The 42,468-nt window shown below is 58.9% G+C and carries 41 protein-coding genes and 1 pseudogene; 25 read left to right on the top strand and 17 right to left on the bottom strand.

Features of this window, described 5'->3' with window-relative positions; translation table 11 throughout:
* Positions 1–94: 94 nt before the first annotated feature.
* From GIW48_RS26245 to GIW48_RS26230, 4 genes are all read right to left on the bottom strand, one after another.
* Positions 95–577 (bottom strand): GNAT family N-acetyltransferase, encoded by a 483-nt coding sequence (locus GIW48_RS26245; protein ID WP_099548749.1) that lies wholly within the window; start codon positions 575–577, stop codon positions 95–97.
* Positions 578–651: 74 nt separating this feature from the next.
* Entirely contained in the window at positions 652–1,011 is a 360-nt protein-coding gene (locus GIW48_RS26240; RefSeq protein ID WP_099548748.1) for a hypothetical protein, read from the bottom strand.
* Entirely contained in the window at positions 1,012–1,986 is a 975-nt protein-coding gene (locus GIW48_RS26235) for a hypothetical protein (RefSeq protein WP_099548747.1), read from the bottom strand.
* Positions 1,987–2,179: 193 nt separating this feature from the next.
* On the bottom strand, positions 2,180–2,644 hold the full coding sequence (locus tag GIW48_RS26230; RefSeq protein WP_236462163.1) for a MarR family winged helix-turn-helix transcriptional regulator: 465 nt from the start codon (positions 2,642–2,644) through the stop codon (positions 2,180–2,182).
* Positions 2,645–2,741: 97 nt separating this feature from the next.
* On the opposite strand from GIW48_RS26230, the gene GIW48_RS26225 reads away from it, so the two are divergent.
* Positions 2,742–3,110 carry an antibiotic biosynthesis monooxygenase family protein gene (locus tag GIW48_RS26225; RefSeq protein ID WP_169988757.1) on the top strand — a complete coding sequence of 123 codons (369 nt, stop codon included), beginning with the start codon at positions 2,742–2,744 and terminating at the stop codon, positions 3,108–3,110.
* Between the two features lie 32 nt (positions 3,111–3,142).
* Positions 3,143–3,601, top strand: coding sequence for a hypothetical protein (locus GIW48_RS26220; RefSeq protein ID WP_099548745.1), 459 nt, complete (start codon positions 3,143–3,145; stop codon positions 3,599–3,601).
* A gap of 119 nt (positions 3,602–3,720) precedes the next feature.
* On the opposite strand, the gene GIW48_RS26215 is transcribed toward GIW48_RS26220, so the two are convergent.
* Entirely contained in the window at positions 3,721–4,260 is a 540-nt protein-coding gene (locus GIW48_RS26215) for an AAA family ATPase (RefSeq protein WP_099548744.1), read from the bottom strand.
* Positions 4,261–5,089: 829 nt separating this feature from the next.
* Between GIW48_RS26215 and GIW48_RS26205 the strand changes: the two genes are divergently transcribed.
* The 4 genes from GIW48_RS26205 (at position 5,090) to GIW48_RS26190 (ending at position 10,227) form a co-directional block, all read left to right on the top strand.
* Positions 5,090–5,830: an AraC family transcriptional regulator gene (locus GIW48_RS26205; protein ID WP_099548742.1), complete on the top strand. Its 741-nt coding sequence runs from the start codon at positions 5,090–5,092 to the stop codon at positions 5,828–5,830.
* Positions 5,831–6,039: 209 nt separating this feature from the next.
* Positions 6,040–7,536 carry a TolC family protein gene (locus GIW48_RS26200; RefSeq protein ID WP_099548741.1) on the top strand — a complete coding sequence of 499 codons (1,497 nt, stop codon included), beginning with the start codon at positions 6,040–6,042 and terminating at the stop codon, positions 7,534–7,536.
* Positions 7,533–8,687, top strand: coding sequence for an HlyD family secretion protein (locus tag GIW48_RS26195; protein WP_099548740.1), 1,155 nt, complete (start codon positions 7,533–7,535; stop codon positions 8,685–8,687). The genes GIW48_RS26200 and GIW48_RS26195 overlap by 4 nt, the downstream gene beginning before the upstream one ends.
* On the top strand, positions 8,680–10,227 hold the full coding sequence (locus GIW48_RS26190) for an MDR family MFS transporter (RefSeq protein WP_236462167.1): 1,548 nt from the start codon (positions 8,680–8,682) through the stop codon (positions 10,225–10,227). Before GIW48_RS26195 ends, GIW48_RS26190 begins: the two co-directional genes overlap by 8 nt.
* Positions 10,228–10,445: 218 nt before the next feature.
* Here the strand turns inward: GIW48_RS26190 and GIW48_RS26185 are convergent, their stop codons facing one another.
* Together GIW48_RS26185 and GIW48_RS26180 are read right to left on the bottom strand one after the other, a co-directional pair.
* Positions 10,446–10,820 (bottom strand): tautomerase family protein, encoded by a 375-nt coding sequence (locus tag GIW48_RS26185; RefSeq protein WP_099548738.1) that lies wholly within the window; start codon positions 10,818–10,820, stop codon positions 10,446–10,448.
* A gap of 6 nt (positions 10,821–10,826) precedes the next feature.
* Positions 10,827–11,162 carry a carboxymuconolactone decarboxylase family protein gene (locus tag GIW48_RS26180; RefSeq protein ID WP_236462169.1) on the bottom strand — a complete coding sequence of 112 codons (336 nt, stop codon included), beginning with the start codon at positions 11,160–11,162 and terminating at the stop codon, positions 10,827–10,829.
* Positions 11,163–11,272: 110 nt separating this feature from the next.
* On the opposite strand from GIW48_RS26180, the gene GIW48_RS26175 reads away from it, so the two are divergent.
* The 4 genes from GIW48_RS26175 (at position 11,273) to GIW48_RS26160 (ending at position 14,848) form a co-directional block, all read left to right on the top strand.
* Complete coding sequence (locus GIW48_RS26175; protein WP_236462175.1) at positions 11,273–12,160, top strand: LysR substrate-binding domain-containing protein; 888 nt, start codon at positions 11,273–11,275, stop codon at positions 12,158–12,160.
* Between the two features lie 138 nt (positions 12,161–12,298).
* Positions 12,299–13,093, top strand: coding sequence for an aminoglycoside phosphotransferase family protein (locus GIW48_RS26170; protein WP_170038516.1), 795 nt, complete (start codon positions 12,299–12,301; stop codon positions 13,091–13,093).
* Between the two features lie 86 nt (positions 13,094–13,179).
* Complete coding sequence (locus GIW48_RS26165; protein WP_236462178.1) at positions 13,180–14,145, top strand: tetratricopeptide repeat protein; 966 nt, start codon at positions 13,180–13,182, stop codon at positions 14,143–14,145.
* A gap of 217 nt (positions 14,146–14,362) precedes the next feature.
* A complete protein-coding gene (locus tag GIW48_RS26160; RefSeq protein WP_236472957.1) occupies positions 14,363–14,848 on the top strand; it encodes a MarR family winged helix-turn-helix transcriptional regulator in 486 nt (161 codons plus the stop codon).
* On the opposite strand, the gene GIW48_RS26155 is transcribed toward GIW48_RS26160, so the two are convergent.
* Positions 14,840–15,250 (bottom strand): ester cyclase, encoded by a 411-nt coding sequence (locus GIW48_RS26155; RefSeq protein WP_177023831.1) that lies wholly within the window; start codon positions 15,248–15,250, stop codon positions 14,840–14,842. The genes GIW48_RS26160 and GIW48_RS26155 overlap by 9 nt on opposite strands.
* Before the next feature lie 112 nt (positions 15,251–15,362).
* On the opposite strand from GIW48_RS26155, the pseudogene GIW48_RS26150 reads away from it, so the two are divergent.
* Positions 15,363–15,467, top strand: a pseudogene (locus tag GIW48_RS26150) (Mg chelatase-like protein); the annotation flags it as partial.
* A 15-nt stretch (positions 15,468–15,482) separates the two neighbouring features.
* On the opposite strand, the gene GIW48_RS26145 reads toward GIW48_RS26150, so the two are convergent.
* Positions 15,483–16,697, bottom strand: coding sequence for an aldose 1-epimerase family protein (locus GIW48_RS26145; protein ID WP_186618315.1), 1,215 nt, complete (start codon positions 16,695–16,697; stop codon positions 15,483–15,485).
* A gap of 227 nt (positions 16,698–16,924) precedes the next feature.
* Positions 16,925–17,719 carry an AraC family transcriptional regulator gene (locus tag GIW48_RS26140; protein ID WP_099548731.1) on the bottom strand — a complete coding sequence of 265 codons (795 nt, stop codon included), beginning with the start codon at positions 17,717–17,719 and terminating at the stop codon, positions 16,925–16,927.
* 88 nt (positions 17,720–17,807) lie between these two features.
* Here GIW48_RS26140 and GIW48_RS26135 point away from each other — a divergent pair, with 88 nt between their 5' ends.
* On the top strand, positions 17,808–19,055 hold the full coding sequence (locus GIW48_RS26135; RefSeq protein ID WP_169987268.1) for an MFS transporter: 1,248 nt from the start codon (positions 17,808–17,810) through the stop codon (positions 19,053–19,055).
* Here the strand turns inward: GIW48_RS26135 and GIW48_RS26130 are convergent.
* On the bottom strand, positions 18,968–19,879 hold the full coding sequence (locus tag GIW48_RS26130) for a LysR family transcriptional regulator (protein WP_099548730.1): 912 nt from the start codon (positions 19,877–19,879) through the stop codon (positions 18,968–18,970). The genes GIW48_RS26135 and GIW48_RS26130 overlap by 88 nt on opposite strands.
* A gap of 145 nt (positions 19,880–20,024) precedes the next feature.
* Here GIW48_RS26130 and GIW48_RS26125 point away from each other — a divergent pair, with 145 nt between their 5' ends.
* The 8 genes from GIW48_RS26125 to GIW48_RS26090 all read left to right on the top strand — a co-directional run bounded on the left by GIW48_RS26125 (position 20,025) and on the right by GIW48_RS26090 (position 26,898).
* Positions 20,025–21,422 carry an amidohydrolase family protein gene (locus tag GIW48_RS26125; protein ID WP_099548729.1) on the top strand — a complete coding sequence of 466 codons (1,398 nt, stop codon included), beginning with the start codon at positions 20,025–20,027 and terminating at the stop codon, positions 21,420–21,422.
* Positions 21,423–21,433: 11 nt separating this feature from the next.
* Complete coding sequence (locus GIW48_RS26120) at positions 21,434–21,907, top strand: DMT family transporter (protein WP_099548728.1); 474 nt, start codon at positions 21,434–21,436, stop codon at positions 21,905–21,907.
* A gap of 39 nt (positions 21,908–21,946) precedes the next feature.
* Positions 21,947–22,807 (top strand): SMP-30/gluconolactonase/LRE family protein, encoded by an 861-nt coding sequence (locus tag GIW48_RS26115; protein WP_099548727.1) that lies wholly within the window; start codon positions 21,947–21,949, stop codon positions 22,805–22,807.
* A 567-nt stretch (positions 22,808–23,374) separates the two neighbouring features.
* On the top strand, positions 23,375–23,668 hold the full coding sequence (locus GIW48_RS26110; protein ID WP_056859523.1) for a hypothetical protein: 294 nt from the start codon (positions 23,375–23,377) through the stop codon (positions 23,666–23,668).
* Positions 23,669–24,115: 447 nt separating this feature from the next.
* Entirely contained in the window at positions 24,116–24,607 is a 492-nt protein-coding gene (locus tag GIW48_RS26105) for a GNAT family N-acetyltransferase (RefSeq protein ID WP_017139679.1), read from the top strand.
* Between the two features lie 175 nt (positions 24,608–24,782).
* Entirely contained in the window at positions 24,783–25,328 is a 546-nt protein-coding gene (locus GIW48_RS26100) for a hypothetical protein (protein WP_236462415.1), read from the top strand.
* A 193-nt stretch (positions 25,329–25,521) separates the two neighbouring features.
* Positions 25,522–25,941 carry a GNAT family N-acetyltransferase gene (locus GIW48_RS26095; RefSeq protein ID WP_236462412.1) on the top strand — a complete coding sequence of 140 codons (420 nt, stop codon included), beginning with the start codon at positions 25,522–25,524 and terminating at the stop codon, positions 25,939–25,941.
* Positions 25,942–26,004: 63 nt separating this feature from the next.
* A complete protein-coding gene (locus tag GIW48_RS26090; RefSeq protein ID WP_236462410.1) occupies positions 26,005–26,898 on the top strand; it encodes an AraC family transcriptional regulator in 894 nt (297 codons plus the stop codon).
* Here the strand turns inward: GIW48_RS26090 and GIW48_RS26085 are convergent.
* Both GIW48_RS26085 and GIW48_RS26080 read right to left on the bottom strand, forming a co-directional pair.
* Positions 26,840–27,427 carry a LysE family translocator gene (locus tag GIW48_RS26085; RefSeq protein WP_170038538.1) on the bottom strand — a complete coding sequence of 196 codons (588 nt, stop codon included), beginning with the start codon at positions 27,425–27,427 and terminating at the stop codon, positions 26,840–26,842. The two genes, GIW48_RS26090 and GIW48_RS26085, sit on opposite strands and share 59 nt — an antisense overlap.
* Positions 27,428–27,748: 321 nt before the next feature.
* On the bottom strand, positions 27,749–28,183 hold the full coding sequence (locus GIW48_RS26080; RefSeq protein ID WP_236462407.1) for a winged helix-turn-helix transcriptional regulator: 435 nt from the start codon (positions 28,181–28,183) through the stop codon (positions 27,749–27,751).
* A gap of 107 nt (positions 28,184–28,290) precedes the next feature.
* Between GIW48_RS26080 and GIW48_RS26075 the strand changes: the two genes are divergently transcribed.
* Positions 28,291–28,989 carry an SDR family oxidoreductase gene (locus GIW48_RS26075; RefSeq protein ID WP_099548724.1) on the top strand — a complete coding sequence of 233 codons (699 nt, stop codon included), beginning with the start codon at positions 28,291–28,293 and terminating at the stop codon, positions 28,987–28,989.
* Between the two features lie 119 nt (positions 28,990–29,108).
* On the opposite strand, the gene GIW48_RS26070 is transcribed toward GIW48_RS26075, so the two are convergent.
* The 3 genes from GIW48_RS26070 to GIW48_RS26060 form a co-directional block, all read right to left on the bottom strand.
* Complete coding sequence (locus GIW48_RS26070) at positions 29,109–30,554, bottom strand: mechanosensitive ion channel domain-containing protein (RefSeq protein ID WP_236462404.1); 1,446 nt, start codon at positions 30,552–30,554, stop codon at positions 29,109–29,111.
* A 229-nt stretch (positions 30,555–30,783) separates the two neighbouring features.
* Entirely contained in the window at positions 30,784–31,410 is a 627-nt protein-coding gene (ycaC, locus tag GIW48_RS26065) for an isochorismate family cysteine hydrolase YcaC (protein WP_138453962.1), read from the bottom strand.
* Positions 31,411–31,495: 85 nt separating this feature from the next.
* A complete protein-coding gene (locus GIW48_RS26060) occupies positions 31,496–32,362 on the bottom strand; it encodes a pirin family protein (protein WP_017139688.1) in 867 nt (288 codons plus the stop codon).
* 109 nt (positions 32,363–32,471) lie between these two features.
* Between GIW48_RS26060 and GIW48_RS26055 the strand changes: the two genes are divergently transcribed.
* On the top strand, positions 32,472–33,377 hold the full coding sequence (locus GIW48_RS26055; protein ID WP_236462401.1) for a LysR family transcriptional regulator: 906 nt from the start codon (positions 32,472–32,474) through the stop codon (positions 33,375–33,377).
* Positions 33,378–33,494: 117 nt separating this feature from the next.
* Here GIW48_RS26055 and GIW48_RS26050 read toward each other — a convergent pair whose 3' ends face one another.
* Positions 33,495–34,697: a multidrug effflux MFS transporter gene (locus tag GIW48_RS26050; protein ID WP_236462398.1), complete on the bottom strand. Its 1,203-nt coding sequence runs from the start codon at positions 34,695–34,697 to the stop codon at positions 33,495–33,497.
* 101 nt (positions 34,698–34,798) lie between these two features.
* On the opposite strand from GIW48_RS26050, the gene GIW48_RS26045 reads away from it, so the two are divergent.
* The 3 genes from GIW48_RS26045 to GIW48_RS26035 form a co-directional block, all read left to right on the top strand.
* Positions 34,799–35,905, top strand: coding sequence for an efflux RND transporter periplasmic adaptor subunit (locus GIW48_RS26045; RefSeq protein ID WP_236462393.1), 1,107 nt, complete (start codon positions 34,799–34,801; stop codon positions 35,903–35,905).
* Positions 35,906–35,907: 2 nt separating this feature from the next.
* The gene (locus GIW48_RS26040) at positions 35,908–38,991 is read left to right on the top strand and encodes an efflux RND transporter permease subunit (RefSeq protein ID WP_236462389.1); all 3,084 of its coding nucleotides are present in this window, start codon (positions 35,908–35,910) and stop codon (positions 38,989–38,991) included.
* Positions 38,992–39,149: 158 nt separating this feature from the next.
* Positions 39,150–42,468, top strand: a 3,319-nt coding sequence (locus GIW48_RS26035) for a DUF6531 domain-containing protein (protein ID WP_236486606.1), incomplete at its 3' end; no start/stop codon positions are given.

The following is a 42,468-nucleotide window of genomic DNA, read 5'->3' as shown; positions in this document are numbered from 1 at the left end:
GCGCGGGGATGGCCGGGTTGGGGTTGTTGATGGTGGTGGGGTTTGCTTGGCGGTCGAGGGCAAGGGGGGTGTTAGCCGTCAATTAGGCATCCAGCTAGCCAGCTGGGCCAATCGCCGGAACACTCCGGCGAACATAATAATGGTCGAATTCACTGCTTTCGATGAATTGGAAACCATGGCGGATGTAAAAGCGATTCGACGCACTGTCCTTGAGAGCACCCACTTTAATGGGGAGTGCAGCTGCATCCGCCTCTTTGAAAATTTGAGTGAGCACCGCAGACCCTACACCTGATCCTTGCGCGCCCGGCCTCACATACAAATGGTCGAGCAAGAGTTCATTGTGGTGATGCTTGACCACTACGAAACCGACCCTCTCGCCAGATGCCTCGATGTGGCGTGTGGTGCGAGCTTCAAAACCGCTAACAAACCGCTCGCGCGCACGCACTGGATCAAATCGCCCAACACGCTCCAGGCTTTCGCGCATGGCCTCAATTCGAATGGCTACCAGATCATCCAAGTCACTTTCTTGAGCCTGGACCAACATGATTGGGGAATTTTGATCGGGTGTGACCGGCATAGTCTGCGCTCGAACTAGGATCCTGGGACGGCCAGTATAGAGAGCCTGGCATGAGCCGCCACATCCGAGGGGAATTAGCGTGATATCAATAGCCAACTGATACACATGACGGTAACGGATGTGAAAGCAATCAGTGTCGGAATGACCATCCAGTACTTGAGATGTCGTGGGATTTTTTCAACGTCCTCAACCCGTACTAAACGCCTCCATTCAAATATTCTTGGAATAAGAATGATGATAGCCATGGCAACCAGCCGCTGGGGCCTTCCATCAAAGGGTGCATGACGAAAAATATCCCTGTGCACAGTGATGTAAGCACTGCCCTCCACGTAGCGCTCTGCAGCGTCGAGCTTTTTGAACATGGCACAAAAAACCAGCGGGAGGCTTAATATCATGACGACCCCAGCGCACATGCCGATATATTCAAAGACCATTTAATCCCCCACCGTCCTATAGAGAAATTTCCCTGTGCCTTCTCCCAAGACGCTTCCGGCTTTACCTGCGGCAAATCCACCTGCGGCACCGCCGACAATGGCACATGCCAACGCTCCGGCACCCGCTGTGGGTATGCCAAAAACAATCATGCAGGCGCCGACACCGATAGGCGCCCCAAACGCCGCGCCCACAGATGCACCACCCACCCCCAACACCAATTTTCCCCCTTCAACATACTTCGCCTGCGTACACTCTTGCTCACGCCCTGTGGAACACGCCTCCGTTATCTCCAGCGCCGTCGCCCCAACATCCAACGCTATGCCAATGTAAGTCCCCTTCTTCAATATTTGCGAGGCCTTGGCTAAACGTTTAACCCTTTCCTCATACCCACGAATGTCTCCATGGTGCCAATAGCTTTTACTGGAAATCCCTAACATCTTTTTAATCGAACCTTCGTTTCTCAACCCCGTACCAAAGCGCGCCATGCCCGAGATTTGGCTATCCAACTTGGCAAACAGCGCCCTTCGCTTAACCAAAAACTCCTCCCTTGCCCCAGTGGTGCCTTTGCTCAAGTACTGCTTATGCAAACTCTCGATTTCGATAAGGGTCTTCTCGACTTGCGCCAAATGCTTGCTCCATGCACTGCTGGCACTGCCGATGCCAAGGGACGAATAGGTCAAGATGGCCTGCAACTGATCATAGTTTTTGATCAGAAATTGGTCAGTTGCGGAGTGCGCCAACAGGGCGAGCTTTATATTTTGCGCCGAGCGCATCAGCTGTGCCTCTTCAGCGGTGCAAGCGGCGGTTCGGCTATCCCCGATGATCACCAATTGCCCCGGCAACACCACCGTGTTGCGGATGTGCTGGTTGAGGGTGTCGAACTTGGTGTGTGAATACGGATCAAGCGCCAAGCTTAGTTTAAGCAATGGATAAGGCTGGGGATATTCATTGATAAATGCGTAGGGTCCCTGCATGCGTGCACCTCCAAGTGGCTGAGGCGCACGACTATAAGAAGGCGCCACAGCGGAGGTAAGACGTGTATCGGGGTGTTTTTAACGTTTCAGAAACGGACTACTTCACTCTAAGTACATGCCTACGCACTGGGCATAAAACGGGGTCAGACCCTCAGGGATTCTGACACGCTGGATTATGCTGAGGCTGGCCGCGTCAGTCGGCCTGGTCATCCTCAAGCCTATTGCGCAGGTGGTTTAGAACCTGATGGGTAGTCTGGATAGCATCGATGTCCGCCCCCTCCGCCAGCTCATTAATCCAGGGCGTCTGAAGATTCATCGCCAGATCGAATGCTTCTCTTCCAGCTTCAGTCAGGACAACCAACTGCGCTCTGCGGTGGTGTGGGTTTGGCTGAAACTCCAGCAGTCCATCATTCACCAGATCGTTAACGATCCGCTGAACGTTTTGCCGATTTGCCCCCATGTCGCGAGCAATCCATGAAACCGGTTGTGCTCGTTCGGCGTACACAATAGTACCCAGTAGTTGCCAGCGGGCGCTTGTCAGACCTAGCTCTGCGACGAGTCGATCGCCTGCATTAAGCAGACGCGCACTTGCTCGAAAGATCTCAAGAACCAGATCGCTCATGGCGCGTCCTGCGGGGGTGTAGTTTGTCTTTTTCATGGCGCGAATCCTTCCACGTTGACACCATGATGTCAATCACAGTAGGTTTGGAGCGTGAAACCCAAATTGTCATCATGATTACAATGTAGAGGTCGCCATGCTTTCTATTCGCCCCCTTGATCCGATCGTCCCCATCACTCAACAGCTGCATTGCAGCGAAGCTCCAGTGGTATTGATCAACCTCTTCACTGTCGACGCAGACGATATACCTGACCTCCTTTGCGCATGGGAGCTGGATGCCAACTGGATGAAACAACGTGCCGGTTTCATCTCCACGCAGCTTCATCAGGCCATCGGTGGCAGCAACATGTTCTTGAATTACGCCGTATGGGAATCGGTAGAGCGGTTTCGCGATGCTTTCAATCATCCGGAATTCACCAATGCCTTGGCGCGGTATCCCTCAAGTGCCTTGGCCATGCCGCATCTGTTCACCAAGGTAGCTGTGCCGAATATCTGCACGGCCTGAGTATTAACCAACTGTCTGACGGTATTAGATAAATGCTTAGACGATTACATTTGATCTCCAGCACGCTGGCACTGATGTGCATCGCCACCTTCTTTCTGTCGACTATTTTTGTCGAACTCATCGGATCCGGACGCTCGATAGCCTCACTCAAGCACCTGATCGTGAGTCCCGGGCTTTGGATACTGGTACCGACAATGATTGCGACCGGTGCAAGTGGAGTGCTAATGAGTCGGAAACGACAAGGACGACTGGTCGCCTTGAAGAACAAACGCATGCCATTCATTGCCGCCAATGGCCTGTTGGTTCTGATGCCGTGCGCCATTGTGCTTAACCAATGGGCGTCGGCGGGAATCTTCGATACGCGTTTTTACTTCGTACAGTTAATCGAACTGATCGCAGGGGCCACCAATCTTGCATTAATGGGGCTGAATATGCGTGACGGCCTGCGCCTCAGCGGCCGACTGCTGCGGGTTGAACGTCACAGACAGTAAGCTGAATACTTGCTCCCGTTTGTCTTAAAAAGCTGGGCCGGAATCCGCCGTTTGTGACCGACAGCTATCGGCCAGAAGCAGCCGCTCGCAATCGGTAGCTTCCATACCGCAGCCGTCGATCAATCTCGTGGAATCTGACCGCTCAAATAGGCAATGCTCGAAAGAAACACGCTGGTATCTCGATTAGAGCGCAGGCGAACGACGCGGCATGTTGATGGCGCTGTCGCCACCAGCTGCTGCATATTCACCCGCGCTGTTTTTTTCGTCCGCCACATAAATCTCAAAAACTCTGGCAGATTCGCCAGCAGTTCGGGGCAGTTGTCCGGCAAATCGGGCCGAGAGCTGCCGCGCTGGAGCAGCGTTCTTCGCAGCACACGCCAAAATCGAAGCGTCGCCGAACGATCAATCCAGATCAAAAGATCTGCGCGCGCTACCCGATTCTTCCAAGTAACGGAATGGCCGCCTTCGAATATCCAGCGATCACGAGCCTCGACCTCGGAACACAGGCGCGTTTTCTCGTCCCGGCTTCGTTCAACCCACCCTGGCTGCCAGTGGATAGTGTCGATATGAACGACAGGTAAGCCCGTGCGCAGACCAAGCTCACGCGCCAAAGTGCTTTTGCCCGACCCAGGTTGACCAATAATCATCACCCGCCGCATCTAAGCTCCTTCTCGCCATACGCGCTATTTTTTGGGGGCGGCGATTTTACGTCAACCTCCTACTCCGTCAACAGGCAGCAAGCCAAGACTTGATTGTCTCGACGGTCCGCTTTGGGTCGATAGTTGCAACTCAGTGAAGGTGGAAAAGCCTCAAGATCAAGCGTGAGGCTTTATCACCGTCGGCCTCATATAGACCGTGTAATCCGGCCTGATCGGTGAGTTTGTGTAGATTGAAGTGGTTGTAAAACGCTTGGCCCAGTCGCTGATGCTCGAAGCTTCCTTGACTCCAAAGCCGGACGAACTCCTCATAAGCGGCGCATTCGATCTGCAACGAGGAATCATGTCCCATGTCAGGTTCCTATCATTAGAGGGACTCAAGCGTACTAGCTGCCTATCAGCCCTTCCAGCTCGGCCTTTCCAATCAGAAAGTCAGTTATCGGCCAGTTTCTACCGTTCGGATTTTATGTCGCCACTAGACGCGAAATGGTCTTCTCGTTCACTCGGTTCGGCCCGCTGGCCAGTACCAGCGCCGATATATTGTTGCTGGTGCGATTGCAGTTAATTATATATGAGCCAGTTAAATAACCAGTAAAATCATATTTGTTAGTTTTTTATGCTGAAAATAATGATTTTTTTGAGATACTTTGCAATTGGTTTTTGTCTGTTTCGTTTAGTGTTTGATCTAGCGAGCGAGCGTTAACGGCAGCTTCTGCGGCCCACTGTCGTAACTGTCGAAAAAAGGAGAAACCGTCATGATGCTCAAGGATCCGTCCAGCACATATCGCCATTTTAATACCGTGGACTTGCCTGCCCGAGGTACCTTCCTGCGATGATCGCGCACACCGCATTGGCGGCGCTCGCTGGTGACTATGGTCATGGCGACATAGTGGCCTCGCATCGGCATGAAGAAGGTCAACTGGTTTATGCCATTAACGGTGTGATGCTGGTATCGGTCGTCGGGACCACTTGGGTGGTGCCTTCCGGGCATGCGCTCTGGGTCCCTGCGGGGGCGGAGCACCAGATCCGCATGACCGGCGAGGTGCGCATGCGCACCCTGTTGATCTCGCCGGGCGCACACCGGGCGTTGACGGAGGAATGCCACGTTCTCAAGGTTTCGCCGTTGCTGCGGGAGTTGATCATCGCCGCGGCCGATGAACATGACACTGAACCCGCTCTGTTGCGCCATGTGCAGATTGTCGAGCTGATTTTCTCGGAGCTCGACATTGCGCAGAGGGTGCTGGCGCATGTGCCGATCCCTGATGAGCCAAGGCTCAAGTCGCTGTGTGCCGAGTTTATCGACAACCCTTCACAGGAGTCGAAACTGGAGAGTTGGGCGGTGCAGCTCAATATGAGTTCGCGCACCCTGGCGCGGCTGTTCCAGAAAGAGTTGGGCATGAGTTACGGGGAGTGGCGCAAGCGCACCCGGCTGCTACTCAGCATGCAACGGCTGGCCTGCGGCGTATCGATCCTGGAGGTGGCATTGGAGCACGGTTACCAGAGCCCGAGCGCGTTTACTGCAATGTTCAAACGCACAATGGGCTACACCCCGAGCACCTGCCGCCTGGTCTGACACCCCGGCGAGCGCGCAACCCCAAGCGTCCATGGCCCCGCCTACAGGCAGGGCCATGTCTTTGCGCGTGCCCGGCCCGTGAGCGCCTGCGATAAGGCGGTCTACAGGCACATTGTCCAAATCGAAACGATGGTTGTCTGGAACTCGGGAGATGCGCGGCCCAGTGCTCTCTTAACCTGTGCGTCTACTTGGCATTCTGGGTTATTTCGATGGGTCCGCCTTTTTTCTGTGCATGGCATGGTCGTCTCTCACTCCTGGGTGTGGCGGTCGTATTGTTGGCGGGTTGTTCCTCTTGGGTCGCCCATATACCCGTGCAGCCGCAGCCGGAGCGCTTTAATGCCCTGAGCCGCCTGCCGCAGGGTGTTTCGGCCCAAGCGTTACCCGACCATTGGTGGCAGTTGTATAACGATCCGAAACTTGACGCGCTGGTGCAGCAGGCATTGATGCATAACCGCGACCTGGCTGCAGCTCAGTCACATGTGCAGGCGATGTTGGCCGGGATCATGCGGGCCGATGCCGGGCGCTGGCCGTCGACCCAGGCCTCACTGGGCGCCGAGTACGGCAAGACAGCCGATGATCAGACCCTGGCCAAAGCCACGGACAGCCATGCTCCGTCACAGTGGGCGTTCAACCCAGGCTTCGAGCTGGCTTATCAGGTGGATATCTGGGGCCAGGTTCAGCGCAGTATCGAGCGGGCTCGGGTCCAGACGGCTGCAGCGCAGGACGCCGAAGACTTGTTGCGCATCACGGTGGTGGCGCAAACCACTCGCGCTTATGTCAATGCCTGCGCCATGGGCGCACGCGCCAGGATTCAGCGCCATTCGATGGATGTGGTCGGGCACAGCTTGGCGTTGATCGACCGGCAGCGTCAGGCCGGTGTGGTGACAGATCTCGAATACACCCGGATGCAGGCCCTACAGGCTGAAACCCTGGCGCTGCTGCCGATGTTGGAAGCACGCCGGCAAGCTGCCCTGTACGAGCTGGCAATGCTGACCGGCGTGGCGGACCTGGAACAAGGCATTGGCGCGGTGACCTGTGAGGTCGTGCCGCAACTCAATGCCGAGCTGCCGGTGGGTGATGGCTGGCAATTACTGGCGCGCCGCCCCGATATCCGTCAGGCCGAGCGCGCGCTGCAAGCGGCCACGCTGCAAGTGGATATCGTCCAGTCCGACCTGTATCCGAAGGTGACCTTTGGCGCTTCAGTGTCCTCATCCGCCAACAAACCCCATGAGTTGGGAGACAGTAGCGCGCTGGTGTTCGGCGTTGGGCCGCTGATTACCTGGCAATTCCCCAACTGGCGTGTCAATCGCGCACGGGTCAACCAGGCCAGGGCGTTGGAGCGCATGCAAGTGGCGCAATTCGAGGCCAGTGTTCTCAACGCCCTCAAGGAGGTACGCCAGGCGCTTGCGCTATACGACGGCGAGCGCCGGCGCCACGCCGCGTTGAACCAGGCCCTTGTCAGCAGTCGCCAAGCCTACAAATTGGCCCAGTTCAATTACGACGCCGGGTCTATCGACTTTCTCGACGTGCTGGACAGCGAGCGTGAGCTGATCCGCCTGCAGGCCACGCTTGCCGATGCCGACGGCCAGCTGTTGCAGCGCCAGATCGGCCTGTTTCGCGCGCTTGGCGGCGGTTGGCAGTCTTCTGCCTCTGCGACCGCTGCCCTCAGCCACACTTCCGTCAATTTTTCCGGTACCCAGCCATGAATATTGCTGTCGATGAAAAAACCGTTGTCCAGGACGAGCAGCTCATGCATGCGCGCAAGCAACGCCGCAAACGTAACCTTATCCTGCTGGGATGCGTTGTGCTGTCGATCGCGGCGGTAGGGTTCGGGGTGTACTGGATGACGGTTGGCCGTTACCTGGAACAGACCGATGATGCCTATGTGCGTACCGACTGGGTCCCCATCAGCCCGAAGGTCTCCGGGTATGTGGCCCAGGTGCTGGTGGAGGATGATCAGCCCGTCAAGGCCGGGGATGTGTTGGTGCGCATCGAGGACCGCGATTACCAGGCGCGGTTGGCGCAGGCGCGTGCGCAATTGGCGCAAACCCAGGCCTCGGTCGCGGCCCAACAGGCCAACCTGCAAGTGACCGACAGCCTGATCGCCCAGCAAAAGGCCGGGGTAAACCAGGCTGAGGCCCACACCCGCAGCGTGGCGGCCGAGTTGCGCCGCGCGAGCCTTGACCAGCGCCGCTACCAGGGCCTGGTGCGCGAACACGCGGCCAGTGCCCAGCGTCTGGAAACGGCGGCTGCCAGCTACACCCAGGCTAACGCCGCGGTGGAAATCGCCAAGGCCATGCAGCGTCAACAGCAAACCAGGTTGACCGTCGCCATTAGCCGGCGCCAGCTGGCCCAAGCCTCGCTCCAACAACAGATTGCCCGGCGCAGCCAGGCCGAGGCGCAGTTGAGCCTTGCGTCTCATGCGCTGGAAGACACCTTGATCCGCTCGCCCATCGACGGGGTTGTGGGGCAGCGCAAAGTGCGTATTCGCCAATACGTCGCGCCGGGCTTGCCGTTGCTGGCGGTGGTGCCCCTGCAGCAGGCCTATGTGGTGGCCAACTACAAGGAAACCCAGTTGCGCGATATGCGCGCCGGTCAACCGGTGGATATCAGCGTCGACAGCTATTCGGGACGCCAGCTCAAGGGCCATGTGGTGAGCTTTTCGCCAGGTTCCGGGGCCGTGTTCGCACTGCTGCCGTCGGATAATGCCACCGGCAACTTCACCAAGATCGTGCAGCGCTTCCCGGTGAAAATCGCCATCGATGAACATGACGAGGGCGGGCCTATTCTGCCGGGCATGTCGGTGATCACCACCGTTGACACCCGGCCTGGCACAAAGGGCGCGACGCATGACTGAGTCCGTTGAAAAAACTGTCTCCTTTCGCGCCTGGGTGGCGGTGATCGGCGGGCTTTTCGGCTGTTTCATGGCCGGTATGAACGTGCATGTGACCAGCGCCGCGCTGCCTGAAATCGAGGGCTCCCTGGGGGCTACCTTCGAGGAGGGCTCGTGGATTTCCACGGCTTACCTGGTCGCGGAAATCGTGATGATTCCTCTGACGGCCTGGCTGGTCCAGGTGTTCTCGCTGCGGCGGGTGATGTTGGCGGGCTCGTTTGTGTTCCTGGTGGCATCCATTGCTTGCTCCTGGGCGCCCAACCTGGAAGTGATGATCATCATTCGGGTGATCCAGGGTGCTGCCGGCGCGGTGCTGATCCCTCTGTCATTCCAGCTGATCATCACCGAGCTCCCGCCCAGCAAAATCGCAATGGGCATGGCCTTGTTCGCCTTGTCCAACAGCGTTGCCCAGGCTGCCGGGCCATCCATTGGTGGCTGGTTGACCGATGCTTACTCGTGGCGCTGGATTTTTTACCTGCAACTGGCACCGGGCATTCTCTTGTTGCTGGCGGTGGCATGGTCCATCGATGCCAAGCCCATGCAGTTGAGCTTGCTCAAAAGCGGTGATTGGGGCGGCATCCTGGCCATGATCGTCGGCCTGGGGGGCTTGCAGATCGTGCTGGAGGAAGGTGGTCGCAAGGACTGGTTCGGCTCCGATTTCATTGTGTGGGTGTCGTTGATCGCCGGCGTCGCCCTGGTGTACTTCGTGCTGTCGCAGTTGTACGGCAGGCGTTCATTCATCAACCTGCGCCTGCTCAAGAGCTACAACTTCGGAGTGGCCAGTGCGGCGATGTTCATTTTCGGCGGGGCTACCTTCGGCCTGGTGTTCCTGGTGCCCAATTACCTTTCCCAACTGCAGGGGTACAACGCCCGGGAAATCGGCATCAGCCTGATCGCCTACGGCATGGTGCAATTGGTGCTGGCACCGTTCATGCCGCACTTGATGAAGTGCCTCAGCCCGAAACTGATGGTCGCCAGCGGCTTTTTCATCATGGCGCTGGGCTGCTACCTCGGCGCGCACCTGGACGTCGATAGTGCCGCCAACGTGATCATTCCTTCCACCGTGGTACGGGGTATCGGACAGCCGCTGATCATGGTGGCGCTTTCTGTTCTGGCGGTTTCCGGGCTGGCCAAAACTGAAGCCGGTTCCGCATCCGCGTTGTTTTCCATGCTGCGAAACCTTGGCGGGGCCGTGGGTACTGCAGGGCTGACGCAAATCGTCGCCATGCGCGAGCGCTTTCACTCAGAGCGGGTGGGAGAGTCAATCACGCTGTTTTCCTTTCCCTTGCAGGAGCGCCTGCGCGCCAGCATGGCAGACAGCGAAGACTTCCTATTCAACCAACTGTTACCCGCCCAACAGCAGGTCCTTGAAAGCCTGGTCCATACCGTGCGTCGTGAGGCGTACCTGATGGCCTACAGCGATGCGTTCTATGTGTCCTGTATCGCACTGATCTTGTGTGGTGTAGCGGCCTTGGCATTACGCCAACAATCTGGACGAGCCTAGGTTCAGGCGCACGCTATGTGATCAAGGGAGGATTGGCGACGTCCCGGGCTCGTTGAGCCGTTATTACATCGGCATATTCAATGTCGACACGGGCGTGCGCGTGCCCACGGCCAAAGAGCCGAAAATAGAACGCATTTGTGCGTTGGATCGGCTGCCGGCGCTGTAGCGTAAAAACGGGATCATATTTAACTGGGGTATGACCCCGTTTTACTTAAAGCCTAGTTGCCCCGCCCTCCTCCAAACGACCACTCATCACTGGCCGTCGTGGTGATCACCACCATGACGTCTTCCGCGTTCAACCCCGTCGCCCGCCCCAATTTCTCGACCAGATCACGGTAAAAATGCTGTTTAGTCGTAACACTTCGAGCACGCCCAGCGGTAATCGCGATCAGCACAAAGTCATGGCTACGCGGCCCACCCAGGTAGTGGGGATCGAATATCAGCTCGCCGACCTCATGCTGGTGAATGACCTGGAAGCGATCTGTCTTCGGCACTTCGAAGCTCTCGACCAGGGCGTCGTGCAACCCCTGAGACAACGCCTGTAAATACTCGGCCGACTTGCCTCGGTGCAGTGAAATTCGTGCAAACGGCATCAACGGTTACTCCTGTCGCTCTGAAAGGCCAACCTGCAATTCGCTCAGCACATTCAGCGCCGAAGCAGCCGTCGGCCAACCTGAATAAAACGCCAGATGGGTGATGACTTCGGCCAGTTCGTCGGCACACGCGCCGTTATCCAGCGCACGTTGCAAATGAAACGGCAGTTGCTCCAGACGGTACATCGCCACGAGCGCAGCCACCGTCACCAAACTGCGTTCACGGGCCTTGAGCTGCGTACGCGTCCACATGTCGCCGAACAATACGTTTTCGGTCAACTCGGCAAACTTCTGCGGATAGTTGTCCTGGGGCTCTCGCCCAGCGGCCATAGCTGTATTCATGATGTTTTCCCCTCCGTTGTCCCGATCTGAAGGATGAAAATTATCAAGTCGCAACCCTTCCGAATATCAGATTTAATAGCGTCGACCATCCGGAATTAGTGGACTATTGAATGCGCCGCCCCACCTTCGACCTTGATGTATTGCGCACCTTCGTCACGGGTGTGGAGTTCAACAGCTTTGCCAAAGCTGCGGATCGTCTCGGTCGGTCGACGTCTGCCGTGAGTGCTCAGTTAAAGAAACTTGAGGAGCAGATAGGCACGCCGGTACTGGCTAAGTCCGGGCGCGGGCTGGTCTTGACCCCCACAGGCGAATCACTGCTGAGCCATGCCCGCCGGTTACTGGAGTTGAACGACAGCATTTTCCACAGCGTGCATCAAAGCCAGACCGCCGGAACCCTGCGCCTGGGGCTTCAAGAGGACTTTGGCGAACATTTCCTGAGCGATATCCTGCGACGCTTTGTACAGACTTACCCGAGGGTGAGCCTCGAAGTCAGGATCGCCCGTAATGCCGAGCTGCTGACGCTGGTCGAAAGTGCAGCCCTGGACCTGGCCCTGACCTGGGACACCGGGCACCTGTCGCCTTATGCCACGCGACTGGGCGAAACACCGATGCACTGGATCGGGCCGCGCGATACGCCATTGCTGACCGCCGCTGACGACTCACCGCTGCCCTTGATAATGTTCGACGCGCCTTGCGTACTCCGCAGCGCCGCCACCCAGGCGCTGGACGCCGCGCAAATACCCTGGCGCATCGCCCTCACCAGCCCCAGCGTGGCGGGTATCTGGGCAGCCGTAGCCGCCGGGTTGGGCGTGACGCTGCGTACCCGCATTGGGCTGCCGAGCCATCTCAGTGTGGTTTCTGGCTTACCCGTCGTGCCAAGCCTCGGTTATGTGCTGCACAGCGGTGGCAGCGAGCCCACTGCGGCGGCCCGACAATTGGCTGCTTTGATTAAGGCGGGGCTGCAAGAACAGGCGTTTCGGTTCACGGTTACGCAATAATCGAAAGTACGTAAGGGCTCAGTTCGAGTGATGTGGATGGGGAGCGTAATTGGGCAGAATCGGCCAAAAGAAGACATTTAGCCTTATGCCCCCGTCATTCATAATGATTGTTCCAGTAAGAGCGAGAATTAAGCGCTGATGTTTGATCAATACTTGAAACGATGGGCGTTGACGATCGACGGTGATGCTTTCGGCTCATTGAATGGCAACCTACTGCCTGTTCGTCACCATGGCATGCCAGCCATGCTCAAAATCTCGCAAGAGCCGGAGGAGCAAGCAGGCAATCTACTCATGGCTTGGTGGGACGGTGAAGGGGCGGCACCCGTGCTGGCACATGATGGCGAGGCCTTATTGATGGAGCGCGCGACCAGCCCGGTCTCACTTACGCAGATGGTGAACTGCGGCGAGGACGACGAGGCTACTCGCATACTCTGTGCTGTGGCTGGCCGCCTTCACACACCCCTTGCAAAACCGGCTCCTGCTTTAGTCCCACTGGAGCTACGGTTCGAAGCCTTATGGAGCGCGGCGGCAACGCACCGAGGGGTCTTTGAACAATGCGCCAAAACGGCTCGCGAACTTCTGGATGCCCCGCGTGACATCAGGGTATTGCATGGGGATATCCACCACGGCAATGTGTTGGACTTCGGAGCTAAGGGGTGGCTCGCTATCGACCCTAAGGGACTCTACGGTGAGCGCGGCTTCGATTACGCGAATATTTTCTGCAATCCCGATAGCAAAAGTGCTTTGGCGCCAAGTTGTTTCGCGCGCCGGATCGGTATCGTGACACAAGCCTCCAACATTGATCGACACCGGTTATTGCAATGGGTGCTTGCCTGGGCCGGATTGTCAGCAGCCTGGATGCTCGAGGACAACATGGAGCTGGATACCCCCATTGGCGTGGCAAAGCTTGCAGCGTTGGCCCTGGACTTGTGACTTTTACGGCCGGGCACGGCCAGCATCATTTTTTGTCAGTGATGGGTTGGTTGTGCCCGTTCTCCGCTTCAAACAAAAGGACTTCCATGCACATTCGTGGGCTCAAAGCGCTATTAGCGTTACCACTGCTCTTCATCATGTTTTGTGCTGAAGCTGCCTCAGTAGTGGCGAGCGACAAAGTAGTAAGCCTTTTCGAGGCGGAACAATACCAGGCGACCATTGAGGAAGCGGACCGCGTGCTTGAAACCGACCCCGACAACTCCGAGGTATTGAATATCAAGGCGCTGGCAGTCTACGTGCTGGGCGATGACCGCACCGCGATCCACCTGGTCACCCAGGCAATAGAGGCGGCCAAACAAAACGGGCAGGCATCCATCGCGCAACAGGCGACCTACTGGAACAACCTCGGCTATTTTCACGAACGACAACGCAATCTCGAAATTGCTCTTGGCTACTATGAAAAAGCCTTGAAAATGCGCCTCGCGGTACTCGCCGCAGATGACCTGCAGATTGCCGACAGCTACAACAACATCGGTACCGCGCAGAGCAAATTGGGCAGGTATGAAGAGGGTTTCGAAAACCTGCGCAAAAATATCGCGTTAAGAAAGCGGCTGGGAGAACACGACGCTTCGGTAGCCACCGCCCTGAACAATCTGGGAAACGCCTATAACGTCCAGGGCAACCACAAGGCCGCGTTGCCGCTTTTTCAACAAGCACTGGATATCGACATGGCCCTGCGTGGCCCCAACCATCCAACGGTCGCCATCCGCTGGAACAACCTCGGCGACGCCTATCGCGGCCTGGGCCAGTACGACAAAGCTGAAGCCTTTTTGACTAAGGCCCTGAACAGTGACCGCGCAACGTTCGGAGAGAACCACCCCAAGGTGATTTTGCGCTACTTCAACCTTGCAAGAGTTTATGAGGCTCAAGGCGACACCGCCAAGGCGCGCGATGCGTATACAAAAGCGCTTCAGCTACTCAGGCAGGTCGACCCCGATGATGCTGCGCAAATTCGCTACTTCGAGGAAAAACTGCGAACGCTGGAAGGCTAGTGCAGGAGCGACTGCGGGAGGTCTTCGGCAACGTCAATTCACTCGGCAATGTCGGCAGCCTCCAACAATCGGTGATTACGCCTCGGTCGGTTACGGCCCATTGTGACTGGCTGAAACCGGCCCAAAAGCAGTCGTTGACGATGGACAGCTCCTGATCAGAAGCGGTCATTCTGAACTCATGTATGCTCGTCTGCTCAACCACACCTGAGAAAGCCCATTGTCCTCCCCTTCAGAATCTCCCAATCATCACTCTGCTTCTTTTGAAGAGGCCGTTGAACAGTTAGCCGAAGATCTGCGAAGAGTAGTCGGCAATCTTGTCCGGGAAGTGCGCAGTGGGTCGGACACACCGTCCTCGGCACAATCTGAAACGCTAGGTTTGCTTGACCGTCATGGCCCCGCGAGCATAAGCGCGCTTGCTGCACATCGTCACGTCAAGCATCAAAGCATGCGGCTGGTTATCGCCCAGTTGGAGCAGCAGCTGCGGGTTACACGAGGTCCTGATCCGAGCGATGCACGAAAGCAGCTTTTTGAGCTGACGCACGCTGGTCGAGCTGCGCTTGAACACAGTCGTCTTCAGCGCAGTGACTGGCTGGCACGCCAGCTTAAGGAAAAAACCACCGCGTCACAGCTGCAAACACTCGAAGCTGCGGTCAGAATCCTGGAGCAATTGATTGCCGCCGCCCCAAACGATCAATCAACCTGAGCGCAAAGCCGCCAGCACACTCGGCAACGAATTGACGCCCCAGTGCTCGACATATTGGCCGTTGCGGATGCGAACGATGTCGATGATATCAATAGACACTGCACGTCCCGTTGCCTGTATCCCGGCAATCACCCCGGAGTGGCGGCCGGTAATGCGCTTTCGGGTCGTCACCTTGTCGTCTTCAGCAACCTGATCCAGCACCTCGACCTCAAGGTCGGACAAGCCCGGATGCAGAACATTGTGAAAGGTATGCCATAGACCTTCCCGACCGCCGTCTTGCCCCGCCGCCGCTGAATGGTTTATGAAATCTTGCGCCACGAGCACTTCAAATTCGTGGCGGTCGCAGTTCTCAATAACCTTCTGATTGAAACGACGGACGATAGCCTTGTTCACTGCTGACATAACGCCACCTGATGCTTGAATGCGTAGAATCTCAAATATATACAGTCAGACTGTATATATCCAGAGCATCAGTGAGCGCTGTCCGGTGACATCCGCAGGGCATTGATCTATTGCTGCCAGTCGCAGGCCCAAGGTCACGCGCTCGCGGGCGGACCTTGAACAAGCCAACGGAATCAGACGCGAACACTTGGCCGAAGGGCCGCAATATCGGCCCACAATGTTCCAGCCGGTGTCACTCCTTGGTCAGATCAACCAACGGCGTCTGCCGCACTTCAGTCTCCCGCCCATCCTGAATCTCGCTCACCTGCTTCAAGGCCTTATCCACCGCTGCCTTGTCCGCTAACAAGCTGTAGCTGATGCGGAACTGCTTGTGTTCCTTGGGCCCAATTGTCGGTACCAGGTTCAGTGGCCGCTGGTAACGGCGGTTGTAGGAAAAACTTGTCCCCGGCTCCAACCCCGTGACATAGCCCTGGCCTTGGGTATCGGTGTTTTTCCACAGGGAAAACACCGGCAGTGTCTGGGTATTGAAGCCGACCGAAACGCCCAGGCTGCCGGCCTTGTTATGCAACACGGTCAACGTATCGCCCTTGGCATCGGCATACGGCACCACGTTGTACACCGTTTCGTCGTAGTCCTTGGTCGGTGCGCGGTAGGTTTGCCAGTCGGGCAGATCGCCCTTGGCCTTGTCGTTGAACGGCGACACCTGTTTCACCGGCGCGACGAAACGAGCGCCCTGCTCCAGGAACGGGGTGCTGAAGTTGCTGTGATACAGCGCCTGGTATTCCTTCGGATAGTCGCCGTTGTTGGTCAGGGTGTCATTGAGGGCGAACACGACGCTGCCGGGTTCGGTGACCAGTTCGGTCGCGACCGAGAAGTCGACCTTCTTGAACGCCTGCTCTTTCAATTCGCCGCGCAGGGTGATGGCGTACGGTGGTTTTTCATCGATATGCAGGGTGACTTTGTTCGCAGGAATGTTGGCGGCCCGACCGTGCAGGGTCAGCAGTTCGCCGTTGTCGACGCCGGGGTGGCCGACCCATTCGTAGCCGCAGCGGGCGACCAGTTCATTAAAACCTTCCAACCAGCCCAGACCACCACGGCCATTGAGTTCGATGAAGGACGGATTGACCACTTCCTTGACCGGAGAATCCCAGCCCATGCGCACACTGCCGACCGAGGCCTGCAAGACGTTCATGCCGCGAGTCGGCACTACCGAGAGTTTCATCGTGCCGTTATCGATGTCGACGATGCTGACGCCCTCCTGGCGACCGCCGTGCAAGGTGCGCAGGGCAACGCTGAAGGGCTTGTCGGTTTTTATCCCGAGTTGCTGGCTGGTGATCTGCCAGCTCTGGGCGGCTTTGTCGGTGTCGAGCAGAACGTAATCCCAGGCCATGGCGTGGGAGGCAGCGGACAGTGCGCTGAGGGCAACGAAGAGTTTGAGCGGGGTCATGGCGGCAGCCTTTCTTGGAGTTGTGCCATTTTTATAAACTTGATGAAACGTTTCAGCAAGCTAAAAATAGGGTTAACGCCGACGAGGTAGGCTGCGTGCAGTGGGCGTAAGGCAAAAAGCGGTAATGTCGCTGATAGCCGCTTGCAGCCCTTCTTTACAGTCAGCAATCGGCCAATAGCAGACAGATCGTTCTACAGCCTCGGCGCTTTGTATCAGCCAGCAGAGCACTAGCGCAGAGAGGAAAAATACTGAGTAGGCGGTTTACCCAGTGCTTTCTTGAACATAGTGATGAATGCATTAACAGAGTCATATCCCAGGATGCCCGCCACACGTTGCACGGATACCCCCTCCGCCAAATGACTCAGTGCGATCATCAAATGCAATTGTTGACGCCAGCGTCCGAAGCTCAGCCCGGTCGTGCTTTCTACAAGCCTGGCCAGCGTTCGCTCACTGGTTGCAAGCCGAGTGGCCCACTCGCGCAACGTGGTTCGGTCGCCTGGATCGGAGAAGAGCATATCCGCGATTTGTTTGATCTTGGGGTGGTCTGATATCGGCAAATGCAGCTCTTTCAGCGGAGCATCGGAAAGCTGCTCAAGCAGCACTGCAACCAGCCGCGCTGTCTTGCCCTCGGAATCGTAAGCAGGTTCCTGTTCAGCGAGATGCAGGATCATCTCCCGAACAAGGGGCGTAATGGCAACCGTGCAGCATTCTTCAGGCATGGCTGCCGCACCGGGCTCAACGAACAGAAAGCAGGTCCGGGCGTTTTCGGTCACTCGGCAACTGTGCGGCGTGCCGCCCGGGATCCATACGGCGTGCTGGGGAGGGACAAGCCAGAGTGCATTTTGCACCTCACAGCTCACTGCGCCATGCAAAGACAGGATCAGCTGGCCTTTGCGATGATCATGCGGACGGGCACCCGAACCATTGAGGTCAGGCGCAACCTTGAGCGCAATCGCTGCCTGGGCGAAAAGGTCTGAATCGAAATCTTCCGGCGAGGAAACGACATTTTTTGAGCTTGGCATAATTTAGATATCAGGTGTCTTGATATCTATATTAGACGATTCTGAAGTTCTCTACATTTGTCTTCTTTTAAGAGGACAGATAAAGAATATGTCAGATACAAAAAACAAGTGGCATGCCATCGCGCTCGTCGCAGGCATTCTGCTTATCGCCGTGAACCTGCGCGTTCCCTTTACCAGCATCGCGCCCGTTTTGCCGCTGATCCAGAATGATTTTGGCTTGAGCGCCTCAGCTCTAGGCCTGCTTACTTCACTGCCATTACTTGCCTTTGCAGCCTTCTCCCCGCTCAGCGCATCGGTCGCCCGCAGGTTCGGCATCGAGCGCACGCTTTTCGGTGCACTGTTGGTCATTTCAGCGGGCATCCTGCTCCGCTCCGCAGGCAGTGCCTGGGCGTTGTACGCCGGTGCGGTATTGATAGGCACCGGGATCGCCCTGGGCAACGTGCTGCTGCCCGGCCTGATCAAACGCGACTTTTCAACAAAAATGGCGTCCATGACCGGCGCTTACTCCATCACAATGGGCGCAGCAGGCGCTGTCGGTTCAGCTGTGATAATTCCGCTGACCCAATCATGGGAATGGCCGATTGCCCTGAGTTTGTTGGTCGCAGCCCCTCTGTTGGCGATGGTGGTGTGGCTTCCGCAGTTGAAAAAACACGAACACGTAAATCTGTCCGGTCCGAAACAAGCGCCAACCGTGGCCGTCTGGCGTTCGCCGCTGGCATGGCAGGTCACGCTGTTCATGGGGCTGAACGCGATGCCTTTTTATGTCGCCGTCGGCTGGCTGCCGACCATTCTGATGGACCATGGCATATCCCCGGAGCAAGCAGGCACGGTACACGGCACGCTTCAACTGACCACGGCCATTCCCGGCTTGATTCTGGCGGCCACGCTTCGTCGTCTCAAAGACCAGAAACTGGCAGCCGCTACCGTCAGCCTGTTAACCGCCTCATCCCTGATCGGGCTCATTTACGCGCCAGACTACGCCATGTTGTGGGCCGCGGTCCTGGGCTTCGGCTCTGGTGCCAGCATGATGCTCGGCCTGACCTTCATCGGCTTGCGCACAAAAAATGCCGGTGACACGGCGGCACTTTCAGGAATGGCGCAGTGCGTCGGCTACCTGATGGCAGCCGCAGGCCCCTTGCTGCTGGGCCAACTGCACGACTGGACCGGTGGCTGGACAGCACCGCTGCTGATCACAGCCGCAATCTCCGTAGCCGGCGCATTCACCGGCATGCTGGCCGGGCGCAACGTTCAACTTGAATCTGCTGAATCATCGTCGCGAACAAGCCCAGCAATCCAGTCAGCGAATGCGCTCACAGTTGGCGATAAAAAGCGCTGATGCGGGTATAGCAGGTGCACAGGAACCGATGCGGGCTGCCAGTCAGCAAGCACTTCGACCAGTCGCCCTTCTCGCAGATGCTCGCTGACCACATTCTCAGCGAGCTGCACCAGCCCGAAGCCTTCAAGGCACATTTTGATGTAAAGCCCAGTCTCGTTGACGGCCGCTGTGCCGTTCACCGGGACTGAGATTTTTTCGGTACCACGGGCAAAACGCATTTCACCTGCTTGCCTTGCGCGGCCCGAGAAGTAATGGATGGCCCGGTGGTGAGACAAATCTTGCGGATTTTGCGGAGTGCCGTTCTCTTCGAGATAGGCGGCAGACGCACAGGTTACCCAGCGAAACCGACCGAGTGGGCGCGCAACGAGCGTTGAGTCATCGAGCTCGCCTGTACGAATAACGCAATCGACACCCTCTTGAACCAGATCAACCTGCCGATCGTTGACGCCTATCATCAGGTAGATATCTGGGTAGCGCCTGTAGAAGTCTTGCAGGTTTGGCATGACGATGAAGTGTGCAATGCCACCCGGCATATCGACACGCAAACGCCCCTGTGGCCGTTTTACGGAATCCGTCAGGCTGGTCTCTGTGTGTTCGATCAGCTCCAATATTTCCCGGCATTGCGCCAAATATTGTGCGCCCTCAGAGGTCAGGCTGACACGCCGCGTTGTTCTGTTCAGCAGGCGTACCTGCAAGTACTTCTCAAGACTTTTAACGCTGCTGGTAACTGTCGAGGCCGGCAGTGAGAGCGTCTGCGCCGCCTGGATAAAGCTTCCTGCTTCAGCCACACGTACGAAAACCTGCATCGCTTGAATACGGTCCATGACTGTTAGCAACCTCAAAGCAGTGATCGGGGGAAGTCGTTATTATTCGTAAATATTGAATAATAAAAACAGTTTAACCATCTTTTTCCCGCGGTACCGCATTGCGTACATTGCTTCCAACGAAATTTGAAGAGGTGTACAGAAAATGGCTAAATATAACCGCAGCATTGTGCAGGCCCCGGCCGCTCCGGCCGCCCGCACCCTTATCCGCGGCGCCACTGTGCTGAGCATGGATGGCGATATTGGCAATCTGGCGCGCGGCGATATCCTTATCGAAGGCAGCACCATCACGGCCATAGGTGAAAACATCGAGGCTGGCGACGCCGTTGTTATCGAGGCATCCGGTATGATTGCCATGCCTGGCATGGTCGATACGCATCGTCACTCATGGGAGGGCCAACTGCGTCGAATCAATCCGAATGCCGAAACCCTGGAAGACTACTGCAACGCCACGCACTTCTCGTTCGCCAAATACTATCGCCCGGCTGACATGTATATCGGCAACCTGCTGACTGCATTGGGCTGCATCGATGCGGGCATCACGACCGTGGTCGATAACTCGCACAACAGCCGTACCGGCGCGCACTCCGATGCTGCGGTAGAGGCGCTGCTTGATGCTGGTATCCGATCTGTACACGCCTCCGGTGCGCCAGTTTCCGGTGAGTGGGACAAAGCCCACTGGCCCGGCAACCTGGAGCGTCTCCAGGAAAAATACGTCAATAACGGTGACAACCCGCTGCTCTCGCTGGCGGTGATGGCACAGCTTGAACCTGAGCTGTGGGCTGAGGCCAGGCGTCTGGGGCTGCCGATCATCACCGAATTTTTTGGCGGGGACATGGCAGCTGAGTTGGAGGGTTTGCATCGCGAGGGCCTGCTGCGTCCCGATAACATCTTCAACCACTGCACCTCGCTGCCGGACGCCGGCTGGAAAATCCTTAGCGAGGCTGGCGTGCGGGTCAACGTATGCCCGCGTTCAGATGCCCACTACGGCATTGAAGATGGAATGTTCGCCATGCAGTCGGCCCAGCGCCACGGCATCAGCCCGGGGCTGAGTGTCGATAACGAAACCTCCTACAGCGGTGACATGTTCATGGAGATGAGGGTGGCTTTCTACCTGCAGCGCGTCATGGGCATGCATCAGCAGCGCTGCTGCGGCGCAGAACATCATCCGGTGACCCTGCCTGCTCATGGCCTGCTCAAAGCCGCCACTCTCGACGGCGCTGCCTGCGCCGGATTGCAGGAGAAAGTCGGCAGCCTGGCCCCCGGCAAACAGGCCGACTTGATCCTTATAAACACGCAGGACATCAACCTTTACCCGTCAGGCAACGCATTCGGCACCGTGGTACACGCGGCCGAACGCAGCAATGTCGACACAGTCATGATTGGCGGGTGCATCGTCAAACGCGGCGGCAAGGTGCTGGGCGTGGACAGCGCAAGGCTGCGTGCAGCAATCGACGAGTCCCGTGAGCATCTGTTTGCTGCCGCAGGCTACCAGCCCGATATTTTTGCCGAGACATTCATGCCGCTTGAGTCAGCCAAGTAAGGGGGCGCGAGATGAACGCAGCTTACTACCTGCTGGCCATCGCCGCGGGGCTTGGCATTACCCTGCAGACCACGCTGAATGGTCAACTCGCTAAAGGTGTGGGTGGAGATTCCGTAGCGGCGGCGCTGTTCTCATTTACTGCAGGTGCGGTATGCCTGGGCTTCTTTTCATTGATGCGCGGCGGGATAGTGGCCTCACTGGCGGCTATACCTGCCCAGCCCTGGTGGAGCCTGTTGGGCGGTCTGCTGGGTGCCGGTGCCTTGCTTAGTTATGTGGTGCTTGCGCCAAAAATCGGTCTGTCAGCCCTGCTGGGCCTCGCTATCGCAGGTCAGATTATCTCTTCACTGGTTATCGATCATTTCGGATTGATGGGGGCATCGGAAAGGCCGGTGTCTCTCGTCAAGTTGGCCGGGGCGATGGTGATGCTCGCAGGCCTGGCAATCGCCTTGTTCGGTGATAGGTGGTCAGCGCTTTTCTCCAACTGACTGCCTTGTTTGCCCCATCCTGTTTCGTAGGACGCAACCATGTTTAAAACCCTAACCGGCACCACAAGTCTTCTTGGCGAGTGCCCTATCTGGTGTGAAAGAACCGAACGCCTGTTCTGGACCGACATCTCCGGTTGCGAGTTGCGTGCTCTGGACCCCGAAAACGGCGAAGTGCAGCGTTGGTCCCTGCCAGAGCCGCTAGGGTCATTTGCCCTCACGGCAGACGAAGACATATTGCTGATGGGACTGGCATCCTGCCTGGGCTACTACAACCTGAGCACTGGTCGTTTCAGCAAAATCACAGCCACCCCTGGCGTGGCAGGAACCCGGATCAATGATGGCCGCTGCGACCGTATGGGCAACTTTGTGTTTAGCACTATGGATGCCGGTGAGCCGGTGCAAACTATAGGGCGATTTCACCGGTTCAATGCCGCGACGCTCAAGACTGAAACGCTGGACCTTCCCGAAGTGGCGATCCCGAACAGCATCTGTTTTAGCCCGGACGGTTCCACCATGTACTACGCAGACTCCCTGCAAGAATGCATTTTCTGCTGCGATTACCCGTCGCTAGAAAACCAGCGTGTATTCACTACAGTCAACGGTCAGGGTGCTCCAGACGGTTCTTGTATTGATGCGCAGGGCTTTCTCTGGAATGCGGAATGGGGCGGTAGCAGAGTCGTGCGTTACGCGACTGACGGCAAAGTTGACAGCGTGATCGACTCCCCGTGTATTCAGACAACTTGCCCGGTGTTAGCGGGACCTGGTTATAAAACGCTTTACTGCACCAGCGCACGGATAGGGCTGGATAAGCCGGCAGATTTCGATAGCACGCTGATAAAAGCCGAAGCCGTTTTAGCTGCCGGATCCCCTGAAGAGCGATTTACAGGACGACTGCACTGAATAGTAGGTTCTAGCCTGTCGCGCCGTTCTGAATGCCAACTTGGTAGACGCGTATGAATGACCGGTTCTGGCCGTTTGCCGCCGTTCACCTTCGATGGATCTAAGCTATTTGCACCAGGTAACGCTAGTAGCCAATCAGGAGATTTCTGCCAGCTATGCACGCAGACCTACTGAGGCTCCCGCTGCAAACGACTGTGCAGGCCGAACGCACTTGACTGCGCTGGCCTGTGAAACTAGCCAGATCTTCCTGACCTAGGGATGGAAAAGTTAATGACTGAGGTTGATACATCCTCTCAGTTGCACCCTGGCTACCCACACCTTATAGTTCGCCCCGTCGCCAGCCTTGGCCAGCGACAGGGTTTCGCAGCCCTAAAAACTATTACCTGTACCGTCAAACTCGACGCAGCCGATTCACAGCTGTCTCTCGTTTTATGGCGGTTGTGCGTGGGAGACCTTCGGGTCTGCCGGGTCTGGTAATAGTCCTCCGGTCTGCGAACCCGCGCACAGCTGCCACCCGTTTGTTTCGCAGCAAAAGGTGGCAATTTTTCTTTTTTAAGGACTATTACCATGACTACTCAACACCCGCCCCGCCGCTTCACCCCCATGTCCCAAACCGCAACCGAATACCCTGTCCTGCTCATCGACAGCGACGCCCCGCTCAGCGAGCTCCATGCCTGCGCCAGCGAGCGTCTCAATGCTGCCCTCGCCTACCTGCACCTGATGGCCTGTTCCAATGTGTCCGACTACGCCGAGCATGACGTTAATACCGTGGCCAATACCGCGCGGATCATGATCCAGGACGTGTCGGATGTGTTTACGGTGATGGAGCGGCGCGGTTTTGATGTGCCTGCTGTGAGTTGACGTGATGTGAGCTGTGAGGAAACCCGCTTTGGCGGGTTTTCTGGTTTTTGGGGCGGCTACTGCCTGGCGGTCTTGATGGTCACAACGTTTTTTCTAGGCGGCTCGCCAAACTGGCGCTTGTATTCTCGACTAAGGTACGCGGTGATAGGCGTGATGCTTGATTCACACGCCCCTCTTTTATTGGCGGAAATGGCTGTTGGAAACCCCGGCTTCTGTGGCGAGGGAGCTTGCTCCCGCTGGGGCGCGCAGCGGCCCCCACCATGGGGCTGCTACGCAGTCCAGCGGGAGCAAGCTCCCTCGCCACAATTACCGGCTATGCCTTAACTGACTGGCATTAGCGCAAGCCCGCTCGCCACAGTGGGCTTGTTTGCCATCATCACAATCTGTGTCAGGCACTGGATGTTTCTTTATGATGTGGCCTTTCGCTTAATGCCCCAGGAACCTCCCATGCCCGCCCTCACCTTCCGCAACGCCCTGCCCGCCGACGCCGCGCGTTGCTTTGAAATCGAAACCAGCGCCTACGAAGGCGACGAAGCCGCGACGCTGGAGAAAATCGCCACGCGTATTGCGCAGTACCCCGAGGGCTTTTTGATTCTGGAGGCGGATGGCGCGGTGGTGGGGTTTATCAATTGTGGCTGCGCCCATCAGGTGGTGATGTCGGATGAGGCGTTCAAGGAGTTGGTGGGGCATGCGGCCGAGGCGCCGAATGTGGTGATCATGTCGGTGGTGGTCGACCCGGCGCAGCAGGGTAAGGGCTATTCCAAACTGCTGATGACTGAGTTTGTGCAGCGCATGCGCGCGATGGGCAAGCAAACGATTCATTTGATGTGCAAGGAGCAGCATGTGCCGTTGTATACGCGCATGGGTTACGGCTATGTGCAGCCGTCGCCGTCGGAGCATGGCGGGATGGCGTGGCATGAGATGGTGATGGGCCTTTAGGCCGTTAACTTTCTGGTCGTGTTTATGTAACGGGATTTACGCCCGCCAGCCATCATTGAACGGGCAGCTGTGTTGCAACAGGTAAGAAGCTCGCCTCTATTGCCTTTTCTGACAGCCAAGTTGAAACGTCATACGCGGTTTTGAGCCACGGCCTATAGACCGCACCCATCGTTACATGAGCGCAGTCACCAGCAGTTTTGAGCAGTTACATCTGCAAAAAATCACCTTATTGAATGCCTTGGCAGGGCTCTGTAGTTTTCGAAAGGAATCGCCGGATCAGGTTCTGGCGATACGTTTTCTTAAAGGTCGCCGAGGTACGTCCATGTTTCCAATCACCCGTACGCCCTACACTCCCCCTTCGCACATCCAACACATGCATGAGGCAGCTCACCGTGCTCCCTTGGATCGCGAGCCCCAGGCCTTGCATACAATCATGTCCCCAAGGGGCAAGACGGAAAACCAGGCAGATTTCCCGCTGGTCAATTCGAATACCAAACTCTGGGCCAGCCTCGAACACCGAATTGATAGCGACACGCCCTTGCGCAACAAGATGGATGACACTGCCGGTGACGATGCCGAAGTGTTCGATCCAGAGACGCAAACATGGCAGCCTACCCAAGCACTCGGCGGGGGGCTGCACGCCAATCTTGGCGACGCTTACCGCGAAGCCATCGATTTCGAAATCAAGGCCGACAACATGGGCGGCTGGCAGCGAGTGTGAGTCGCTGACGGTGTTAGGCTCCGTGGAGGGTGTTCTAAGCGCTAGACGAACCCGGCCCACACCTTCGGCCGCTCGCAGGAGCTGTCTCTGCTGATGGAAGGCGCACAGGTTGTGGCGCAAAACAAAGGGTTTGATCAGGTGGGTGAACGGCTGCTGCATATGGTGCGCCAGCGGCTTTGAGGAGCGAGAACGCATGAGCATGATTGAAATCAGCGACCAACCCAACCCCGACGCCGAGCGCCTGCTGGGCGATGGCCTTGCCGCGTTCAATGAGGCCGTCACCGGCGGCAATGATCGTCGGCCGTTGATGGTGTTGCTCAAAGACCCGGACACTCAGCAGCTGCTCGGTGGCATCACGGGCAAAACCACCTTGGGCATGGCCTTCCTCGACCTGTTCCACTTGCCCGACGCCCTGCGCGGTTCGGGCCTGGGCAGCCAATTGCTGCAGGCCTTCGAAGACGAGGCGCGGCGCCGGGGCTGCCAGCATGCGGTGCTGTACACCCTGAGTTTTCAGGCACCGGGGTTTTACGAGAAACAGGGGTGGGTGCGGTTGGGTGAAATACCCTGCCAGCCCGAAGGCAGCAGCCGGGTGTTTTTGTCCAAGCAGCTTTGAAGCTGACGCCTCCGGCGGTCTGTGCAATGATCGCAACTCGCCTCAAGGGATGGAGCCACCGCCATGTCGCTGAACACCCCGCCTCACCTCGCGCACGCGCCACGCTTCTGGCGTGACGAGCGCTTGCCGTTCATCGAGGCGCGCACCATCGCCGACGGGCGCAAGGTCACTTACACCCGTCACGCCCACGAGCATTTTTCCATCGGCGCCATCACCCGCGGGCGCAGTTATTACCACTATGGCGCGCAGACCTTCGAGATCAGCGCCGGCACGGTGGTGTTGATGAACCCCGGTGATGTGCACGCGTGCAACCCGATCCACGACCAGCATTGGTCGTATCACATGATTTACCTCGACACACCGTGGCTGACGGACCTGCAATACCAGCTGGGTTTCAGTACCGAGCAGGGTTATCGGCCGTTCAATACGCCGCATACCCCCGACACGGTGTTGTATAACGGCCTGATCGAGCTGTACGGCATTCTGCTGGATGAGCAGGCCGAGCTGCTGCAAAAAGAGAGTGCGCTGGTGAGTTATTTCACCGAAGTGCAGCAGCGCCTGAACCCGTCGCTGACGCCGCTGCGTGAGGTCAACCACAAGCTGGAGCGCGCCGCGGAGTACATCCGCGCGCACTGCACCGAGGCGTTGAAGCTGGAGGATATTTGCCTGGCGGCCGAGCTGTCGCCTTCGTATTTGATTCGTGCGTTCAAGCAGTATTACGGGCTCACGCCCCATGCGTTTCTGGTCAACCGGCGCATTCAGTTTGCCCGCACGCAATTGCGCAATGGCGAGCTAATCGCCGATGTGGCGCTGGCTGCCGGGTTTGCCGACCAAGCGCATTTTCAGCGCACCTTCAAACTGCATTTCGCCGCTACGCCGGGCCAGTACCGCGACTTGCTCAAGCCATCAGCAAATAACCCACACTGGCCACCAGCAACGCGGCCATTGAGCGGTTGAACAGCTGCACGCCTTGCGGGTTGCTCAGGTAGCGCCGCAAAAACGTGCCGGCGTAGGCCCAGCACGCCACCGACAGGTAGCAGATCACCAGGTACAGCGCCGCAAACAGCCACACTTGGCGCGCATCGCCATCGGCCACGAACAAGCCCATGCCCGCCACACAGGCCAGCCAGGCTTTGGGGTTGAGCCATTGCATGATCGCGCCGTAGAGCATCGATGGCGCGGTGGCAGTGCCTTCGGCGTCGAGTCGGCCATCGTCGACCGCGAGTTTCCAGGCCATGTACAGCAAAAACGCCACCCCGCCCCACTGGATCAACTGGGTGAGGATCGGCCAGCGCACCAGTACTTCATGCAGGCCCAGGCCGATCAGCACCAGCAGCAAGGTAAAACCGACGGCGGCGCCGACTACGTGTTTCTGGCTGGCGGCAAAGCCAAAGCGCGCGCCGGAGCTGAGCGCCACCACATTGACCGGGCCGGGGGTGATGGACGTGGCCAAAGCGAAGGCGGCCATGGAGATGATCAAACTCATTGCAGTTCCTTTTGGTGATGCCGAGTGACGATGGCTTCACGGTAAAGGGCTGAACGGCGGTGGTATTGAAGAAAATGCCCCTGAGGTCTTGGAGGCTTTGCCTGAGAGCGTTTCAGGTCGCCATGTTCCCTTTGTGGCGAGCAGGCTTGCCCTGCGTTGGGTGGCGAAGCCGCCCCAATCCAGGCGGCGCGGTGAGTCAGGCAGAAAGAGCTGGGGCTGCTTCGCAGCCCAACGCAGGGCAAGCCTGCTCGCCACAACAAGCCTGTTTTCCATAACAAGCCTGTTTGCCACAACAGCCTGCTCGCCACAATGGCCCAGTCGTTATGCCGCTGGCATCTGGGTGATGATGTCTTCCAGGCCCAGCACCCGGCCATCCTCGGACACGATCTCAACCTTGCGCAGCGGCTTGAGCAAGCGCGCATCCAGCAAGTGGGTGGCGCCATCGGCCGGCTGAGTGAAGGTTTCGCCCCATTGCGCCAGGGTTACCAGTACCGGCATCAGCGCGCGGCCTTTGTCGGTGAGTTGATATTCGCTGCGCGCGCCCACTTCACTGGTTTGCAACAGGCCTTGTTCGACCATGTCCTTGAGGCGCGTGGCGAGGATGTTTTTCGCTACGCCCAGGCGTTTTTGAAAGTCGCCAAAGCGCGTCACCCCGGCGTAGGCGTCGCGGATGATCAACAGCGTCCACCAATCCCCCACCACGTCGAGCGCGCGGGCGACCGGGCAACAGTCGCCTTCCAGGCATTTGCGTTTCATCGTCGGGCCTCCAGGCATGCATAAATATTAGGTTGCATTATAGGACCAACAGGCTCAAGATAAAAACGGTTTCATTATTAAACCTAATTCGTCGCCTGGAGTTCATCATGGATATTCGTGGAAAAGTGGTGTTGGTTACCGGTGCCAATCGTGGCCTGGGCAAAGCGTTTGTCACCGCGCTGCTGGCAGCGGGTGCGGCCAAGGTGTATGCCGGTGCACGTGACCCGGCCAGTGTGGATATCCCCGGCAGCACGCCGATTGCCCTGGACATTACCGACCCGGCCAGCGTGCAGCGCGCCGCCGAGCAGTGCGGCGATGTGAGTGTGTTGATCAACAACGCGGGCTGGCTCAAGTACGGCTCGTTGCTGGCCGAAGACAGCATCGAAAACCTGCAGCAGCACTTTGAGGTGAACACCTTCGGCACCTTGCGCCTGAGCCGCGCTTTTGCGCCGATCCTGGCCCGGCACGGTGGCGGCGCGTTGATCAATATCCTTTCGGTACTGAGCTGGCTGAGCCCTCCCGGCTCCGGCGGCTACAGCACCTCCAAGTCGGCGCAATGGGGTCTTACCAATGGCCTGCGTGGTGAATTGCGCGAGCAGAACACCTTGGTGATCGGCGTACACCCGGCCTATATCGACACTGACATGGTGGCGGATGTGCAGGCGCCAAAAAGCACCCCGCAGGAAGTGGTGGCCATTACCCTCAAGGCATTAAGTGAGGACCGCGAAGAAGCGCTGATCACCGACATGACCCACGCGGTAAAAGCTTCGCTGTCCACCGACAGCCCGGTGTATTTGAGTCATTGAGCAAGCGCACACTGCCCAACGGTCTGAATGTGGGAGCTGGCTTGCCTGCTCCCACACTAGTCAGCTTCCAGGCAAGCCAGCTCCCACAGGTTTTGCTTTTGATTTGAGGCGTAATGGCCTCACAACCCGCGGTTACGCAGCCATTGCAAAAAGCCTTTCTTGACCGGCACCACCGGCGCGTCCTGGGTCAGGACCTGCGCGGCGTGCAGGCGGAAATCCAGCAGCGCCTTCATCGCTTCGCTGATGTCGTGGCGCGCGTCCAGGCAGGGTTTGAGGTACTCATTCTCGATGCGGTACAGCGTGCAGAAGGTCTTGGCGGTGAAGTCCGCCAGCGCCGCTTGATCGGACAAAATCCCCGACTCGCCAATCACCTCGCCCGGCCCCATACGCCCGGCTTCGAACGTGTGGCCATCCTTGATCAACATCACCGAGACCACGCCGGACTCGACGATAAACAAATGGTCGCTGACCTCCCCCGCCGGCAGGATCATCTCGCCGGCACGATAGGTGTGCAGGGTCATGTTCTGGCTGAAGGTGTCTTTTTCCTCTTGGCGCAACGTGGAGAAAATCGACGAACGCTCCAGCAATGCCCGTGCGTGGGACATCACCGGCGGCGCGCTGCTTTCGGTGGCCGACAGCAGGCCCACGCCCGCTGCTTGCAGGTGACGGAACGCCAGGTCGTAAAGCTGGTTACGCACTTCCCGCTTTTGGCCCATGGCCGGCACGAACCCGCTGATCTCGTATTCCACGCCGCCACTGGCCGAAGTCTTGAACGCCACGCTGGGCGCGGGTTTGGCCAGCAATGGTCGGCAACCTTGCATCGCACGCTCCAGCGCTTCGATCACGGTTTGCGGGCGCGCATGCGGGCTGACTTGCAGGCTGACCGCCAGGCCGAACATGTCCGCCGGGCGTGAGAAGTTGATGATCTTGGCCTTGGCCGCCAGGGAGTTGGGGATCACCGCCATGCTGCCCTGGGAGGTTTGCAGGCGCGTGGCGCGCCAGTCGATGTCGGTGACGCGCCCCTCGGTGCCGTCGATGGAGATCCAGTCATCCACCTGATACGGCTTGGTGGTGTTGAGCACGATCCCGGAAAACACGTCGCTCAAGGTGCTTTGCAACGCCAGGCCGACGATGATCGCCACCGCGCCGGAGGTGGCGAGCACGCCCTTGACCGGCAAGTCGAGCACATAGGCCATGGCGGCGATGATCGCGATCAGGAAGATCACTGCGCCCAGCAGGTCTTGCAGCAAGCGCCCGCCGTGCCCGACGCGATTCATCATGACCGTGCCGAGCAATACCGTGAGGGTGCGCGCTGCGAACAGCCACCAGCCGATCTGCAACGCCGTGGCCGCCAGGTGCAAGGCGGTGTTGTCGCCATAGGGCGCAAGCTGCATGGGGTTCATGCCGTCGTTGAACAGCACGGCGCTGAACACCGCAAAGATCGCCAGGCGCGCCGCCAGTTTCCAGTTGGCGAGGTTGGCGGAAATAAGCCGCCACACGGCGATGTCGATAAAGATCAGCGCCACGGCGCACAGCATCGGGTGATCAGCGATAAATGAGGGCATCCAGGCGACTCCAGGGTGTGTGGCGAGAAGATCGCATGAATCGGCAATACTGAATAACAAAATGTGGGAACAGGCTTAATGTGGAAGCAGGCTTTGTGTGGGAGCTGGCTTGCCTGCGATGCGGACACCTCGGTATGACTGATGAATCGAGGTGATGCCATCGCAGGCAAGCCAGCTCCCACACAGGCTCGCTCCCAAAGGGGTTATGTGCCAATCACGAGGTCTGGGTTTATTTAGCGCCAGTCAACGCGTTATAGCTGGTAAACAGGTTGCGATAGTCCGGGATATGGTTGGCAAACAAGGTGCCCAGGCCTTCGATATCGTTGCGCCAGTCGCGGTGCAGCTCACAGGCCAGGCCGAACCAGGTCATCAGTTGCGCGCCGTTGGCCGACATGCGGTCCCAGGCCGAATCACGGGTGATTTCGTTGAAGGTGCCGGACGCGTCCGTCACCACGAACACCTCAAACCCTTCAGCCAGAGCCGACAACGCAGGGAACGCCACGCAAACCTCGGTCACCACGCCGGCGATGATCAGTTGTTTCTTGCCGGTGGCCTTGATCGCCTTGACGAAATCTTCGTTGTCCCAGGCATTGATCTGGCCAGGGCGCGCAATGTAGGGCGCGTCCGGGAACAATGCCTTGAGTTCCGGCACCAGCGGGCCATTGGGGCCGGTTTCGAAGCTGGTGGTGAGGATGGTCGGCAACTTGAAGTACTTGGCCAGGTCGGCCAGGGCCAGCACGTTGTTCTTGAACTTGTCTGGTTCGATATCTCGCACCAGAGACAGCAGGCCAGCCTGATGATCAACCAGCAGAACGGCGGCGTTGTCCTTGTCCAGACGCTTGTAGGGAGTAGTCATGAGTGCTTCCTCTTTTCCATGGGCGACAGCCATCCTTGGCCGGTAAACCGGCCTGGCCATCTGGGTTGGGTGTTGCGGGGGTGAATCAGTGATGCATCTGGCCGAACTGGCCGGACTGGAAGTCGGCAAAAGCCTGGTGGATCTCTTGCTCGGTGTTCATCACGAACGGGCCGTGGCCGACGATAGGCTCATCGATGGGTTCGCCGCTGAGCAGCAGGAACATCGCATCGTTGTTCGACTCCAGGGCGAGTTGGTCGCCGTCGCGTTCGAACAACGCCAGTTGCCCTTCGCGCACCAGTTCCTGGCCATTGACCTGCACCGTGCCTTTGAGCACTACCAGTGCGGTGTTGCGCCCGGCGTGCAGGTCGAGGGTCACAGACTTACCGGCATTGAGGCGCACATCCCACACGTCGATCGGTGTGAAGGTGCGGGCCGGGCCTTGTTTACCGGCAAACTCACCGGCAATCAGGCGCAGGCTGCCGGCGTTGTCGGCCAGCGGTAACGACGGGATATCGCCGTCGAGGATGGTCTGGTAGCCGGCATCGGTCATTTTGTCCTTGGCCGGCAGGTTGACCCACAACTGCACCATTTCCAGCGCGCCGCCCTTTTGGGCAAACGCTGCGGAGTGGAACTCCTCATGCAGGATGCCTTTGGCCGCCGTCATCCATTGCACATCGCCTGGGCCGATGGTGCCGCCAGCGCCGGTGGAATCGCGGTGCTCGACTTCGCCCTTATAGACGATGGTCACGGTTTCAAAGCCGCGATGCGGGTGCTGGCCTACGCCACGACGTGCTTGGGTCGGGGTGAAATCGGCCGGCCCGGCGTGGTCCAGCAACAGGAACGGGCTGATGTGTTTGCCCATGGTGTCGTAGGAAAACAGCGTACGAACCGGAAAGCCGTCGCCTACCCAATGGCTGCGTGGGCTGGTGTAGATACCGATGATATTTTTCATGGCGTTTCTCCAAAGGCGTGAAAGCAGTGCATGTACACAGCTTAAATCCGCTACCTTTACCGCGCTAGACGGCAAAAATAACCCTTAGCGTTCTATTTGGAGAACGATAGTGGAAGACCTCAACACCCTCTATTACTTCACCCAAGTGGTCGAGCACCGTGGTTTTGCCGCCGCGGGCCGCGCGCTGGACATGCCCAAGTCGAAGCTCAGCCGGCGTATCAGCGAGCTCGAAGAGCGCCTGGGTGTGCGCCTGATCAACCGCACCAGCCGGCATTGTTCGCTCACCGAAATTGGCCAGGTCTATTACCAGCGCTGCCTGGCCATGCGGGTAGAGGCCGAAGCCGCCGCCGAAGTGATCGAGCGCAACCGTTCCGAGCCCCAGGGCATTGTGCGTTTGAGTTGCCCCACCGCCCTGCTCAACTCCTGGGTCGGGCCGATGCTGACCCGCTATATGCTCAAATTCCCGCTGGTGGAGTTGCACCTGGAGAGCACCAACCGGCGCGTGGATGTGATTCACGAAGGCTTTGACATCGCCCTGCGCATTCGCTTTCCGCCATTGGAAGACACCGATCTGGTGATGAAGGTGCTTGGCAACAGCACGCAGTGCCTGGTGGGCAGCCCGGCGTTTGTGTCGCGCCTGTCCAACCCGCCGTTGCCGGGGGACTTGAATGGGTTGCCGAGCGTGTATTGGGGCTCGGCGCAGCGCGAATACCAGTGGGAGTTGTTTGGCGAGAACGGTGCCAGCGCGGTGATCCGGCATTTCCCACGGATGATCACCGATGACCTGTTGGCGTTGCGCCACGCGGTGTGTGCCGGGGTGGGTATTGCGCACCTGCCGAGTGTGGTGGTGCGCGAGGACATTGCTGCCGGGCGCCTGGTCAACTTGATCCCGGGTTGGTCGCCAAGGACCGGGATCGTGCACGCGATTTTCCCTTCGCGCCGTGGACTGTTGCCGTCGGTGCGCACGTTGATTGATTTTCTAGGCGAGGAATTCGCGCACAGCGACATGGCCTGACCGCTGATCGTTCCCACGCTCCGCGTGGGAATGCATCCAGTGACGCTCTGCGTCACGACTGCCAGAGCGGGACGCGGAGCGTCCGGGGCGGCATTCCCACGCAGAGCGTGGGAACGATCAAGCCGCGGCCAGCACCGCCCGGCGCTGGCGCAGCAGGTGGAACGCCACAAACGCCGAAACCGCAAAGCTCGCCTGGATCATGATCATCGGCGTGGCACTGCCATCACGCAGATGGCTCAGCAACAGGCCACTGCACGTCGCGCCAAACATCTGCGAAAAGCCCATCAACCCCGCCGCCAACCCCGCACGATGGGCGTTGGGCATCACCCCGCCCGTGACAGAGCCCGGCAACACCAGGCCGCCGCCAAGGGTGACCAATGCCACCGGAATATCCAGGCCCAGCGCCGACAGGCCGAACAGCTCGTAAATCACCACCGCTAGAATCCCGCCGATGGCGACCAGCGTCACGCCTATCGACACAATGCGTTGCGGCCCCAGGCGCAGGATATTGCGCCGGGTGTAGGTAGAACCCACGATCAGCATCGACACGATCAGGCCAAAATTAAGCCCGTACTCCAGGCTGCTGAACCCCAGCAAGTTGATAAACACCGCCGATGAACCCGCGATCACCGCGAACATCGCGCCGTAGGTGCAGGCCAACGCAACCGCGTACGCCCGATACTGGCCGCCCTTGAGCAGATCCAGGTATTGCCCGCCGAGGGGGCGCCAATGCCCGGCCTTGGGGTCCAGAAAGTGATTGCTCTCGCGAAAGAACAACAGCGCCAACACCAGCACCACGCTGCCGATCACCAGCGCCAGCAGGATCGGCGCCTGCCAGCCCAGCAGCTTGATCAGCAACCCGCCAATCATCGGCGCCACAACGATGGCGTAGAGCATGCCGATCATGGTCAACGCCAGCGCCGGCCCCGCTTCGGCCTTCCACACATCACGCACCACCGTGCGCGCCAGCACCAGCGCGGCGCAGGCGCCCAGGCCTTGCAGCACGCGGGCGGCAATGAACTGTTGAATGTCGCTGACCAGCAGCATCGACAGGGTTGCCAGCACATACAGCGCCAGGCCGCCAAGTAGCACGGGGCGACGGCCGATGCGGTCCGACAGCGGCCCGAACAGCAATTGCCCAAGGCCAAATGCAGCCACAAATGCCGACAACGCCATCAACGCCGAACCCGCTGGCGCCGCCAGTGCCTGCTCGATGGCGCCCAGGCCGGGGATGAGCAATTGGGTCGAGACTTCACCGAGTGCGGTGAGCGCCATCAGTAAAAACAACAGGCTTCGCGAGGGGGCCGGGGCGTTCGACATAAGGAATATCCGGGGGCTGGATTAATTTATATTTCGACCATAATATGAGCAAAAAATTATGTCCATAATTTTTTATCCATTGGCCACCCCTGGAGCCCGTCATGCACCCTCTTCCCCTGCGTCTTCTCACGCCCCTGGGCCTGTTGATTATCCTCAGCGGCTGCAACAGCAAGGCCGACACCGCCGCCGAAGTGCCGCTGCCGCGTCCCGTTCTGGCCGCCAAGGTAGAAGCCGCCGGCACCCAACAAAGCGCCTACACCGGCGTGGTCGCGGCGCGCACCGAAAGCGATTTGGGCTTCCGGGTCAGCGGCAAAGTCATCGAACGCAAGGTCGACCCCGGCCAGCACGTCGCCCGTGGTGACACCTTGCTGGTGCTGGACATCGGCGACTTCGAACTGGCCCTGCGCTCGGCCAAAAACCGCGTCAACGCTGCCCAGGCGCAATTGCGCCAGCGCCGTGATGACGAAAACCGTTACCAGCGCCTGGCCAGCACCGGCGCCGTGTCGCGGCAGATCTTCGACCAGTCGGCGACCAACCTGCGCGTGGCCGAAGCCGAACTGGCCGCGGCGCAATCGGATGCCAGCCAGATCGAAAACCGCCGCACTTACTCGGTGCTCAAGGCCGACGGCGACGGCATCATCACCGATGTGCGCGTGGATCGCGGCCAAGTGGTCGCCGAGGGCCAGATCGTGGCGCGCCTGGCCCATGACGGCGCCCGCGAAGCCATCGTCAACCTGCCGGAAAACCAGCGCGACCGAGCCGCGCAAAAAGCCCTGGCCTTCCCGTTCGGCGCACAGGACCAGGCCGTGACAGCCACGCTGCGCGAGCTGTCGGCCAGCGCCGACCCCACCACCCGCACCTACCGCGCACGCTACGTGCTGCATGGCGCCGTCGACCGTTTTGCCCTCGGCTCCACCATCACCGTACGCCTGCAAGGCAACGGCCAGGCCCAGCAAACCCGCGTGCCCATCGGCGCGTTGCAGGATGCGGGGCAAGGCACCGGCGTGTGGGTGATTGGCGCGGACGACAAGGTCAGCTTCGCCCCCGTCAACGTCGCCAGCCTCGGCCAGGAAGACGCGCTGCTCGACAGAGGCGTAACGCCCGGCCAGATCGTCGTCGCCCTCGGCGCGCACTTGCTGCACAGCGGCGACACGGTGCGCCTGCTGCCGGCCCAGACACTGGCCCTCAACCGTAAACAGGACCACTGAGCATGCGCGGCATCAACCTCTCCGAACTGGCGGTAAAGCACCGCGCCGTCACGCTGTTTCTGATCATTGCGATCCTCGCCGCCGGGATCTTCTCGTTCGGCAAGCTGGGGCGCGCTGAAGACCCGTCGTTTACCGTCAAGGTCATGACCATCACCGCCGCCTGGCCCGGCGCCACCGCCCAGGAGATGCAGGAACAGGTCGCCGACCGCCTGGAAAAACGCCTGCAGGAACTGGACTACTACGACCGCGTCGAGACCATCGCCCAGCCGGGTTTTGTGTCGATGCGCATGACCTACAAGGAATCCACGCGCCCCAGTGAGATCCAGGACCTGTTCTACCAGACCCGCAAAAAGCTCAGCGACGAAGCGGCGAAACTGCCCAAAGGCGTGATCGGGCCGTTCTTCAATGACGAATATTCCGATGTGTATTTCGCCCTGTATGCGCTGGAAGCCGAGCATCTGCCCCATCGCCAGCAAGTGCAGATGGCCGAAGACTTGCGCCAGGGCTTGCTCAACCTGCCGGGCGTGAAGAAGGTCAATATCCTCGGCGAGCAGGCGCAGCGGATATTTGTCGAGTTCTCTTATGAGCGCCTGGCCACGCTGGGCATCAAGCCGGACCAGATCTTCGCCGCCCTCGCCGCACAGAACGCCGTGGCGCCGTCGGGCTTTGTCGAAACCGCTGGCGCGCGTGCCTATATTCGCATCGACGGCGCCTTCGACAGCCTGGCGCTGATCGAAAACGTACCGCTGGAAGTCAACGGCCGCGTACTGCGCATTGCCGATGTGGCGACCGTGAGCCGTGGTTATGAAGACCCGCCCAGCTATCGCATCCGCCATCAGGGCGACCCGGCGCTGATGCTTGGCGTGATCATGGAGAAGCACTGGAACGGCCTGGAACTGGACAAAAGCCTCAAGGCCCAGGAAGCCAGAATCCAGGCGGACCTGCCGCTGGGCGTGAACTTCGCCAAGGTCTCCGACCAGGCGAAAAACATCAGCCTGGCGGTGAATGAGTTCATGCTCAAATTCTTCGTCGCCCTGGCCGTAGTGATGGTAATCAGCCTGTTGGCCCTGGGCTTTCGCGTCGGGCTGGTGGTGGCCGCCGCGGTGCCGCTGACCTTGTCGGTGGTGTTTGTGATCATGCTGCTCACCGGGCGTGAATTTGACCGCATTACCTTGGGCGCGCTGATTATTTCCCTGGGTTTGCTGGTGGACGATGCGATCATCGCCATCGAGATGATGGTGGTAAAACTCGAAGAAGGGTTTGACCGGATTCACGCCGCCACGTTTGCCTGGAGTTCCACTGCGGCGCCGATGCTCACCGGCACCTTGGTGACCATCATCGGCTTTCTGCCGGTGGGTTTTGCCCGCTCCGGCGCCGGCGAATATGCCGGCAATATCTTCTGGATCGTCGGCTTTGCGCTGATCTCGTCCTGGCTGGTGGCCGTGGTGTTCACGCCGTACCTGGGCGTGAAGTTGCTGCCGCAGATCAAACCGGTGCCAGGCGGTCATGACGCGATTTACGCCGGCCGTTATTACCAGAAACTGCGCAGCCTGGTCGAAGCCTGTGTGCGCCAACGCTGGCTGGTCACTGGCCTGGTGGTCGGTGCCTTTGTACTGTGCGTGCTGGGCATGGGCGTGGTGAAGAAGCAGTTTTTCCCCAACTCCGACCGTTCCGAGCTGATCCTTGAGGTGTACATGCCGCCCGGCAGCGCCTTCAAAAGCACCGAAGCGGTGGCGGCGCAGCTGGAAAAAGCCTTGCTGCAAGAACCGCAAACCAGCCTGGTCGACACCTATGTGGGCGGCGGTGCGCCACGCTTTTTCCTGTCGCTGAACCCCGAACTGCCCGACCCGGCGTTTGCCAAACTGATTGTGCAAACCCCGGACTCCCATGCCCGTGACGCATTGAAAGTGCGCATGCGTGAACGCATTGCCGCCGGTGAATTCCCGGCAGCGCGGGTGCGCGTCACGCAATTGCTGTTTGGCCCGCCGGTGCCGTTCCCGGTGGTGTTTCGTGTGTCCGGGCCGAACCTGGATGTGCTGCGCGGGGTGTCCGAAGACGTGCGCCGCGTCGTGGCGGCCAACACGTTGACCAAGGACGCTTTCCTCGACTGGGGCGAACGCACCAGCGGTTATCGGCTGGTGCTGGACCAGGACCGCCTGCGCCTGCTGGGCTTCACGCCCAACGAGGTCAAATCCCAGCTCAACGCCTTGCTCAGCGGCAACCCGATCACCGAAGTGCGCGAAGGCAACCGCACCGTGTCGGTGGTCGCGCGTGCCCAGGGCAACCAGCGCGAGAACCTCGGCAACCTCAACAACATGACCCTCACCAACAGCGCCGGCACCTCGGTGCCGCTGGCCCAGGTCGGGCACTTCCAGGCGGTGATGGAAGAGCCGATCCTCAAGCGGCGCAACCGTGCAAGCACCGTGGAAGTGCGCGCCGACATCATCGACGGCGTGCAACCGCCCGACGTGGAAATGGCCGTATACAAAGACCTGCAACCCTTGATCGCCAAGCTGCCCGCCGGTTACCAGATCGAGATCGGCGGCCCAGTGGAAGAAAGCGCCAAGGCCAACGTGGCGCTGGCGGCACTGTTCCCGATCATGATTTTGCTGACCCTCACGGTGATCATGTTCCAGGTGCGCTCGTTTGGCGTGATGTTCATGGTCTTCGCCACGGCGCCGCTGGGCTTGATTGGCGCAGTGCCGACCTTGCTGCTGTTCAACCAGCCGTTCGGGTTTAATGCGATTCTGGGCCTGATCGGGATTGGCGGCATTCTGATGCGCAACACGCTGATCTTTACCGACCAGATCCGCCAGAACCAGGACCATGGCATGGCAGTGCGCGAGGCGATTATCGAAGCCACCGTGCGCCGGGCGCGGCCGGTGATCCTGACCGCATTGGCGGCGGCGCTGGCGTTTATTCCGTTGACGCTGTCGGTGTTCTGGTCGTCCCTGGCCTACGTGCTGATTGGCGGGGTGCTGGTAGGCACCGTGTTGACGCTGTTGTTCCTGCCGGCGCTGTGCAGCCTGGTGCTTGGGCGGGAGCGCACGAAGGCCGTTGAAACTTCCCACGTAACCACCGGATAAGCTCTACAGAGTTGTCCTGAAAATCTCTGCAAAGTCCTTCGCCTGATCACACAGTGCGAGGGATTGCAGATGGTTTTTCTGGTTAAGGCCTCGGTTGTCGGGGCTTGGTTTTGATCGCCGCCACCGGCCAGACTATTGGCCTGTTGGTGCTAGCCGCCATGGATTCGAAGACGCGGGACGTCGAGGCCGTGCTTGGCGATTTCCGGCGTTGCTTGAGTTCATACGACAGCTGGGCGCAGAGCTTCTTGAGCTTTTCGGCGCTGGACGTCGAGCAGGTGTTCAAGGTCGGCAACGAAGTGGCGCTGGTCGCGCCGATCGACCGCTCGATCATTCCCAGCACCACCGTCGCCACCTGCCAGGCCAGCGGCACGTTGACCCTGGTGCATATGTTCCAGAGCACACGCTTTGTGCCCATCGGCAATACGCCGGTGGTGCTGCAACGCGTAGACCCCAATGGCGGCCCACTGGGCGAGCCGATCCGCAAAACTATTGGCCCCAGCGGCATTCTCGAAATCACCGAATGTGATCGCAACCAGCAGTACCGGGTCAACTTTTACCCCGACGTTTCGCCTGCGCATTTCAAGGCGTTGTATGCCTCCTATCAGTCGGTCATCGAACCGCTGGAAGGCTGGCTGCGCAGCGAGTGGAGCGGCACATTTGCGCCACTGTGGCAGGACTACTCCGAGGCCAATGTCCTCAAGCGTTATCTCATGCTGGACCAGGCTTACGCCAAAGGGTTTGGCGAGGCGCTGTACTCACTATGGGACAGCCTCAAGCAGCTGTTTGAGTGGCTTGCACACCCGTTGGATAACGCTGAAAAGCTGCTGAGTTATCTGTCCCAGGCCGAGTTTGAACAGCTGCTGAATGCCAGCGCCGAGGCGCTTGAAAAAGGCCTGTTGGTGCTCAGCGATGAGCCGCTGCTGTTTATCTACCTGTCGGCCATGGTCAGTTGGATGCGGTTGTTGCCGCCTGCATACATGAACGAGTTGCTGGGTGAGATCAGCGCCGACGTGCTGATTAACCTGGTGCTGGCCCTGGCCACGGGCGGCATGGGGATTGCGATACGCATGAGCGCCCAGGTGCTGGGCGGCATCAAGTCTCGGCGTGCGCGCCGGTGGTTGGAGCAACTGGCCGGGCAATTTGGTAAATCTCGCTTGGGTGAGCATGTCGAGGCGGCCAAGCCGATCTTGCTGGGCAGTGCCCCGACGCCGATCAAGACCGTGCCGGTTGCGCCGCTGAAGGCTGGGGACCAGTTGGTTGCCAACCCGGTGCCGGCGGTGCGCGGCAAGACGCAGCAGACCGCGTTGGTGCGCCAGGAACCTGTGGATGATGTGCCGGCTTCGGGCAAGAACCTCAATGGCGATGCGGCGGCTGCGGCCGACAGAACCGTTACCAACGGCTGCCCGGTGTCGATGGTCACCGGCGAGGAATTGCTGACCCTCACAGACGGCACGCTGGATGGGGTTTTGCCGTTTGAGTGGACGCGGCTGTATCGCACCAGTGCGGTGGAAGTCGATTGCGGGTTGGGGTTTGGCTGGAGCCATTCGCTGGCGCAACGGTTGGTGGTTTCGGGTGATTCGGTGGTGTGGACGGATCATGAGAATCGTCGTACCGAGTTTGTGCTGCCCACCGCAGCTCGACCGGCGATTACCAACAGCTTGGCTGAAGCGGCGATTTATTTGGGTGAGTTGCCCGATGAATTAGTGCTGGCTCAGGCGTCGCGTTTTTATCACTTCCACAATGGCGCGCTGGTTGCCATCAGCGATGCGTATGACAACCGGTTGCGGGTTTTCCGCGATCGTTTGGGGCGGGTTGAACGGCTGGATAATGGCGTAGGCCGCTCGCTGTTTCTGCGTTATGAATTGGGCCGCATTGTGGCGGTGGACTATCAGGTTCACCGCGCCAAGGGGCACGAACCGTTTGAATGGGTCACCGAGCAGAAGGTTGTTTCCTACGCCTATGACGAACTTGGCCGACTGGTTTCTGCGACCAATGCTGTAGGTGAAAGCGAGGTTTATCGGTACGACGAGCAGCACGTCATTCTTGAGCGTGGGTTGGCCGGTGGGGCGAGTTTCTTTTGGGAGTGGGATGGGGCTGGTAAGGCTTCGCGGTGTGTTCGGCACTGGGCCAGCTTTTCGCAGATGGATACGCGGTATGCCTGGGGCGATGACGGCCGTGTCACGGTGCATAACGCTGATGGCAGCCGGGAAGTGTATGTCCACGATGACCGCGCACGTCTGGTGCAGCGCATTGATCCGGACGGCGCTGAACACTTCAAATCCTATGACGACAAGGGCCGGCTGACGGTCGAGCAGGATCCGCTTGGAGCGGTGACGGCGTATCAGTACGACGAAGCCGGACGCTTGGTGGCGTTGTTTCCGGGGGATGATGAGCCGACGTCCTACGAGCATGACAACGGGTTCGTACGGGTCGTAAGGCGTGGTCTCGCCGTCTGGAAATATGAGCGCAATGATCAGGGCGACGTCACGCGTAAGACGGATCCTGACGGCAATATCACGGACTATAGCTACAACAAATACGGACAACTGACGGGGGTTTGGTTTCCCGACAACAGTTGCCATCGGCTGGTTTGGAATGAGCGGGGGCAGTTGCTTGAGGAGTTGCTGCCCAATGGGGGTAGCAAGCGTTATCGCTATGACGATCTTGGTCGGCAGGTTGCCCGCGAGGATGAACAGGGAGCGCTGACCCAGTTTCAGTGGGACAGTGTGGGTCGGTTGATTCGTGTCGTATTGCCAGGCGGCGCAACGCGCGAATACAGCTACAACGCCTACGGAAAAATCACCGCCGAACACGACGAACTTACCCACGTCACCCGCTACGAATACGCCGACGGCCTGCACCTGATCAGCCGCCGTATCAACGCCGATGGCACCCACGTCAAGTACCGCTACGACAATGCGCGCCTGCTGCTGACCTCGATCGAAAACGAGGTGGGCGAAACCTACCGACTCGCTTACCACCCCAATGGCCTGATCCAGCAGGAAATCGGCTTTGACGGCCAGCGCACGACTTACGTGTATGACCTCAACGGCAATCTGGCGGAAAAAACCGAACACGGCGACGACGGCAGTCAGCTCGTTACCCGTTACAAGCGAGACCACGCCGGCCGCCTCGTAAGAAAAACCCTGCCAGACGGCAATGTTGTCGACTATGCCTACGACCGCCAAGGCAACCTCCTAAGCGTCGACGACGGCCACTGGGCGCTGGCCTACGAATACGACCCACAAAACCGCCTCACCGCCGAACACCAAGGCTGGGGCACCTTGCGCTACGGCTATGACGCCTGCGGCCAACTGCACAAACTGCGCCTGCCAGACAACAACCGCCTTACCTTCAACCACGACAAAGGCGGCCACCTTTCCACCGTCGAGCTGAATGGCGAAACCCTCACCTCCCACCTGTTCAAAACCGGCCGCGAACACCAACGCCAGCAGGGCCAGCTCCTCAGTCACTACC

The organism is Pseudomonas sp. PA-6-3C, assembly GCF_021605825.1.
In the GTDB taxonomy this organism is placed as follows: domain Bacteria; phylum Pseudomonadota; class Gammaproteobacteria; order Pseudomonadales; family Pseudomonadaceae; genus Aquipseudomonas; species Aquipseudomonas edaphica.
Note: the sequence above shows the minus strand (reverse complement) of the source record. Positions and strands in the feature narration are given on the sequence as shown.

Bases quoted from the DNA above. Each gene is read 5' to 3' on its own strand.
- GIW48_RS26245 (WP_099548749.1), bottom strand. From the start codon at position 577: ATGCCGGTCACACCCGATCAAAATTCCCCAATCATGTTGGTCCAGGCT.
- GIW48_RS26240 (WP_099548748.1), bottom strand. From the start codon at position 1,011: ATGGTCTTTGAATATATCGGCATGTGCGCTGGGGTCGTCATGATATTA.
- GIW48_RS26235 (WP_099548747.1), bottom strand. From the start codon at position 1,986: ATGCAGGGACCCTACGCATTTATCAATGAATATCCCCAGCCTTATCCA.
- GIW48_RS26230 (WP_236462163.1), bottom strand. From the start codon at position 2,644: ATGAAAAAGACAAACTACACCCCCGCAGGACGCGCCATGAGCGATCTG.
- GIW48_RS26225 (WP_169988757.1), top strand. From the start codon at position 2,742: ATGCTTTCTATTCGCCCCCTTGATCCGATCGTCCCCATCACTCAACAG.
- GIW48_RS26220 (WP_099548745.1), top strand. From the start codon at position 3,143: ATGCTTAGACGATTACATTTGATCTCCAGCACGCTGGCACTGATGTGC.
- GIW48_RS26215 (WP_099548744.1), bottom strand. From the start codon at position 4,260: ATGCGGCGGGTGATGATTATTGGTCAACCTGGGTCGGGCAAAAGCACT.
- GIW48_RS26205 (WP_099548742.1), top strand. From the start codon at position 5,090: ATGATCGCGCACACCGCATTGGCGGCGCTCGCTGGTGACTATGGTCAT.
- GIW48_RS26200 (WP_099548741.1), top strand. From the start codon at position 6,040: ATGGGTCCGCCTTTTTTCTGTGCATGGCATGGTCGTCTCTCACTCCTG.
- GIW48_RS26195 (WP_099548740.1), top strand. From the start codon at position 7,533: ATGAATATTGCTGTCGATGAAAAAACCGTTGTCCAGGACGAGCAGCTC.
- GIW48_RS26190 (WP_236462167.1), top strand. From the start codon at position 8,680: ATGACTGAGTCCGTTGAAAAAACTGTCTCCTTTCGCGCCTGGGTGGCG.
- GIW48_RS26185 (WP_099548738.1), bottom strand. From the start codon at position 10,820: ATGCCGTTTGCACGAATTTCACTGCACCGAGGCAAGTCGGCCGAGTAT.
- GIW48_RS26180 (WP_236462169.1), bottom strand. From the start codon at position 11,162: ATGAATACAGCTATGGCCGCTGGGCGAGAGCCCCAGGACAACTATCCG.
- GIW48_RS26175 (WP_236462175.1), top strand. From the start codon at position 11,273: ATGCGCCGCCCCACCTTCGACCTTGATGTATTGCGCACCTTCGTCACG.
- GIW48_RS26170 (WP_170038516.1), top strand. From the start codon at position 12,299: ATGTTTGATCAATACTTGAAACGATGGGCGTTGACGATCGACGGTGAT.
- GIW48_RS26165 (WP_236462178.1), top strand. From the start codon at position 13,180: ATGCACATTCGTGGGCTCAAAGCGCTATTAGCGTTACCACTGCTCTTC.
- GIW48_RS26155 (WP_177023831.1), bottom strand. From the start codon at position 15,250: ATGTCAGCAGTGAACAAGGCTATCGTCCGTCGTTTCAATCAGAAGGTT.
- GIW48_RS26145 (WP_186618315.1), bottom strand. From the start codon at position 16,697: ATGACCCCGCTCAAACTCTTCGTTGCCCTCAGCGCACTGTCCGCTGCC.
- GIW48_RS26140 (WP_099548731.1), bottom strand. From the start codon at position 17,719: ATGCCAAGCTCAAAAAATGTCGTTTCCTCGCCGGAAGATTTCGATTCA.
- GIW48_RS26135 (WP_169987268.1), top strand. From the start codon at position 17,808: ATGTCAGATACAAAAAACAAGTGGCATGCCATCGCGCTCGTCGCAGGC.
- GIW48_RS26130 (WP_099548730.1), bottom strand. From the start codon at position 19,879: ATGGACCGTATTCAAGCGATGCAGGTTTTCGTACGTGTGGCTGAAGCA.
- GIW48_RS26125 (WP_099548729.1), top strand. From the start codon at position 20,025: ATGGCTAAATATAACCGCAGCATTGTGCAGGCCCCGGCCGCTCCGGCC.
- GIW48_RS26120 (WP_099548728.1), top strand. From the start codon at position 21,434: ATGAACGCAGCTTACTACCTGCTGGCCATCGCCGCGGGGCTTGGCATT.
- GIW48_RS26115 (WP_099548727.1), top strand. From the start codon at position 21,947: ATGTTTAAAACCCTAACCGGCACCACAAGTCTTCTTGGCGAGTGCCCT.
- GIW48_RS26110 (WP_056859523.1), top strand. From the start codon at position 23,375: ATGACTACTCAACACCCGCCCCGCCGCTTCACCCCCATGTCCCAAACC.
- GIW48_RS26105 (WP_017139679.1), top strand. From the start codon at position 24,116: ATGCCCGCCCTCACCTTCCGCAACGCCCTGCCCGCCGACGCCGCGCGT.
- GIW48_RS26100 (WP_236462415.1), top strand. From the start codon at position 24,783: ATGAGCGCAGTCACCAGCAGTTTTGAGCAGTTACATCTGCAAAAAATC.
- GIW48_RS26095 (WP_236462412.1), top strand. From the start codon at position 25,522: ATGAGCATGATTGAAATCAGCGACCAACCCAACCCCGACGCCGAGCGC.
- GIW48_RS26090 (WP_236462410.1), top strand. From the start codon at position 26,005: ATGTCGCTGAACACCCCGCCTCACCTCGCGCACGCGCCACGCTTCTGG.
- GIW48_RS26085 (WP_170038538.1), bottom strand. From the start codon at position 27,427: ATGAGTTTGATCATCTCCATGGCCGCCTTCGCTTTGGCCACGTCCATC.
- GIW48_RS26080 (WP_236462407.1), bottom strand. From the start codon at position 28,183: ATGAAACGCAAATGCCTGGAAGGCGACTGTTGCCCGGTCGCCCGCGCG.
- GIW48_RS26075 (WP_099548724.1), top strand. From the start codon at position 28,291: ATGGATATTCGTGGAAAAGTGGTGTTGGTTACCGGTGCCAATCGTGGC.
- GIW48_RS26070 (WP_236462404.1), bottom strand. From the start codon at position 30,554: ATGCCCTCATTTATCGCTGATCACCCGATGCTGTGCGCCGTGGCGCTG.
- ycaC (WP_138453962.1), bottom strand. From the start codon at position 31,410: ATGACTACTCCCTACAAGCGTCTGGACAAGGACAACGCCGCCGTTCTG.
- GIW48_RS26060 (WP_017139688.1), bottom strand. From the start codon at position 32,362: ATGAAAAATATCATCGGTATCTACACCAGCCCACGCAGCCATTGGGTA.
- GIW48_RS26050 (WP_236462398.1), bottom strand. From the start codon at position 34,697: ATGTCGAACGCCCCGGCCCCCTCGCGAAGCCTGTTGTTTTTACTGATG.
- GIW48_RS26045 (WP_236462393.1), top strand. From the start codon at position 34,799: ATGCACCCTCTTCCCCTGCGTCTTCTCACGCCCCTGGGCCTGTTGATT.
- GIW48_RS26040 (WP_236462389.1), top strand. From the start codon at position 35,908: ATGCGCGGCATCAACCTCTCCGAACTGGCGGTAAAGCACCGCGCCGTC.